Raw genomic sequence first — 44,542 nt, 5'->3', positions numbered from 1 at the left:
AAAAAATTCACATTATTATTAGCTTTGAGTGCTATCATGATACTTATTTCTGCTTGCGGAGCTTCAGGGGAAAAGAATGAAGATAAAGGTAAAGATGACTCCGATAAAGAAACTATTACTGTCAAACATGAACTTGGTGAAACGGAAGTACCAAAAAATCCGGAAAATGTAGTAGTCTTTGATTTTGGTACGTTAGATACATTGGATCAACTTGGTATTGATGTAACAGGAGTTCCACAAGCGACGATTCCAACATACTTAGAAAAATATGGAAGTGAAGATTATGAAAATGTTGGGAGCTTGAAGGAACCGGACTTTGAAAAAATTGCTGAGGTTGACCCAGGGCTAATTATCATTTCCGGAAGACAATCAGATTTATATGATCAATTAAAAGACATTGCACCAACCATTTATCTTGGGGTAGATACTACACGATATATGGACTCATTTAAGGAAAATTTAGCAACAATAGGAGAAATTTTTAATAAAGAAGAAGAGGTTGAGAAGGAATTAGCAGCTATTGAGGATTCGATCGCCGATTTGAAACAAAAGGCTGAATCAAGTGATCAAAAGGCACTTATTATTTTAGCGAATGATGATAAAATTAGCGCATACGGGCCAAACTCCAGATTTGGACTTATTCATGATGTATTCGGTGTTCCAGCTGTAGATGAAAATATTGAAGCTTCTACACATGGTATGAATGTTTCATTTGAGTATGTAACAGAGCAAGATCCTGATTTACTATATGTAATAGACCGAGGAGCTGTTATTGGAGGCGAATCTTCAGCTAAGCAGGTCGTTGAAAATGAGTTGATGAAAAAAACAAAGGTATATAAAAATGATAATATTGTTTATTTAGATCCGAACTACTGGTATCTATCTGGTGGTGGACTTGAGTCCGTGTCAGAAATGATTAAAGAAGTGGATGAAGGTTTAAAATAACTAATGAACGATGAAGGGCAATCCGTATAATGACGGGTTGCCCTTTTATGATAAGACTGTGGCAAAAGTAAGGAACATTTAGAGCTATTTGTTATTCAAATGTTAAGTATCGCAGAAAATGCGGTCAGAATAGGCTTTAGGCTATTTTAGCTCTTTTTAGTTATTTGCTATTGCTATAGGAAATGTGTTTGAATTAAGAGGACAAAGTTAAGAAATGAGGGTAAATGGATATGAAAAAAATAATGATGTTAGCTTTAGCACTCAGTATTGCAGTCATTTTAGCTGCATGTGGTGATGATAAAGAAGACGATAAAACAAAAGATGAGAAAACTGCTGGACAAGCACCGATGCAAGAATTGGATATAAGTGACGAGGAAAAGGTGAAGGATGACAAAGTTGTCCTTCATATAAATGGTGAAAAAGTTAAAGGTGATCAATATAATGCAATTTATCCGCAAATCAAAATGCAAGCGACTGGAATGGGCCAAAAGAAAGTGGATAAAAAAGAATTAAAAAAACAAACATTAGAGGCACTGGTAGGCCAAGAATTGCTTAAACAGGAAGTGGATAACAAGGGAATAGAAGTACCTAAAAAGGAAGTCGATAAACAGATTGAAGAATTAAAGTCACAAGATGAGGAACAGTATAAAGCCTTTTTAAAACAATTTCACTTAGATGAAGAGACATTGAAGGATCAATTGGCTTTTGAACTACAATTAAATGAATATGCAGAAAAAGAGTTTAAGGATATTGAACCAACTGACGAAGAAATAAAAGACCAATATAAACAGTTCAAAGCACAGGGACAAGGCGAAGACGTACCAAAATTTGAAGAAGTAAAAGATCAACTAAAAGCACAAATTACCCAAGAGAATAAGGGGAAGGCAATTCAAAAGAAAACAGAAGAATTAAAAGAGAAAGCAGATATTAAAGAGAAAATATAAAGCGGAAAGGCAACCCCTTGATTGCAAAAAAGTTCTCTTGAAGGATGTAAATAAGAAAAGACATTGACCACGTAAGATTTAGCATTTTAATCAGGATAAAAAATAGCAGGGTATATGGAAGTGACCCCAAAAGTTAGATTTCACTCTAACTTTTGGGATACAGTACAAATCCCCTGCTATTTTTTTATGATTTCAAAGGTATGAGCAGCCAAATCCAGTTGGACCACAAGAAAATAGTTTTTTATTCCACTATCGTAGTCCATCCATAAAACAACTGTGCAGACTTGGGATCTAAAATAGAAGCGCTTCTCTTTAATCACCCTTCATCTAGAATAAAAGCTAATTTTGTGAAAAGTAATTTCATTTCTTCATCGGTACCAATTGTAATCCGTAAATAATTAGCGATCGGATCTTTGTCAAAATGACGGACCACAACACCTTCTTGTTTAAGCCTTTCGTATAAATCTTTTGCCTGATGATCATTATGACGGACAAAAAGAAAATTCGCCTGAGAGGGAATGACGTGAAAATGATAATCTTTTAATTCCTTTGCAACCCATTCTCTTGTTTGAATAATTCGCTCGGTTGTTTGTTTGAAATAAGTGTGATCCAGCATTGCAGCTTCTGCACCTACGATTGCTAATCGGTCAATCGGATAGGAGTTAAAAGAGTCTTTTATTCGGGTTAGTGCTTGAATCAATGCTGCATTACCTAGTGCAAAGCCAACCCGCAGTCCAGCCAGAGAGCGAGACTTTGACAGCGTTTGAACAACAAGTAAATTATCGTATGAATTGATCAGGGAAATAGCAGAACCAGAAGCAAAATCAATATATGCTTCGTCAACAACAACGACACATCCAGGGTTATTTTGCACAATTTCCTCAACAGCTCTAATGGACAAATAAACACCAGTTGGAGCATTTGGGTTCGGGAATATCACTCCACCTTCTGATTGGAAAAATTCCTCTTTAGGTAAAGTGAAATCACTATTTAATGGGATTTTTTCAAACGGTATATTAAATAATTTAGAGTAAACAGGATAAAAGCTATATGTGATCTCTGGAAAGAGAATCTTTTTCCCTGGCTCAAAAAATGCCATAAAGGAAAAGGCTAATACTTCATCAGATCCATTTCCCACAAATATATTTTCCTTCTTTACGTCATGTTGCGCCGCAATTGCTTGGCGTAAATGATCAACAGATGGTGATGGATATAATTGTAATTTATGCTCCATTTCTTTTTGAATTGATTTTAGAACATCGGGAGAAGGTGGATAAGGATTTTCATTCGTATTTAATTTTATTATATTTTCCTCATTTAGTTGTTCCCCCGGTATATATGGTTCTGTTCGCTTAACCATGGAACTCCAAAATTTACTCATTTCTATTCCCTTCTTTTTGGATATGCCTTTTATTGAGCTCATCTTTAATGTCCTGGATGGTTACGCCTGAGAGTTCCATCAAAACTAAAGTGTGATAGGTGAGGTCAGAAATTTCCCATGTTACTTCTTGTTTATCTTGATTTTTAGCCCCGATGATTACTTCACTTGACTCTTCGCCAATTTTCTTAAGTATTTTATCAAGCCCTTCCTTGAAAAGATAAGTTGTATAGGAACCGTCTATTGGGTTTTGGCGGCGTTTTTTAATATTTGATACTAACTGGTGAATAACTTCTCTATTTTGAGTCTCCTCTTGATATAGGTTTTGGTGAAAACAGGAGGATTCACCGGTATGACAAGCAGGTCCTAAAGGTTCCACTTGAATTAATAAAGCATCCTGGTCACAGTCATAAGAAATATCTTTTAGCTTTTGTTTATTTCCTGAGGTTGCTCCTTTATTCCAAAGCTCCTGTCTTGAGCGACTAAAAAACCAGGTTTCTTTTGTTTCCACTGTTTTATCCAGAGCTTCATTATTCATATAGGCAAGCATGAGCACTTTTCCAGTTGTGTTATCTTGAACAATTGCCGGAATCAGTCCATTTTCATTAAAAGTTAAATTTGGAAGGTCTACCTTCATCATGTATTCCTCCTCAAGGGAATGTTTTGGTTTATTAAGTAATCTTTTAAATCTGATATTTTTATTTCACCATAATGGAAGACCGAGGCAGCAAGTGCTGCATCTGCTTTTCCTTTTTGGAGGATTGTTGTAAAGTGGATTTCTTCGCCCGCACCACCACTTGCTACGACAGGAATGTTCACTGTCTCAACAATTTTTTGTGTTAATGCGAGATTATAACCTCTTTTTTCTCCATCTCCATCAATCGAATTTACTACAATTTCGCCGGCACCCAATTTTTCACCTGTCATAGCCCATTCAACTGCGTCTATTTTTGTATCTTTTTTACCGCCACTGCTGAACACGTTCCATGTTTCCGCTCCAACTTGTTTAGCATCCATCGCAAAAACAATTTTGGATGTTCCAAATCGTTTTGAAGCTTCCTCAATGATGGAGGGGTTAGTAATAGCAGCGCTATTAATAGACACTTTATCTGCTCCAGCCTGGAGTACAAGCTGAATGTCTTTCAGGGTACGAATACCGCCGCCGACAGTAAAAGGGATGGATGTTACTGCAGCTATTTTTTCAACTAGGTCAATAAAAATGTTTCTATTTTCCGTTGATGCAGTAATATCATAAAAGACGAGTTCATCGGCACCTTCTTCGTTATATTTTTGCGCTAATGCAATTGGGTCTGCAACATCTTGAATATTTTGGAATTTTTTTCCTTTTACTACTCTGCCTTTATCAACATCTAAGCAAGGGATAATTCGCTTCTTCATGCGTTTTCACCCACTAATGACTCAAAAGAGAGTCTGCCATCATATAGTGCTTTTCCTATAATCGCTCCATATAGTTTTGAAGCTTGAAGTTTTTCAACGTCCTGTTTGCTTGAGACCCCACCAGAAGCAATGACATTAATGGATGTGGCTTCATTAATCGTTTGTAATTCTTTGAAATTAGGGCCCTTTAACATGCCATCTTTTAGAATATCAGTGTATACAATTGTTTTTACTCCAATTTGTCTTAATTTCTTTATTAAATCCAATGCTTTAACGGTACTTGTATCCGTCCATCCATCTGTTGCAACATAACCATTTCTTGCATCAACAGAGACAGCAATTGTTTCACCAAAACGGGTTACGGCTTGTTTTAAAAAGTTCAGATCATTAATAGCTGCAGTTCCAATAATAACCCGGTTGACCCCCGCATCTATATAATCTTCAATATTGTTCATTGTGCGAATACCACCTCCAACTTGGATGGGAATGGAGGCTTGCTGTGCGATTAATTTTATAACGGGTCTATTGATTGAGTTCCCCGTTCTAGCCCCATCCAAATCAACGATATGCAAAGCCTTGGCACCTTTATTAATCCATCTTTTAGCAATTTCGGTCGGGGAATCACTATAAATTTTTTCTCTATTATAATCACCTTGAACAAGGCGGACACATTTCCCATTTCTTATATCAATTGCAGGTAAAAGAATCATCATTTTAACTCCTTCGCATGTAGTAGTTGTTTTACAATGTTCCCTTGGTTGACGGAACTCCTTGAATACGTAAATTTTTTTGAGTTGCTTCATCTAAAGCACGGCCAAATCCCTTGAAAATCGATTCGATGATGTGGTGTGTGTTTTTTCCATATGCTAGATTTATGTGAAGCGTGATTTGTGCGTGATTTACAAAACCATGAAAAAATTCCTCTACCAGTTCCGTATCAAAATCACCAACTTTATCTTTTAGGCCGTCAACATGATAGACAAGATGTGATCTTCCGCTTATATCAATCGAAATAGTAGATAGTGCTTCATCCATAGGTGACGTCACAGTGGCATAACGGTTAATCCCTGCTTTATTACCTATGCATTTTTTAAAAGCTTGACCAAAGACAATTCCTATATCTTCGACAGTATGATGCTGATCGACATCCAGGTCGCCTGAGCATTGTAGTGTCATGTCAAATAGACCGTGTTTTGACATTAAAACTAACATATGATCAAAGAAGCCAACCTCTGTTTGAATGTCTGTTTTACCGGTACCGTCAATGGCAAAATTTAAATGAATGGATGTTTCCGCTGTCTTCCTGTTTAATTCAAATTGGCGCATTTTCATCATCCTTTCTAATACGTATAGCATTGGCATGCGCTGATAGTCCTTCTGTATTTGCTAAAGTTATAATTTGATTGGAAGCTGCTTGTAATGCATCTTTTGAATAATGAATGATACTTGACTTTTTCATAAAATCATAAACGCCTAATGGAGAGGAAAATGCGGCTGTTCCACTTGTTGGCAACGTATGGTTTGGTCCAGCGAAATAATCTCCCAAAGGTTCAGGGGAATAGTTTCCCAGAAAAATAGCACCTGCGTTTCGAATATAGGAGATATTCTCAGTAGGATTTTTTATCATTAGCTGTAAATGTTCTGGAGCAATCTCATTAACTAATTCAAATGCCTCATGTAACGTATCGGCAATAATAATACGTCCATTTTGTTTAAGTGATGTCTGGATAATGGTCTGTCGTTCTAAATGCTCAGCCTGTTTACTTATCTCACGTTGTATGGCTTTAGCCATTTGTTGATGTGTTGTGATACATATAGAAGTAGCTCGCTCATCATGTTCGGCTTGGGACAGAAGGTCAGCAGCTACATAGTCTGCCTTAGCTGTTTCATCTGCAACAACGCAAATTTCACTTGGACCAGCTATCATATCAATCGCTACATCACCATAAACCCACTTTTTTGCACTTGCAACATAGGCGTTTCCCGGACCAACAATTTTATCAACTTTTTCGATTGATTCTGTTCCGTATGCGAGCGCTGCTATAGCTTGAGCTCCTCCAACTTTAAAAATGCGGTCTGCGCCGGCAATTCGACTAGCTGCAAGAACATGCGGGTTGACTTTACCATCAGGCTGAGGAGGAGTGACAATGTTAATAGATTCAACTCCAGCTATTTTTGCAGGGATAACATTCATTAAAACAGTAGATGGATAAGCGGCTTTACCACCTGGGATGTATACACCTACTTTTTCGATTGCGGTGACCTTTTGGCCGAGAAGAATACCATCTTCTTTATTCATAAACCAAGATTGTTCCTTTTGAACTTCGTGAAATTGTGTAATGTTTTCTTTTGCTCGCTGAATGGCAGTTAGAAATAAAGAATCGACAAGTTTTTCAGCTTCATCAATTTCTTCTTTAGAGACAAGGAAATGATCCAGATTTACACAATCAAATTTTGCCGAGTAAGCAGTTAAAGCAGCATCTCCGTTTTTATTAACGTTAGCTATAATTTCTAACACTGCTTGATCTATCTTTGTATCATTTTGAATGGAAGCGACACGCAGTATTTCATTTTTGTATTGTTTGGCTGTTACGATTTGCATTTATGATCACTCCAAAACAGATTCTAATTTTTTAATGATTTGTTGGATTTCTTTTGTTTTTGTAGCAAAGCTAGCCTTGTTTACAATTAGTCTAGTACTGATTGGTTCCATGTCCTCAATTATAGTTAGTCCGTTCTCATTTATGGTATTTCCAGTTTCCACAATATCGACGATAACATCAGCCATCCCAATAAGAGGGGCTAATTCAACAGAACCGTTTAGTTTAATGGTGTCAACGGTTATTCCTTTTTGTTCGAAGTAGTGCTCTGCAACATTTGGGTACTTGGATGCAACCGTTAAAACAGTTGTATGATCAATTTTTTGATCGGGTAAGCCTGCTACTGCAAATTTACATTTACCTAGCTTTAAATCAAGCAATTCATAAAGATCAACCTGCGCTTCCATTATGTTATCCTTACCAGCTATACCGATATCAGCTGCTCCTTTGTCGACATAAGTAGGAACATCGACCGCTTTGACGAATATTAGTTTGATTTGTTTTTTTGTATCGTAGAAAACCAATTTTCTGCTTTTTTCATGAAAATCAGCGAAATGAAATCCTGCTCTTTTTAATATAGCTATTGCACCCTTAGCAGTACGGCCTTTTGCTAATGCTAACGTGATACATTCCACTTTATATTCTCTCCTTTACTTCCTGGAGTATTTGGTTTAATTTCTCTATATCGGTAAATGACCAGGATTTATTTTGCTGATATAATGTACTGTTATTTCTTGTAAGATAAAGTGTACATTGTGCACTTTCATGCTTATTTGCTTCTGGGATTGGGAAAGTTAGAACACGGTAATTTTGTTCACGTAATTCATTCGCTATTGTCAGTCCATACTCCTGCTCATCCGTTTCATAATAAATGTCGACATCAATTGGCGGCTGATAGGATTTAGTATGATTTTTTGTACTGTCTAGTAAGGCTTCAATATCACAAGCGAATCCGATTGCCGGGATGGAAGCATTAAATTGAGTCGCCAGTTTGTCATATCTGCCTCCCATTAAAATTGGTTTACCTACATTTTCGGTAAAACCTTGAAAGATAATATCCGAATAATAATCCATGTGATTGATCAGTCCTAAGTCGATGACAATATGCTGCTTGCACCCATACGCTTGAATCACTGTACAAACTTCTTCAAGATTTTGCAGCTTATTTACCATACTATCGTTATACGCAATTTCCTTCGCGCGTTTGATGACATCATCAGCCTCTCCGTATAGCAGAGGAATATTTTCAATAGCATAACGAAGTTTCGGATCAATAGACAGGTCGGCTAAAAAAAGCTTAATACCATTAGTATTTTTCGCTTGAATTAATTGTTTAAATTGTTTCAGATCTTGATCAGACAAGGCTAATTCTGAAATTAGTTCCTTTGTGAATCCTGCATGGCCAATCTCTAAAGTAAAGTTCGTTAAATGCAAATCTTTCAGAAGGTGTACAGCAAGGGAAAGTACTTCCGCATCAGCCTCAGGGCTATTGTTTCCAAAGTACTCTATCCCTGCCTGTGTTCGTTCCTTATTGTTTGACTCATCTGGCGTTTGTCTAAAAACATCTGTAACGTAGAAATATCGTATTTCTTTTGATAAATGTTTATATTTCGATGCTATTTGTTGTGTAATTGGGATAGTCACGTCAGGTCGCATAACTAATACTTTGCCGGAATTATCAATAACTTTAATCATTTCGTCTAGCTTGATCGTTCCATTTACAGTAGTATATAAATCATACGGTTCAAAAGTAGGCGTTTGAATTTGCTTATACCCATAAGTAGTAAAGCGACTTCTCAGCAAGGTGATTAGCCGTTCACGTATTTGATAAAAGGCAATGTCCGTATCATTTGTTTTGTCAAAAATATAGGTTTGCATAAAATACTCCCTTCCAAGAACTTTATCGCTTTATCACTTTATCTAATTAAAGTTATATAGTATTCTAGTATGTAGATTTTTAAATGTCAATACTAAAGGAGGAATTTTCTAAATGTTTGATTACCATCTTCATAGTGATTTTTCAGCTGACTGTAAAACGCCCATGGAAGAAACGGTTCAGCGAGCGATTGAACTAGGCTTGAGTGAAATTTGTTTTACGGAGCACATTGACTATGAGTACCCTGACCCGACAATAGATTTTGATCTTGATTTACCTGCGTACGATAAAAAAATACAGGAGCTTAGACAATTGTATGAAAATAGAATAAGTATTAAGAAGGGGGTAGAGCTAGGTCTGCAGCCACATCAAATTCAAGACTATACGAATTTGATGGAACGGGAGCGATTTGATTTTGTTATTTGCTCGATGCATACTGCTGATAAAAAGGATCTGCATTCAGGAAGTTTCTTTGCAGATAAAACAATCGATGAAGCTTATACACAGTATTATGAAGAACTGCTCTATTGTGTGACCCATTTTAAACATTTCAATATTATGGGACATATTGACTTAGTAAAAAGATATACGGAGAAAGCTGATCATGATTTTCATGATGCTATCAGTGAAATTTTTAAAGTAATTATTCCAAGTGGCAAAGGAATCGAATTGAATACATCTGGTGTCCGTTATGGCTTACATAGTGGTATGCCAAGTCCCGATATTTTGAAACTATATCAAGATTGTGGAGGAGAAATCATTACGTTAGGTTCTGATTCACATGTAGCTTCTACGGTGGCATATCAATTTAAGGAGTCAATTGAACTATTAAAATCATTAGGATTTAAATATATAGCAACATTTGATAATCAGGAACCAATATTCCATTCTTTAAATAGTCTATAATGAACACGAAAGAAGCTGGAACATAACTAGCCAAAATATCTTAAAAAAGGTTCCAACCATCAAAAATTGATGGTTGGAACCTTTTGAGTTTGAGTTATTTTCATCATCATGGTTGGATTTGTGTTCATGGCGGTATACTTTCTTAAGCTTCCTGCCATGAACGCAAATCCTAATTCATTTTCTACCTTTTTCTTTACCTCACACTGAAAAACGTATGAAACACAAATTAGCCTTCATAAATCCAAAGACTGGCGGCTCCACATCTATTTTACGTTTTCCGTAGATCTCCCCAGTTTTCTCTTCTGAAAGCTTCTGTCTTATATATTGATTTTTGATAATAAATCCTTCAATAAATAAGACATTTACAGGGTTAAAATGCTATAATTAAATAGTCAATAGGAATTGCTTAGCGAAAGCTTCTTTGACTGAATAACATAAGTGGGGTAACCGTTTTGAAAAGGAAACATATTATTAGTGTTGCGTCTTTTTTTATTTTTTTAATCGGTCTAATCGTTGTTATATATATACCTAAATCGGCTAGTTCCGATCATTTGATTCAACCGACTATTTTTTTACATGGTTATAAAGGAACAGAAAATTCGTTTGGGCATATGCTACAACGATTCGAAAAAAATTACAAATGGGGAAATAAAGCATTGATATACCGCGTTTCACCTCAAGGGAAAATCCATGCTTATGACCTTAATAAGAGCCAGAGGGAGCCAGTATTTATACAGGTGATTTTCGAAAATAATCGGGCTGGCCTTGAAACGAATACAAGATGGCTAGCGAATGTATTAGAGCATATGAAAGGAATTTATCATATAAATTCAATCAACTTAGTTGGGCACTCCATGGGCGGCATTGTCTCGCTTAAATATATACAAGAATATCAAGATTCAAGCGTATATCCTACAGTGGGGAAACTAATTACATTAGGAAGTCCATTCGACGGCATCTATAATGAAAATTATTTTCAAATTAATCATGATGAAGCGGCAACTGACTTAAAGCCTAATTCAACTGCTCTTAAACAGCTGCGGAAGAAGCAAGGGAATTTTCCTCGGAATATTTCTGTACTAAGTATCAGCAGTACGGGAGATATGGTGGCCACGCCAGAAAGCGTGTCCTCGATACAGGATATTATACCGGCAGACCAATTGGAGGAAATTTTGATTGAAAGAGAAGGTTTAGGTCATAGCGCATTACATGAGGATGGAGAAGTCGATCAATATATTCATTCTTTTCTATGGAAAAATAATATGGAATAACTTACAATGTAACAAGGAAAAAAAGAGGTGCGTCAGGTCACTTTTTTGAACATCCTTTTAGAATAGAAAATATTAAAGGGAATGATTTAAGTGGTAAATGATCATCATACGTATGAAAAACTAATAGAAATTACTTCGAAGCAAAATGTGATGGTTAATGAACCTTTGAAAAATCATACGTACACACATTTAGGCGGGAAGGCCGATTTTTTTGTGACACCAGAGACATATGTACAGGTGCAGCAAATTGTAAAACTTGCAAATAAAATGAATATCGCATTCACCTTATTGGGAAATGGGTCCAATTTAATTGTGAAAGACGGTGGAATCCGGGGCATTATCATGAACTTAAAAAAATTAAATACGATTAAAGCGGATGACACAGTAATGATTGCTCAAAGTGGCGCTCGTATCATTGACGCTTCAAGAGAAGCACTAGCCAAAAAATTAACTGGGCTAGAGTTTGCTTGTGGAATTCCAGGTTCTGTTGGTGGTGCTTTATATATGAATGCTGGGGCGTATGGCGGAGAAATAAAGGATGTATTAACAAGTACGGTTGTTGTTGATAGGAATGGTGATCTCCTTACGTTATCTGCCAATGAATTGGATTTAAAATACCGCTCAAGTAATATTCCAGACAATGGGTACATCGTGCTTGAAGCAACGTTTTCATTAAAAGATGGAAATTACGATGAAATAAAAGCGGTTATGGATGATCTCACATTTAAACGGGAATCAAAACAGCCACTTGAGTATCCATCTTGTGGGAGTGTGTTTAAGCGTCCTCCTGGATATTTTGCAGGGAAATTAATTCAAGATAGTAATTTACAAGGAAAACAAATTGGCGGAGCGCAGGTATCAACAAAACATGCTGGTTTCATCGTCAATAAAGATGATGCATCCGCAGAAGAATATATCGGTTTAATTCATTTTGTACAAAAAACTGTAAAGGAAAAATTTGATGTTCAGTTAGAACGGGAAGTGAGAATTATTGGTGATGATCCGGAAAAATAAAGGAAATGAAAGCATTGCGGGGCAAAGAAAGCAAGAGTATTCGCAGTGCTTTTTTAGCTGATGAATCTCGAACTTTTGGATTTTCCTCAAGTTACATGGAATACATATGATTTAAAATCGAATGTACAAATAAAACGGATAAGTATAAGGGATGAGTGGATTTTCATGGAATTAAAAAGGTTTGGGGACTTTATTATGTCCCCAAACCTTTTTAGGCTCTAAATCTTTTTAAAAAGCTTTGAAGGCGTTCGTTTTCTGAATGCTCTAATACCTCGCTAGGGTTGCCTTGTTCAGCAATGACCCCGCCATCTAGGAAAACCACACGGTCGGCAATTTCTAGAGCGAATTCCATTTCATGCGTAACTAGTATCATAGCCATTTCACCTTCATGTGCAATATCTCGAATCACTTCAAGTACTTCCCCGACAAGCTCTGGATCCAATGCTGATGTCACTTCATCAAATAACATTACTTTGGGGCGCATTACGAGGCTCGTGCCATTGCAACCCGTTGTTTTTGTCCACCGGAGAGCTGGCTTGGGTAAGCTTCTAACTTATCACCTAATCCAACTTTTTCAAGCATTTCAATTGAACGTTGTTTCGCTGATGCTTTGTTTTCCTTTTGTACATGTATCGGAGCGGTCATACAGTTTTCTAAAATAGTCATATGAGGAAAAAGATTAAAATGTTGAAATACCATTCCAATATCACCGCGAACTTCCCGTAAATGCCTCTCATTTGCGGGGATAAGCTTTCCATTCTTTTCTACATGCCATAAATAGTTACCATCGACAATAATATGGCCTGAAGTTGGCCGCTCTAGTGTCATTAACATACGAATAATGGTGGTTTTTCCCGACCCACTTGGACCAATGAGGGCAACTTTCTCCGCAGGTTTAATTTCTAAGTCTATCCCTTTTAAAACTTCGACCTCTCCAAATGATTTATGCACGTTTTTATAAGTTACGATCGGTTCCGCTTCTTCAAATGAGTTATGTGCATCTTTATGTGTTTTTGTTGATTCTATCATTACATCACTGCTCCTTCCCTACTATGCGTTGTTTTAATAGCTTCTTTTTTATCGAATCGCCGGTTCATTTTTTTCTCCAGTTTATTAATAAGGATAGCTGAAGGATAGCTTAAAATTAGGAATAAAATTGCTACAATCGTTAATGGTTCCAAATAGTTCCATGACTTTGCACCATAATCCTGTGCCAATTGCATGATACCTATTACCCCAATTGTCGAAGCTAGTGGAACCTCCTTAAATAAGATAATTAAGTAATTTCCAATCATTGGGATCGTCGGTGGTATTGCTTGTGGCAAAATGACTTTTGTCCATTTTTGGCGAGTAGAAAAGTTGAGAGCAGTTGAAGCTTCCCATTGCCCTTTTTCTACACCCTCAATACCAGAACGATATACTTCCCCAATATAGGTACTAAAATGAATGCCTAGACCTAAGGTTGCGCTTGTGAAAGGATCAAGTGTCATTCCAATATGTGGTACCATCGGATAAGCATAGTAGATAAAAAATAGTTGAACGAGCGGTGGGGTGGATCGAATAAATTCCATTATCCATGTAAAAATCCAGGCAATTGGTTTTATGGGAATGCGTTGCGTAAAGGTCCAAAAAAAGCCAAATATTAAAGCAAATAGAAAAGAGGCAATTGTTAAACCAAGTGTAATTCCTATACCTGATATTACAATTGGAAAAGCATCAAGAAATACGTCCCACTTCATTAACTAGCCACCCCTTTCTTCGAAGCATTTTCCATTTTCCGTGTAAACCAAATTAATGGAAGAGCAAGAATAAAATAGAATATGAGTACCGCTATATAAGCAGTCGGTGCTAAAGATAGGTGATTATCTCTAAAATTATCACCGTAATATAAGACATCCGTTAATCCAATTAATGAAACAAGGGAAGTTGCCTTTAGCATTTGAATCAGATAGTTTCCGAATTCAGGAAGCATCATCCGTACTGCTTGAGGCAAAATAACAAGGCGCATTCGCTGAAATCGCGACATGTTTAGCGCGGTTGCTGCCTCTGTTTGTCCTTTTGCAACAGATAATATGGACCCACGGACTATTTCAGACATATATGCACCGTAGTTTAACCCGATTGCTAAAGCTCCCGCCCAAAAATCGTTTCCTAAATGAATATCAAATAATATTGGTAAAGCATAATATAACCAAAACAATTGGACAATAAGAGATGTCCCTCTGAAAAATTCTACATAAATTCCAGTAAATCCACGTATAATTGCATTATTTGAAAGCCGGCATAGACCAGCTACAAAGGCCATCAGAAAACCGAAGAATGCAGAGGCAATCAGGATAGTTACTGTTATATTTACCCCTCTCATTAGTTCCTGAAAGATCTCACCTATCGCACTAATTATAATCACTCCTTCTATCGTCATGATTCATTAACAAATTATTGTAGGTTTTTAGAAAGAAAAAAGATCCGACTCCCCTAGGTGAGGGAGTTGGACCCTATGGAGTCATTTCATCTAATATAAACTAAATTAGTGAATAATACTTATTCTTCTCCATTACAAACCATTTCAGCTGTAACACCATCTTCGACAGAGTTAGCCTCTGCACTAAATCCATTATCTTCTAAAATTTGTGCAATTGTACCGTCTTCTTTCAATTCTGCGAGTTTTTCATTAAAAGCTTCCAGAAGCTCTTCGTTTTCTGGGTGAAATGCTACTGCACCATAACTAGGTACACCTTCAATATCTGGTTGCTCAAAATCTTCTACGAACTCTAATTTATCATTATTAGCAGATTCTAAAGCCATTTTGATTGTCATTTCTGTGCCGGTTGTTGCATCTGCACGCCCAGATTCAACTGCTGAAAAAGTTGCAGGGATGTCAGGAGCGCTTTGGATTTGGCTTTCATCCACACCTTCCGATTTTAGAAAATCATTCTCTGTTGCTCCTGACATGACTGATACAGTTACATCAGGGTCATTTGCGATATCTTCATAGCTATGCAAATCTTTTGGATTTCCTTTTTGAACAATTAAACCCTCACCATATTTCATATCAGGTTCTGCAAAGGCAGCGCTTTCACAACGCTCTGGTGTAATCGCCATACCAGATGTGATTGCATCGAATTTCTTTGCTTGTAATCCTGGTACAAGCTGATCATAATCTGCAAGGTGTCCTTCTACTTCGTCAATACCGAGCTCAGCAAATACAGCCTTGGCAGTCTCTACCGACGCTCCAGTTAATTCCCCGTCTTCGTTTTCATAACCGTATGGTTTTTCATTGGCGAAACCAACTTTAATTTTTCCCTTTTCTTGTAGTTCTTCTAAGGTGTTACCACCCCCGTCTCCGCTAGCATCGTCTGAACCACATGCGGTGAAAAGGATAAGAGATAAACCTAGTACTAAAAAAAATAATAATTTCTTCATCTCGAATAAACCCCCTTTAAATTGTGTAATACCAAGTAAAAAGTAAAAATAAAAAATTGTCTCTAGCTCCCAGCATAAAACATATTGTCTTCATTATTTTATCTATGTTTCTAGGGATTAGAATATTATGTTAGAGAGAATTTTTTTACATTTATTATACAATGGTATAGTTATTTAGTTGTAGATTCAAACCTCATATTATTAGATAATTCGAAAAAAACAAGCATATCACTATATATATAGATATAAGCTAGGTTATCCTAAGATATACTCGGTTATAGTTTGTTTCTCTTATACTTTTGCTTATCTTTAAAGACAGTTTTTAAGAAATGATGAAAGCGCAGGATTAAATATAGACAAAAGTTTGGGAGTCAAAGTACGATAGTGATAATAAATCTTAATTCATGGAGAGGATTTTTATGCATATTGTTGTAATTGGGGCGGGAGCCTTAGGCGCCTATTTTGGCGGAAGATTTGAAGAAGCAGGGGCGAAGGTCACATTTTTAGTTCGAAAAAAAAGGGCCGAGCAAATTCAGAATCATGGACTTGACATTAAAAGTACAAAAGGAGATTATGCGATCAAAAACCCAAAAATTGTTACAAACGCATCTGAAATTGATGCTGCAGATCTTGTATTCTTAAGTGTTAAAGGGTACCACCTCAAAGGGGCAATGGATGATGTAAAACAATTAGTGGAAAAGGGAGCTAATGTATTACCTGTTCTAAATGGGATAGAGCATGTTAGTGTGCTTCAAGAACAGCTTGGCAGAGACGCTGTTCTAGGCGGGCTTTGCTTTATTATTGCAACACTAAATAATAAAGGGCATGTAGAACATTCCAGCGCGTTTCATAATCTGGTTTTTGGTCCACTTGAGCCAGCTCAAACAACGATTTGTAATCAGCTAGAAGAACTTAGTAAACAAGCAAATATCAAAATGATTCATAGTAAAGCAATTTCACTTGAATTATGGAAGAAATATATGTATATAACTGCTTTTTCTGGTATAACGACAGCAACTAATTTACCAATTGGCCCCATTTGTGACTATAAAGAAACATTCTATGTTGCTGAAATGATCTTGCAAGAGATGAAACGGCTAGCTAACAAATATGAGGTGGATTTAACTGATGTAGATGTAGAAAAAGCAAAAAAGAATTTCATGAACCTAAATCGTGATGCAACATCCTCCATGCATCAAGACCGCAGAAAGAATTTAACGCTAGAAGTAGATCATCTACATGGTGGAGCACTTCGTTTAGCCAAAGCAAAAGGATTGGAACTGCCATTTACAGAGGCTGTGTATGGATTAATAAAACCTTTTGAAAACGCATAAGGAGAGAGAATAATGTATAAAATTCGAGAAGCCAGACTAGAAGATTTTAGTGAAATTGCACGCATTCATGATAACCCGGTGAATGATCATCTATCTAACAGGCAGGTAAATCTTGATAAAGCGCTATTTGTGCAAATAATCGAGGACGAAATAGGAAAGATTTATCTTGTTGAGAAGTCAGGAAGTGTAGTTGGCTTTGTTTTATTTTATATCAATCTATCGAAAAGAACGCTATATATTGATCGTTTTTCTATTTGTAAAGATTATCAGAAAAAAGGAATTGACGAGCATTTATATCAAAAAGTAAAACAATTTGCTGATCGGAAGAAATTAGAGAAAATGGAAACACAAATTACTACTGCAAATCCTATTGTATTAACTTTTTTCGATGAAAAAGGGTGGAAAAAGATAGAACCATTTAGATACAATAAAAACTTGTAATGCACTACACGAATTGTTATTTTAATAGAGGGTATTATTTAAAATAAGGAGCAAATAAAATGGATGTTGTGACAGTAAATATTGTTGTAGCAATAATAATAACATTAATCGTTTTAGTTTTATCTCTCGTGACAATTTCAAAGGGGTATGGTTATAAACATACAGTGGATCCAAAACCTGATGAAGAAAATAACCACCAAGAACGAAAGGAATATACAGACAGATAAAGGTGAAAAAGTTTTGTAATTAATGACCACCGGACAGGTCGTCGTATATCTATTATTTTATTGATTCAGTAAGACACTGGTTCTATGTGTATATTCTAGAACGCTGCAAAATGGCCGCAAATAACTAGAAAATAGATGGTTAAAAAACCACACTTTTTGTGCGGTTTTTTAATTTTAAACATTTATTTTACTTTAGCGGCCGCTTTCCCTTTTTTAATTCCTCAATACTTAATCCAAAAGACATTTGTAAATGAGGAAAATCTTTGAAATTCGGCCAATCTCCACCCCATTCAAAGCCCAGTTCTTTTGCAATGTCAGCTACTTCTAACCAATCGGACTTTCCATTATTATTTCCATCATAGGAAGTATCCCAGATCACATCACCTTGACTATTTTCGATGGCAAAGTCAATAGCCAACCCATAATTATGATAGGATTCACCTGCCTGAGCGTACGTTATAATATTCCCCTCAGACGACCTTCCTTGTGCATATAATTCTTCTTGCTTCTCCATCGTCCGTACTGTTTCAGTAATCACTACATGAATATTTTGCTTAGCTGCTTTATCAAGTAATTCCTCCATTTTTTCAGAGACAATAGGATGAAGCTGTTCGTACGAGTCATCATCCTTGTTTTCTATGTATTCGTATCTATTCTGATTCATTTGATGGTAAATAGTGAAAACCATCATTACAAATAAAACAACTATCACCCACGCTACAAAGTCTTTCTTCAGATGTTTCATTAATTAAGTAATCCTCATTTCTATTTGCACTATATTCTTATCTTACACAAATTCATAAAAAATAAAAAAAAGTAAAGCCTAACAACGATAAGTTATTTTGGAGCTAAAGGAAGGATTTAAATGCCATTATCGATACTCAAAGAGCCAGAATTTCTTGGCATTGTAATTGGGTTGCTGTTTGGAATAATTGCTAAAATTATGTTGCTTCGTACAGATTATCGCCAATATCCGACATATCCGCATGGAAAAGTTATTCATATGTCATTAGGCGTCATTGCAGCAGGATTAGGAGCTTTAGTTGTTCCGGCTCTTTTAAGTAAAGAATATACAGCTGTTACTTTTTTGACACTTGCTGCACAACAGTTCAGAGATGTCCGGAGAATGGAAAGGGAGACTTTAACGGAAATAGATGATTTAGAACTTGTTCCCCGTGGTAATGCCTATATTGAAGGGATAGCAATGGTTTTTGAAGGAAGAAACTATTTAGTTATTTTTAGTGCACTTATCGCATCCCTGTTTACAGTTTTATTCGTATGGTATTGGGGTGTAGTTGCCGGTATTTTATCATTACTTGTAGCTAAAATGTTTCAAAAGGGAAAAAGTATCGAACATATTGCAGATGTTCATATTGCAGATGTGAAAATTGAAGATCCGGATTTATTTGTAGAATCCATTTACATCATGAACGTTGGTTTAAGAGAGGATATTGAGATTATTAAAGAAAATGGAGTTGGTCTGGTACTTACTCCTAAAAATGATAATTCCAAAGTTACGCTCTCGGGACTTGGACAGCGTCAGGCTTTATTGCATAATTTGTCCACATTATTAGGTGTCTATCGTGATTCAGGTGAACCTACACTGATACCTATGGCGAAACTTGACTTAGAAAGCGGGAAATTAGCAATTTTCATTTTACCACGTGAAAAGGATCCCCAAAAAATTCTTAGAGCTGTTAAAGGGGCCCCTATTGTGGAGAATTCAGTTCGTATGCCCACAGAAGCATATAAAGGAGGTAAGGCATAATGGCAGAAATCGTTGCTGTTGTTACATTGAATCCTGATCAAATTTCCGGTGGTGTTCCAATTTTTGTTGCAGAGAATAAAGAGGAAAGAGAGAAGGTTGCCTTTTCTTTAGAAAAAATTATGGATGCTTCTGCACATGATTTAGTAAATGGATCTATTATATTGGTTGATCATAAAGCTAAAACAAAATAATAGGGAGAAAACAAATATCTTTTAAAGCATCTCTGTTGTAAAATAGAGATGCTTTTCTAGATTAAATTTTTACATATACCAGAGGGAGAGGAGGAGAAGTTATTGAATGTTTTGCTATGGATTCTGATTGTAGCTCTGTTTATATTGAGTTTCATTGGTGTGATTTATCCTATTATTCCATCAGTATTGTTGCTCTGGGGAGGATTTTTACTTTATCATTTCTTTCTATCCGGATCCGGAGACGATTTAACAATGATGTTCTGGATTGGAATGCTAATTCTTACTTTATTAATAATTATTTCTGATATAATAGCAAATAGTTATTTCGTGAAAAGATTTGGAGGAAGCAAATGGGGCGAACGTGGTGCAGCGATTGCTGTAATCGTAGGTTCATTCATAATACCGCCGTTTGGTATTTTGATTATCCCTTTTATTGTAGTTTTTATTATTGAAATGCTACAAAGAAGAACCCCCTTACAAGCGTTACGTGCGTCGATTGGTTCTTTAATTGGCTTTTTAGGAGGGGCTATTTCTAAAGTAGTCATTCAGGCAACCATGATCATATGGTTTTTAATTACTATCATATTTTAATTGGGAAAGGAATGATACATATGAATATGAATTATCCTTCACGTGTCATAACAATTGCGGGATCAGCTGCTGGGGGAAGTGCAGGAATTCAAGCAGATTTGAAAACATTTCAGGAACTGGATGTTTATGGAATGAGCGTTGTAACGGCAATTGTTGCAAGACATCCGCAAACCGATAAAAATGTGCATCCAATGACAATCGAAGCAATTGAAGCGCAATTTGCAACAGCTATGAAGCAAGTGGGCACAGATGCTCTAAAAACAGGAATGCTTTTCTCAAAAGAGGTTATTGAAAAAACTGCCGAATTGATCGATCAAAGTTCAATCGAAAATATTGTTGTTGATCCAGTTATGGTTGGAAAGTTAGATTCAAAGCTTTTAAAAGATGATGCAATTGAGGCATTAAAAGAAAAGCTATTGCCACAAGCGACTTTAATTACACCAAACATGCCGGAAGCATCCTTCTTATTAGATGGAAGAAGCTTAAATAAGGTGGAAGATTTAAAGCGGGCTGCAAAGGATCTTCATCAATTAGGCCCAAATTATGTACTGGTCAAAGGCGGAAGATTAGAAGGACCAGCAGTTGATGTCTTATTTGATGGTAAAAAGTTGACCGTACTAGAAGCACCTCGAATTGATACAGTAAATACAAGCGGTGCAGGTTGTTCCTATTCAGCAGCTATTACCGCCTACCTAGCAAAAGGAAAATCTATTGTGGAAGCTGTTAAACAAGCTAAAGGTTTTGTCACTACAGGAATTGAATATGGATTTTCATATACGGAAATGGTTGGACCGACTTATCATGCAGCAATGCGTAAGTACGGACAAGCGCATGAAATTAAAGAAAGTCAATACACGCTTTAATTTGAAGGGGAGGTTGTCTAAAAAGACAGTTAACATTCAGCCACTTTATTTCTTTCATTACTCCAACTTGACTTTAGGTTTTTATATCTATATATTAGGAAATGTATAAATGAAACGTTGATAAGGACTAGTATAGTTTGTTTTCTTTTCAGAGAGGAAATGGTTGCTGCAAATTTCTAAAGAAAACGATTAGAACCTACCTTAAAGTTCGCCATCAGAAAAGCTAAGCAGGCTAGAAGGTGTGCGCGGTCACCTGACCGTTATTAAACAAAGTGTACAGTGGCATGATTTACTGTAAACAAGGGTGGTACCACCAGACCTCGGTCCCTTTTTGGATGGAGGATTTTTTGTATGTCTAAATGAAAAAGTAATCAAAATAACGTTATAAAGCAGGTGTGTAGATTGAGTAAAAAGAAACAATTTGTTGAAAAAGTAACGCCAATGGAAGAAAACTTTGCACAGTGGTACACAGATGTTGTAAAGCAAGCAGGATTAGTTGATTATGGACAAGTGCGGGGAACGATGATTATTAAGCCATATGGTTATGCTATCTGGGAAAACATCCGCGATGAGTTAGATAGGAAATTTAAAGAAACTGGGCATTCCAATGTTGCCTTTCCATTATTTATACCAGAAAGCCTCCTGCAAAAAGAAAAGGATCATGTAGAAGGTTTTGCACCGGAAGTTGCCTGGGTAACACATGGTGGGGATGAAGAATTAGCAGAGCGCATTGCAGTGCGTCCAACTTCAGAAGTGCTGTTTTGTGAATACTACTCTAAAAACATCCATTCCTATCGAGATTTGCCAATGCTGTATAACCAATGGGCGAATGTAGTGCGCTGGGAAAAAACGACACGCCCATTCTTGCGTTCATCCGAATTTCACTGGCAAGAAGGACATACTGCACATGCTACGGCCGAGGATGCTTCGGAGGAAACAGAAAGAATGTTAGGTATTTATGCTGATTTGACAGAGAAGTATTTGGCAATCCCGGTTATTCGTGGACGTAAAACGGAAAAAGAGAAATTTGCAGGAGCTAAATATACATTAACAATTGAAAGTTTAATGCATGATGGGAGAGCATTGCAATCTGCAACATCACATCATTTTGGCCCGGAATTTGCAAAAGCATTTGATATTACGTATTTAGATGAAAATGGTGATACTCAATTTGTCCATCAAACATCATGGGGTCTTTCAACACGTATTATGGGCGCATTGATTATGGTTCATGGAGATAATAGGGGATTGGTTGTGCCACCACGCATTGCTCCAACTCAAGCTATAATCCTGCCAATAGCGCAACATAAAGAAGGTGTTTTAGATAAAGCGTATGACCTTCGTGATCAACTCAAAGACATTGTTCGTATCGATATCGATGCAAGTGATAAAACACCTGGGTGGAAGTTTAATGAGTCCGAAATGAAAGGGATCCCAGTACGGATTGAAATGGGACCAAGAGATATTGAAAAAGATCAAGTTGTGCTTGTACGACGCGATACCGGTGAAAAAGAATTTGTTCCACTTAATGAGTTAAAGGAACGTTTGCCGAATGTATTAGAGGAAGTTCAGCAAAATTTGTATAATAAAGCATTAGCTCATCGAGACAGTAAAACAAGTACTGCAACAACAATGGAGGAATTTAATCAAACGCTTGATGAAAATCCCGGTTTCATTAAAGCAATGTGGTGTGGCGATGTAGCTTGTGAGGAAAAAATTAAAGAGGAAACCCAGGCAACATCCCGCTGTATCCCATTTGAACAGGAAAAAGTTGCTGACACATGTGTTTGCTGTGGAAAAGAAGCAAAAGAAATGATCTACTGGGCGAGAGCTTATTAAGAGAAAATACTTAAATGAAAAGACGGCCAATGACGGCCGTCTTTTTATTACGCTTTTTGTTTCATTTGTTCTTCTCTTTCAATAATGTCCAGTCTGCGTTGAATTTCTTCTTCAGCTAAGTCATGTTCTTTTATATACAGGCTGCGTGGGCTTGTGCGGCATTCATGCGTACATCCGCGCATATATTTATGTTCGTTTTCTTCCGAACAGAGAATTTGTTTGTTGCAATCTGGATCTGCACAGTTCACGTAACGTTCACATGGTTTGCCGTCAAAATAATCAACCCCGACAGTAACATGTTCTTTTCTGTTTATTGGTACGGAAATGCGCTCATCAAAAACATAACATCTGCCATCCCATAGTTCACCTTGAACCTCAGGATCCTTTCCGTATGTTATAATACCACCGTGAAGTTGCGAAACATCCTCGAAGCCTTCTCTTAATAACCAGCCGGAAAATTTCTCACAACGAATACCACCTGTACAATATGCTAGGATACGTTTGCCTTCAAGAAGATGACTATTTTCTTGTACCCATCCCGGTAATTCACGGAATGTTTCAATGTCAGGCCGGATCGCACCGCGAAAGTGCCCAAGGTCATATTCATAATCATTTCTAGCATCAAGAATGACAGTATCTTCTTCCCGCATCGCTTGTAGAAATTCCTTTGGCTCTAAATAATTTCCTGTTGTTCTCTTCGGATTTATATCATCTTCTAAGCGAAGTGTGACTAATTCTTTACGAGGGCGTACATGCATTTTCTTAAAAGCGTGCCCGTCATGCGGATCAACCTTAAAAGCCATATTAGCAAATTGTGGATCATTATGCATCGTTTCCATATATTTGTTGGTTTGTTCAACTGTTCCGGAAACCGTCCCGTTGATTCCTTCGTGGGCAACTAAAATGCGGCCCTTTAGTTCTAAGTCATTACAAAATTGAAGATGTTCTTTGGCAAATGCCTCAGGATCTTCAATTCGGACATAGTTATAATACAATAAAACCTGATAATTTTTATTGCCTTCCATTTGTGAATACCACCTATCATTTATATTTGCAAGATACAAATGTTTGGGGTTTTTTATTAATTTATATTCTTGCACAAAAGTTATTATAACAGTGTTTTGCCTAATTTAAAAGTAAAATAATTTTCCGACTACCTTTAATGAAACTTACTAAAATAATTAACGCTTTAGAGAAAATATGTTATAGTCGGTGATTTCATTTCATGAATAACTCAATTTGAATAAAACAATTATCTTTAAAATATCTTCTAATCATTTTTGTTCTAAGTAAATTATTATTTTACCAAAGAATCTATTGTTTATTAGACTTCTAATTATATTTCACATTTGTTCACCGGAATAAGATCCAAGTTCCTAATCTGGTACCTAAAAAAGTTCATAACTGGTACTTTTTATTATATCAGATAATTGTCATACTTATTACTATATTCGAATAAGGGGCATGACGCTGAAGTATAATAGGGAACTAAACTAGAAGAAAGTTGGCTATTGTCATTCTGTCGAAAAAACTCACAGATTGTAAGCGATTTCTGCGATTTTATACGATGATATCAAACTGGTGTTGGACAAAGAAGGTAATGATGTGTATTGTCAAATATTACTGTAAGCAGACGTTAAATGGTGTTATCTACAGAACTCAAAGGTAGATGTTGCTGAATCAGAAAAATAGAAATCACGTAGATAAGTCACAAGGAGTGAAGTATTTATATGAATAAGAATTTCTCGAAATCAATGTCGATGACAGACGTTTTATTTTTAGCCATGGGGGCTATGCTTGGTTGGGGATGGGTTGTTCTATCAGGTGAGTGGGTAGTACTCTTTGAGTTGGCCTAGTGAGTGGTTGATATTAGGAGTTTGGTGTCTTATTGGATTTGCTTTATATATCACGCAATCCAAAAAAACTACAGTTAAAAGCACTGATAGAAAGATACAAACTAGCTAAAGTTATAGACAAGAGAGCCGTTGATATAATGGCTCTCTGTTTATGCTTAGAGTATTTTTCAAGACAGAACAACAAAAATATAGAAATACTGTTAACGTTTTTTAAAATGTTGGGCTATCTTCTCTGGAAAATCAATAAATGGGTTGCGATTGCCTTGAATTCTTGAATAGCTTGATTACGGTGCTTCTCATATAAATCTGGTGGGAACTGTTGGTGCCATGCTAATAACAATTCTGTATCGATTTCTTCTCTGTATGATTTTTCAATTTCATCTGGATATCTTATCAAAAAATATTGTGATAATAGTTATTTTTACCGTGAACAGCCTTTTTGTTTGAAAAGAGAAATGATAATGTGCTGTCCTACGGTAATGATTTTCTGGCAAATGCCTGGCGAAGATATATTTTCTTCATTTGGTCCATCATTACCAGCAGCTGCACATACAATAATTCCTTCTGCCCACGCTTGATTAACTGCTTGCACCATCGGACCCTCATCCTCTGATGCTGCGCTTCCTAATGATAAGGATAAAATATGAATGTCGTATTTACATTTGTTTTCAATGCACCAATCCACACCAGCAGTAATATCAGACAAAGAACCAGAACCCATTTGGTTTAGCACATTCCCATGGTGAGGAACAGGTTTTAATTTTACTAGTAGAGGGGGGACTAGAACGGTATTGAAGTAATTATTTCCTTTTTCATTATTTTGAAGAGAGAGGAAATAGAAGAACATCAAAGAGGTATAGCGACTTTAAGGTTCGGTTAGAAGATAGATTTAGAAATGAAAAGAATCAGTAAACATAATTAGAGGGTGGACGCTAGGTGCGCTCACCCTCACCATATTATGCAGCATCTATATCTGTTTTGATATTTTCTTCTTTATTCATTCTGGCTTTCTTGAAGAACAATACAGTCAGGATAACAGTTAAAATGAACCCTATAATAAACGATACATTTAAGTTTAAATTAAATCCTATTTTCTCACTCAGAATATAGACAAATACCATATAGGTAATAAAGAAAGCAGGTACAAATGCAACAAGGTAATTTTTCCCTTTAATGATCAGGTACATCGTTGCTATCCATAATGCAATAGCAGCTGTTGTCTGGTTGGCCCAAGAAAAATATCTCCACAGAATATTAAAGTCAATTTGAGTAAGCAAAGCAGATAAACCAAACAAAGGAATAGCAATCAACAAACGTTTGCCTAATTTTTTTTGACCAATATTTACATAATCAGCAATAATGGATCGGGCAGCACGGAATGCTGTGTCACCCGACGTGATCGGGAGTACGATAGCTCCAAGCACCGCAACTGTTCCGCCAACTGCACCCAGAAGGGTCATTGATACCTCATTTACAACGGCAGAAGGGGTACCTGTGTTAATCAATTCATTTAATGTTTGTCCATCAAGAAGACTCATTGCTGCAGCAGCCCATATCATTGCTATAATTCCTTCTGCAATCATCATTCCGTAAAATACATAGCGTCCTTGTGACTCTTTTTCCACTGTCCTGGATATGATTGGTGATTGCGTTGCATGAAATCCAGATAGGGCTCCACATGTTATTGTAAAGAACAAGATTGGGAAAATAGGTACGTTATCTGGATGCATATTTGTAAAATGCAATTCCGGGATTTTGTAATCCGAGAATATTAAGGCAACACCCACACCCAACGTTCCAAGTAAAAGAATCGCTCCGAAATAAGGATAAAATCTACCAATGATTTTATCGATTGGAAGAATGGTGGACATAAGGTAATAAACAAATATTATCGTAATGATTACTCCTAAAGTAAGTTTGCCATCCAATAAAATTTCTAATAAAGATGCTGGAGTCGTGACAAATACAGTACCTACTAAAAGAAGAAGCAAAAGAGAAAATATGTTGACAATATGTTTTGAAAAATTGCCTAGAAATTTACCTGCCAACGCCGGAATATGTGCTCCTTTATTCCGAATGGATATCATGCCAGTTAAATAGTCATGTACTGCACCGGCAAAAATAGACCCCAGAACGATCCACAAAAATGCTACAGGACCGAATAACGCGCCCATAATCGGTCCAAATATAGGACCAGTTCCAGCTATATTTAGTAATTGTATCAAAGCATTTCTATGCCTGTTCATTGGAACATAATCTACTCCATCATTATTCGCATAGGCAGGAGTTTTGCGTGAACTGTCTGGATCAAATTGTCTTTCTATATATTTTCCATACGTAAAATAGCCAGTAATCAGTAGTATGATTGAAACAATAAAGGTTATCACTCATCTTCCCCCCTGTACTTTATTTAAACGTTACCATTTCGCATCTGAAGGGTAACTATATCTAAAAAATATGAAATCGTTTACATTATAACAAATTTGATATAATATGACAATGTAATGTCAGAATAAATCAAAATTATTAATTAAATAGCGTTAATGGAACTTATTAGGAAAAAAGTTTTATTTTCTCATAGGGATTATGCCTGGGGGATGGAGGGGTTTTTGGTTCTTTTATTATTATCTTAAAGGACAAAAAAATAGAAGAAATCCTTACTCATAAATGGGACTTCTTCTTATATATTAATTATCCAAGGTGTAAGGAAGAATTCTCTTGTATTTGCGTATCTTCGATAACCCTTTTCTTTCCTGATTCGATACCGACAATTAATATTACTACGGAGATGCCGATTAGCATTAGAAGAGGGACTTGCCAGCCACTCGTGATATCATGCAAAGCTCCAAATAGAACTGGACCTGCAGCGGCTAAAAGATAACCGAATGATTGTGCCATCCCCGACATTTCAGAAGCTTGCTGACCATTGGTTGTGCGAAGTGTAAAAAACATCATAGATAAACTAAACGCACTTCCTGCACCCATTCCTATGAGGATAGCTGATGGGATCATTAGTGATTGAACACTTGATAATAATCCGCCAATACCAGCGATAAATAAAATTGCAGTTATTCCGGCTAACAATTTCTGGTTTTTCATTTTCTCTGCAACAACAGGAATAATAAACGTCAATGGAATAAGAGCAAATTGCATAAGAAATAGCATCCAGCCAGCCGTACTTGAACTATATCCATGGGATTGCAGAATCTCAGGCATCCATGTAATTAAGGTATAAAATATCAATGATTGTAGTCCCATAAACAATGTAATATTCCATGCTAATGGAGAACGCCATATGCTTTTTCCTTTTTGGGATGGGCTATCCTCTTTTGCCTTTGGTGATTTCTGTTCTCTAAACAATTGCGGCATCCAAACAAGCAAGGCAATCATAGCAGGGATACCCCAAAATGCAAGCGCCCCTTGCCATCCCATGTTTCCGATAGTGGAAATAGGAACACTTAAGCCGGATGCTAAAGCACCAAACAGATTCATGAAAACTGCATATATTCCTGTCATTACTCCAACTTTAAAAGGGAAGTTCATTTTTATGAATCCAGGTAATAACACGTTTCCAAATGCAATGGCTAAGCCAATGAGAATGGTTCCGGCAAACAACGATACAGAACCGAAAAATGATCGTACAATGATTCCTATGGCTAATAGTAATAAAGAAATAAATATTGTCCGTTCCATCCCAAACCGATTTGCTATTTTCGGAGCAAATGGGGAAAGGAATGCAAACGCAAGTAAAGGTAGCGTAGTAATGCTGCCAGCTAATGCATTACTAATTTCTAAATCGTCACGTATGAATGAAATTAAGGAGCCAACGGATGTTAAAGGTGCTCTTAGGTTCGCACCAATTAAAATAATTCCGATTAATAAGATCCAAGTTGGGCCATGCCCGCGATTTTTTTCTAAAGTTGAAATATTTTTTTCCAAAATGATGCCTCCGTATCTATGATTTCTATTTCAAAAGATTATAATAAAATAGTGGTTCAGTCTTGAATATGGCTAACTACCTACTTAATCTTTTTTTAAATTCATTAATATATTCGTTGACATACTTTGTTGCGTCTTCTACATTTTTTTGACAAATTGCTTCTAACAGTTCGCTATGTATCTCTTTTTCATAGTCAAATTCAGAATCCATGACCATTACATCCTGTATGGAGAAGTATAAAGGATCTGTCATGTGTTCATATAAATCCTGGAGCAGTTGATTATTTGCAGCTTTTACTAATGATTTGTGGAATTTAATATCTGCTGAAATGAATTCCTCTAGTTCACCTTTGTCAGCCGCATTTCGGCATTGTTTAATGCATGTTTTTAGTATATCTATATCTTCTTCACCTCTGCGTTTTGCAGCAAGCTGAGCTGCTTCCCTTTCCAACGCTAGTCGGACTTCTAAAGTTTCTACCAAATTGGATTTTGCGATATGACGATGCATAGTAGCCTCTAAAGCACTTGAAGAGCGCACAATCGTGCCGCTTCCTTGCTTTGTTTCTAATAATCCTGCATGAACTAAAGCATGTATTGCTTCCCTTAGTGTATTTCGGCTAACTTCAAATTTCTCCATCAATTCCATTTCCGGTGGAAGTTTACTTCCAACGGTCCAATGACCGCTTTCAATAAGATTCTCTATTTGGGAAATAACTTGTTCTACTAAGGACATGCGATTTGCTTTTTTTAACATTTTCTACGCCCCTTAAAAGTTGTAGGATGATTGGTTTATAGGATATATTAACATGATTGGAATCGAATGTAAATCAAGTAGCATGATTGCCTCACTGTAGAAATGATTTATGATTTTTAAAAATAGGGTAAAGAGATGTTGAATGGATAAAATAACAATGTCATCAATATGTTTAAGGAAGGAGAAAGGAAATGCTTGATGCAAAAACAATAGAAGTCGTTAAGGAAACTGCTCCTATATTAAAAGAGCACAGTCAAGAAATTGGAGAAAGATTTTATGAGTTGTTATTCTCTCGTGTACCTGAGTTATATAACATGTTTAACCAAACAAACCAAAAGCGCGGCATTCAGCAAGGTGCATTAGCATATGGCGTTTATTTAGCGGGAGCTAATATTGATAATTTAAAGGCGGTTCAGTCAATGGTGAAGAGGGTTACGGAAAAACACCGTGCCTTAGGCGTTCAGCCTAGCCAATATCCAATTGTGGGGGAAGCTTTGATTGATGCTGTGAAAGATGTATTAGGTAATGCGGCAACCAATAATATTATTGAAGCGTGGGAAAAGGCTTATCAAGCTATTGCAGATATTTTTATTAAAATTGAAAGTAAACTTTATCAACAAACGGAACAACAACCAGGTGGTTGGATCGGGAACCGTTCTTTCTATGTGGATAAAAAAGTAAAAGAGAGTGAAGTCATTACCTCTTTTTATTTAAAGCCTAAAGATGGTAAAACTCTTCCTGCTTACAAAGCGGGGCAATATCTAACCATACAAGCAGATATTGACGGTGAAAAATATTCGCATATCCGACATTACAGCTTGTCAGATGCTCCTAATAAGGAGTATTATCGTATCAGTGTGAAACGTGAAGATGCAAAGGAAGGTGTACCAGCTGGAATCGTATCAAACTATCTCCATAATGATGTTTCAGAAGGGGATACTTTACCCATTACAGCTCCAGCTGGTGATTTCACCTATTCATCAGACAAGCAGCCGATTGTTCTGCTAAGTGGAGGAGTGGGTATAACTCCAATGATGAGCATGCTCAATACATTGATAAAGACACATGCAGAACGTGAAATCACATTTATTCACGCAGCTCAAAATAGTAAGGTTCATGCGATGAAGGAACATGTGAAGAAGTTGGCGGAGGAACTTCCGAATGTAACATCATATGTATGTTACTCGCATCCTACAGATCGTGATCGAGCCGAAAAATTTTATGACAAAGAAGGCTTTGTTGATTTAGACTGGCTAAAAGAGGTGTTATCAGATAACCAAAAAGATTTTTATTATTGTGGGCCTCTTCCCTTTTTGAAAGCAATAGACAGTGCGCTTCAGGAATGGGATGTCCCAAAAGAAAATCGTAATTATGAATTATTTAGTCCGATAAGTACGATAGAGGAGGCTTAAATTTTAAACACTTCGTTAACAGTGAAAATCAAAAAGGTTTTGTGAAAGGTGTACCAGCATATTTCTATTGTTTTAAAAGGTAAATATAATTTTTTGCTAAATTTGTATAGAAATACTTGCATTCTTCGCTCAAAACAAGTAAAGTAATAAATAGCAAAAGGAAATTGAAGTTTCACTAATACTTTACGATCTCTTTATCAAAGTGGTGTAAAGGTATTTGATTCAATTATACTTTGCACGATATTTGTATAAGGAGGTCATTTTAATGACTGGTAAAGTAAAATGGTTTAACGCAGAAAAAGGATTCGGTTTCATCGAGCGTGAAGACGGAGACGATGTATTCGTACACTTCTCAGCTATCCAAGCAGAAGGTTTCAAAACACTTGAAGAAGGTCAAGAAGTTGAATTTGAAATCGTTGAAGGTAACCGTGGACCACAAGCAGCTAACGTTGTTGCTCAATAATATAAAATGAAAAAAAGGCTTATCTCATGCGAGATAAGCCTTTTTTACGTTATAATGACTCAAAGATACAGAATCTGGGGGGATTACATGAAAAGCACTTTTGATTGGCAAAAAGAATCCCAAACACAATGGGATAATCAAGCAATATCCTGGAGTGAAAGAAGCAGCAGCTTGTGGAAGGGCGGAAACCGGAAGGACATTATAGCTTTCATTGAAAAGCATTTTGAAAAAGGAAGTAAAATGTATGATATTGGTTGTGGGGATGGGTACGCCTCTTATCAATTACATCATGCTGGTTTTGACGTAACTGGAATAGATATCTCTCGTAAAATGATTGCTCTTGCAAAAGAAAAATATGCTCAAGAAAAAATACCTTTTTTGCAGGGTGATCTGATTGAGTTACCATTAGAAAATAATAGTTGTGATGGATTGATGGCAATCAATGCACTTGAATGGATTGAAGTACCTGCTAAGGGGATATCAGAACTGGAGCGTGTGGTTAAAAAAGGAGGTTTCATGTGTATCGCTGTTTTAGGACCTACTGCTGGCCCAAGAGCCAAGAGTTTTCCGCGTCTTCATGGGCATAAAGCAGTTTGTAATACAATGATGCCATGGGAATTCCAACAACTTGTAGCAGAATATAATTTGGAATATGTAGATGGCTTCGGTGTTTACAAAAAAGGTGTCGAAATGAAACAAATTCAACATTTGCCATTAGAATTAAAGCAAGCACTATCCTTTATGTGGGTGTTTATGCTTAGAAAAGCGGGTGATGCATCGTGAATAACCATAAGGAGATGGAGGATAAAGTAATTGAAAGCTACAAAAATGATGAAAAGATGATGATTTTAGTTTATGCCCAGTGGTGTATTAATAATGATTTTGACCCAAAAGAAATGTATAAGAAGGCTTATCCTGATCAAATGAAAAATCATGCATTAAGGGAAGCATTGGAAATGACTGTTGCCAAGCAGGAATCCGAGTATATCCCGGATGCCACTGTGCTGAATGTTCTTCAGCTTTTTGGAAATGATGATTTAGCTTTTATTGTTCAGGAAGCAATCGAAAAACGCGGAAAATAGACTTTATATTCCGCGTTTTCCTCAGGTTTATTTTTGTTCAAATAACTTGATTAAAGCTTGTGTACCACTGTCTGCTTCACCATTCTCTGCAAGCTCCTGATAAAGCTCCAGAGATAGAGCAAGTCCGGGGGTGAATAGTCCCATTTCACGTGCAGATTCAAGGGCGATTGTCATATCTTTAATGAAGTGTTTTACAAAAAATCCAGGAGCAAAATCTCCTTTAATCATGCGTGGCGCTAAGTTTGATAAGGACCAGCTTCCTGCAGCTCCCGTTGTAATACTGTCCAGTACCCTAACAGGATCTAAACCAGCTTTCTTCGCGTATATAATTGCTTCAGTTACACCAATCATATTTGTTGCAATGGTAATTTGATTGCATAATTTAGTATGCTGCCCTGCACCAGCCGGACCTTGTAAAATAATATTTTCACCAAGAATTTCAAATAAGGGAGCAAGATAATCAAAATCTTTTTGCTCACCTCCGATCATGATGCTAATTTGCCATTTTTAGCTCCAACATCTCCACCGGAGACAGGCGCATCTAATGCATAAAGTTTATTTTCCTTCGCTTTTTGAAAAATATCTTGAGCCAAAGCAGGCTTTGAAGTGGTCATGTCAACAACATAGGTACCAGCTTTAGCATTAGCAAGAATGCCAGCAGCTCCGAAATAAACTTCTTTCACGTCAGTCGGATATCCGACCATGGTAATGATCACATCTGCAGAATGACTAATATCAGCGACACTTTCTTTCCATACAGCGCCTTGATCCAATAAATCCTTTGCTTTCCCTTTTGTTCGTGTATGTACTGTAATAGGATATCCAGCGTTTAGTAAGTTAGACGCCATACTTTTTCCCATAACTCCTGTACCAATAAAGCCAATTGTATTATCTTTTGATAACATTTTCCTCATCCCTCCATCCTTATTTTTCAATGCTAGTAAAACACAATAATAAGAACGTTTCTCTCCTTTATCAGTATAACAATAATTATTTTAAAGAACCAAAGAAAAGTATAAAAATTCAAATTAGATATAAAAATCAAACTTCCATAATTGTGATCGTATTCCATGTATTCCCAGAATCATCCTGAAGCTTTTACACATAGTATAAATAGTAATCATTTTTATGAGAATGGAGGCTTTCGCTGTGATAACACAAGAACAAAAAAAAACGATGTAAAGATCAGCTTATGAAACGTCAAGCAGAGCTCATCCGCCAAGTGCAAGATCACTTTGGAATGGCATATGAATTTTCACAGGAATCCATTGGCGAGCTTTCCAATTATGATAACCATCCTGCGGATCATGGGACAGAATTGTATGAGAGGGGAAAGGATCTAGCTTTAAATGAACATGCAGAAACAGAATTGGAGGAAATTAATGAAGCACTTCACGCCATTGATGAAGGAACGTATGGTATTTGTAGTAAGTGTGGAGCAGATATTCCTTTTGAACGTTTAAAAGCGGTACCAACTACAGAATTTTGTATCGAACATGCGGATCAGGTTGGATTTGAGCGATCCCGTCCAGTCGAGGAAAAGGTGTTTAGTCCGAACATCAATCCAAATGAAGGAACAGAAGAAGAACAAGTAGGTTATGACGCTGAGGACGCTTGGCAAGAAGTGAGTCGTTATGGTACTTCCGAAACTGCCTCAGATTTTTATGGCGATCGAGATAATTATGATGAAATGTATCCAAATAGTGATGAACGCGTTGGATCCGCTGAAGATGTAGAGGAATTTCTATCTGCTGATATAGATGGGAAATATAATGGCAAGACACCAAATCATGAAAAATATGAAGAAGATTTATAAAAAGATTGCCTCATCATCTGCTGAGGCAATCTACTCTTACTCTTCACGTTTTGCTAAGTTTAAATTTGCGGTTTGAGGTTCGCCATCACGGTAAAACTCTAATTTAACAGTATCACCTATTTCTGTTTGAGAATACATATATTTTCTTAGCTCTAAAATAGATGTGACTGCATGATCATTGATTTTTGTAATGATATCGAATTGCTTTAACCCTGCTTCTTCAGCTGGTGAATCTGTTTGAACATCCGCTACAACCATACCTCCTTCAATGTCTTCGGGTAATTGAATTTCACTTCTATATTGCGGTGGCACTTGATTTAATGAAGCTGTACTAATTCCAATAACAGGACGAGCAACCTTTCCTTTTGATTCCAGTTGTTCCATGATAGATAAGGCGGAATCGATAGGAATCGCAAACCCTATTCCTTCAACAGTTTGCTTAGCTATTTTCATGGAGTTAATTCCAATTACCTCTCCATCTTCATTTACTAAAGCTCCTCCACTATTTCCAGGGTTAATCGCAGCATCGGTTTGAATTACTTCCGTTATCCAGTCAGGCTGCCTATCTCCATTTGTATCAAGACGAACGGAACGGTTTAATCCACTTATAATTCCTTTTGTAAGAGAGTTTGCAAATTCCATGCCTAGTGGATTTCCAATGGCAACAACTGTTTCTCCAGCTTTTAAGTCCTTGGATGTACCGAGCTTAGCTACAGTATCTATTTTTTCTCCGTCAATTTGCAAAACAGCTAAGTCCGTTAATTCATCGGACCCTAAAACCTTTGCCTTGATCCGTTCGTCATCATTCAAAGCAACTTCTACTTCTTTTGCATTTTCTACGACGTGATGATTTGTTACAATGTATGCTTTTCCGTTTTCTTTCTTATAAATAATCCCAGACCCAGTCCCTGCTTCTTGATTCGGTGTCCATATATCTTGTCGTTGAAGATTAATCACACCTACTACTGCATCCGAAACTTGTTCAAGATTACTGGAAACATTTGCATCTTCCGAACTTAATGTTTTTGTGACTTCAGCAGTTTCCTTATCCGAATGCGAACTTGTTTCAGGTGTATTTGTATCCTTATTCGAACTAATTGGAGAGCTAATATTGGTTGAAAATAATAAAACTACGATAACAGCAGAAATGATTCCACCCACAATTCCCCCAAATAAGGTGTTTTTCCAAGCTCCTTTTTGTTTCTTCGAGACGGGTGATAATGGACTTTTTCCTTCTGATTGAAGGTTTTGGTTGTTTATATCAGAGTAATTTTGTTCCGTTTGATTGTTATCATTATGATCCATATTTTATCTCCCTTCATTTCTAATCTTTATTTATGTTACTATTTCATCTGGGTATAGCATTGGTGAAATTGTGGAAAAAATGTGTAAAAATTCATTTTCATGTTCAGGATGAATAACTTATGTAAAAATAGATGTAACCTAACCATAACGAATAGGAGGACGCTAATGAGTAACCATATAGGTATAGTCGAAGATGATCCAAATATCCAAAATATTGTAGCTGCCTACTTGAAAAAAGATGGATTTACGGTAACAGTTCTTGGTTCTGCAGAGCAAGCTTGGGATCTATGGGAAGGCAACCCTCCTGATATGTGGGTATTAGACATCATGCTCCCTGGGATGGATGGATATGAGTTCTGTAAAAAGATACGCAGAGAAAGTGAAGTGCCAATTATTATTATTTCTGCTAAAGATGAGGAAATCGACAAGATACTTGGTCTTGAATTAGGTGGAGATGACTATTTGACAAAGCCATTCAGCCCGCGGGAATTAGTAGCACGCGTGAAACGTTTATTCAAGCGGACACATTATAAGGCTGATCATGACGATTCACTGCCCCAAAAGGTAAAAGCAGAGAACTTATTAATTTATAAAGATGATCGCCGACTATTTTGGAGGGGGGAGGAAAGAGATGTAACTACAAAAGAGTTTGATATGCTTCTATTGTTTGCTGAAAATCCTAATCGAGCTTTTTCACGAGAAGAACTTTTAATTAGAGTGTGGGGAAATGACTATTTTGGAAGTGACCGAGCAGTAGATGACTTGATAAAGCGGATTCGAAAAAAACTGGTGGATATCCCTCTAGAAACAGTATGGGGTTTTGGATATCGTTTGAGAAATGAAGGTTCATAGGCATGAAACTGCAATTTCAGCTTAATGCTGCTTTTACTGCATTATTAATTGTTATCATGACAGTAACCGGTTTTGTAATTTATTCTTTAATCTTAGAGTTATTAATACAAGACGAACACCGGCAATTAGAACAAAAAGGAGAATTACTCGTAAATATCCTAAATAAGGAATATCGTTCGGATCCAAGTATTCAAGAAATAAGTGCATTTTTACGAGAACAAGATTTGCAGATGTTCATGTATGATCATCATAATCAACATGTGCTATTTTCAACTATGCCTAGTGAAGTGATTCAAGGTTTTCTTTCAAATAATCATATAGAGAATAGTGATGAGTTATGGGAATACGGAAAAAACAAATATGTATCATCAAAAATATTATTTTATCCGCCAAATAGTGGTCTAGAACTAATCTTATTAACACCACTTAAGGATTTACAGGCTGTACAGCAAAATTTCTTCGTAAGGTTGCTGATTGTTTTCTTAATTGGAGCCATGGCAGCTGTCATCCTGAGCTACTTTTTAACGAATAAATTAGTTACGCCGCTTACTCGGTTGAAAAGACAATTAAAAAAAATAGAAAAGCGACAGTTTGATGATATTGAAAGAATAAAAGCCTCAGGAGAAATAAAAGAAGTAGAGCAAAGTGTTTTTGAGATGGCCAGTGAACTGCAAAGATATATGAGATCACAGCAAACCTTTTTTCAAAATGCCAGTCATGAACTAAAAACACCATTAATGACAATACAGGGTTATGCTGAAGGGATTCGGGATGGCATTTTTGATAAGGAGGACAGGGAAAGAGGCCTAGAGATTATGGTTTCTGAAGTGAATAGATTGAAAAAAATTATTAATGAAATGATCTTACTGGCTAAATTAGATAGCGAACAAACCATTTACCAAAAAAATGAAATAAGTGCCAAGAACCTCATTAATCAAGTAATGGATCGTACGCTTCCACTTGTGAATGAACGGGAAATAACACTGCACCACGATGTGGATGATACGATCACATTTGTTGGAGACGAAGAAAAGCTGCTTAGAGCATTATTAAATCTAACGATTAATGGGATCCGCCATGCAAATACACAAGTTTATATTACCGTAAAAACCGAAAATAAAAGAAAAGTGATTATGATTGAAGATGATGGTAAAGGTATTTCTGAGGATGTACTGCCACATCTATTTCACCGATTTGTAAAAGGTAAAGGTGGAGAAACTGGTTTAGGACTGGCAATTGCACGTGCTATTGTTGAACAGTCTGGCGGAAGTATAACAGTAGGTGATTCAAGCCTAGGTGGAGCTAAATTTATAGTTACATTTTTTATGTAAAGTTACACTATGATTTTTATTTCATCTTTTTTTATGATATAATAGTTCAGTTGAAAAACAGTCGGTTTTTAAGAGGAGCGTACGTTTATGCAATTAAGAGAAGATATTCGCAATATTGCTATTATAGCCCATGTTGATCATGGAAAAACAACACTTGTGGACCAGCTATTAAAATATTCTGGTACATTCCATAAACATGAGCAGGTAGATGACCGTGCAATGGACTCAGGTGATATTGAAAAAGAACGTGGAATCACGATTTTGGCAAAAAATACAGCAATTAACTATAAAGATACATCTATAAATATTTTAGATACGCCTGGTCATGCTGACTTTGGTGGAGAAGTAGAACGAATTATGAAAATGGTTGATGGTGTTCTTTTGGTAGTTGATGCATATGAAGGTACAATGCCGCAGACACGCTTTGTATTAAAAAAGGCATTAGATCAAGACTTAACGCCAATTGTTGTGTTAAATAAAATAGATCGGCCAAATGCTCGGCCGGAAGAAGTTGTTGATGAAGTGCTTGACCTCTTTATCGAATTAGGCGCAAACGATGAGCAAATTGAATTTCCGGTTATTTATGCATCAGCGCTAAATGGTACTTCTGGGGAAGAACCGGATGAGCAGGAAGAAACAATGGATCCAATTTTTAAAACGATTTTGGAATACATTCCGGCACCAGCAGATACGAAAGAAGAGCCGCTTCAATTTCAAGTTACTTTGCTTGATTATAATGAATATGTAGGACGGGTAGGTATTGGCCGCATATTTCGCGGTAGTATAAGAGTCGGACAGCAAGTCGTAGTTCTAAAGAAAGATGGTACAAAGAAGGCATTTCGGGTTAGTAAATTATTCGGCTTCAAAGGTTTAAAACGGGTGGATATCAAAGAAGCTCAAGCTGGAGATATCGTTGCAGTTGCAGGAATGGAAGATATTAATGTAGGAGAAACGATTTGCCCGCAGGACCATCCGGAAGCTTTGCCAATGTTGCGGATAGATGAACCAACATTACAAATGACTTTTGTTGTAAATAATAGCCCGTTTGCAGGAAAAGAAGGAAAGTATATTACATCTAGAAAAATAGAAGAGCGGTTAATGACACAATTGGAGACGGACGTAAGTTTGCGTGTCGATCCAACTGAATCACCAGATGCCTGGATTGTCTCGGGCAGGGGAGAATTGCACTTATCCATTCTGATAGAAAATATGCGCAGAGAGGGCTTTGAATTACAATTATCTAAACCACAAGTTATTATCAAAGAGATTGATGGTGTGAAATGTGAGCCATTTGAACGTGTGCAAGTCGATGTTCCTGAAGAATATACAGGTCCCGTTATGGAATCATTAGGTGCACGAAAAGGTGAAATGCTCGATATGGTAAACCATGGAAATGGACAAGTCCGTATCGAATTTAAAGTACCTTCACGCGGGCTTATCGGTTACACAACAGAATTTATGTCACAAACACATGGCTACGGTATAATCAATCATACATTTGAAGACTATCAACCTGTAGTCAAAGGAAATATAGGTGGAAGAATTCAGGGAGTTCTTGTTGGTTTAGAAAATGGAAAAGCCTCAACTTATGGCATCATGCAGCTGGAAGATCGAGGGGTAATCTTTGTCGAACCAGGGACTGAGATCTATGCAGGTATGATTGTTGGAGAACACAATCGCGAAAATGACTTAACGGTTAATATTACTCGTGAGAAACATTTAACAAATATTCGCTCAGCAACAAAGGATCAAACAGCAACGATTAAAAAGACGCGAGAAATGACTTTGGAAGAGGCGCTGGAATATTTGAATGAAGATGAGTACTGTGAAGTAACACCTGAATCCATTCGTTTACGGAAAAAAATCTTAAACAAAAGTGAACGTGAAAAGGCAGCTAAACGAAATAAATAAAGCAAATAAGCCGGCTAGCTCAAAGTTATGTGCTCGCCGGCTTATTTAAATACTAGTTGGCATGTAGAGTGTGACTATATAAAAATCTAAATTACTTTAAAACAGGGTGTTTACGTTTTGCATGTTTACGAAATCCTCCAGCAATATCAGCTTGTTTAAATGCTCTTCCGTAGTGTACCTCTTGTGCATCTGTTAACTGCAGATTCTTTGTTGGTTGATATTGCGTTTGTTTCATTATGGTTGATATCCTTTCTTAATAGGGAATTTTTGATACATAAATATGTACCCTGTATAAAAATTTACAAAACATTTAAGGAGTATCCTGGCTATGATCTCATGCTTCAATGGTTTCAAGGGCAGTAGTTACTAATGATAGGTACAATCGAGGATCAGGAGAGTGACTAGAAGATAGCTTATGGCGGTGAAATTGTAGAAGCACTTCCCAAGTAACTCGTGGTGTTTCGTTAACAGAAATATGAAACAGATCCATTGGTGAAGTATATATACCATTTCCAATAGGAAAGAGGTATCCAGTTAACAATTCTCCGTTTTTTAGAGGTTCGAAAAGATGGTTCCAGACTGCAACTGTATATTGTTTCGATCCAACAATGTTAATAAGAGTTCCATTTCGCTGGTTCTCTTCTACTGATTTTGTTATATAAAAACCAGGTGAAATAAATTTCCAGTTGGATACAGTATCATGGAAAACAGCACATCTGTCTTTCCATTTGAATTGATTTAACTTTATATACCGTTCTAAAATGGTAGTTCTATCTTTATGAAAAGGTTCATGAAGAATCATCCACCAGACAAGTTGAGGAGAAATACGTTTTATCAAACGTTTTGGTACTTCAATTTCCTTCCCGATTTCATTTATTTTATTTCTTAACGTATTACGAAAATGGACCCATGAGTAGTCATATAATTCTTGGAGAACCCTATATAAATCAATTTGGAGTTTGTCGTAAAGATAAGCAATCGTATTGTTATTTATCTTTCTTTCATCTTCCATAATTATACGCTTTCCCATAAAGTAAATATCCCTCCTGTTACAGTTTTTTCCATACTACCATGTTGCATAAATTACTGCTCAAATTAAATTTGCCTTTGTTAAAAAAATGATTGTTTATATTGCTATTATGATTTACCCTATTTCAAAATTAATGATGTAAATTAGATTTATGCAGTAACATAATACAATTTTAAGTGTGAGATGATTTGAATCTGCCTGATGGCGAAGTAGTTACAAGCAATTATCAGATTCATCATTCTACAATGAAGATTTTTAAACATTAAAATGTAATTTTAAACATAATTAAACTATGATATAGTGAAGGAGTTGTAAATAGGAAGCGATTACATACAGTAGTGAGAAAATAGAACAATAAACTTGTATGAAATCATGCATTGAGAAATGCAGTATGTTCAATAAACGAGTACATATTCAAAAGGATATAAAATGCAAGAAAGAAGATGACAACATATTCAAATACACCAAGAGGAGAGAGCATAATGGAAATTGTCAAAGGAACTGTACTCTTATTTATTGTGTTGGGATGTTTTACCCTTTTTAGCTATAAAGCACCAAAAGGCATGAAAGCGATGAGTGCGTTAGCAAGTGCTGCTATAGCTACTTTTTTAGTGGAAGCTTTTCAGCGGTACGTAGGGGGCGATCTATTACATATTGAATTTTTAGGAGAAGTTGGTGACGCGGCAGGTAGTATGGGTGGTGTTGCAGCTGCATCTCTTGTAGCACTCGCGATGGGAGTCTCACCTGTTTATGCATTGATGTTAGGTGTTTCATGCGCAGGTCTAGGACTTTTACCAGGTTTTATTGCTGGTTATCTCATGTCATTCGTAGTAAAGAAAATAGAAACGAAAATACCAGATGGACTAGATTTGATTGTTACCATTATTGTTGCAGCCCCACTTGTCCGTTTATTAGCGGTATATGCTGATCCGCTTGTTGACGCAACACTGCTAAATATTGGAGGAATTATTACACAAACTACGGATACAAATCCAATTGTTATGGGAATCATTTTAGGTGGTGTCATCACGGTTGTGGCTACAGCACCTTTAAGTTCAATGGCTTTGACCGCCATGTTGGGATTAACTGGTGTACCTATGGCAATTGGAGCTCTAGCAGTATTTGGATCATCTTTTATGAACTTTGTTTTTTTCCATCGGATGAAATTCGGCGACCGAAAAACAACCATCTCAGTTGCAATTGAGCCATTATCACAAGTGGACATTATTTCGGCAAATCCGATACCTGTATATGTAACAAATTTCCTAGGTGGAGCAACATCAGGTATTTTTATTGCATTGTCTGGTTTAGTGAACGGAGCAACCGGAACAGCCACTCCCATCGCAGGATTTGCAGTAATGTATGGGTTTAATGATCCGCTAAAGGTAACTATTATAGCACTACTTTGTGCTTCATTTAGTGCGTTATGGGGATTTATTGGTTCATATCTATTTAAAAACTATAAAATTCGCCGGGTGGACCAGATTCGAGATATGGCTCAAACATCTGCTTAACCGTCACAAAATGGTTTTTAAAAAATGACAATAAACTTTTGTATTACTTTACTAAAAAGTAGGTGTATGAAGTTTGGTTTTCGTATTCGGTATGATTAATCGGTATAATTACCTGTACCATTTTGGTTCTTTTGTTTGTAGCGAATCTTTTAGGAGAGTAGAATATAAACAAAGAATTTAAATTAAATAGGAGTGGTCATCAATGGAAGAGATTAACTCAGAAGATCAATTTAATGAAGTCATCCAAAGTGAAAAACCTATCATCATTAAGTTTTTTGCCGATTGGTGTCCGGATTGTAAACGACTGGATATGTTTATTAATGGGGTTATCGAAGAGTTTAATAATTATGACTGGTACGAAATAAATAGCGATCAAGTGAAAGGTATAGCAGAAAAACATGAAGTAATGGGGATACCTAGTTTGTTGGTTTTTCAAAACGGTGAAAAAAAAGCACATCTGCATAGTGCATATACAAAAACCCCGGAATCAATAACTGAGTTTTTGCATAAGCAATTGGGTTAATAACAAGAAGCTGTTTCCCATATGATTTTGACACTTTAGGAAAACAGCTTCTTTTTATTTTAAGTTCATATTTCATTAACTTAGTGGGGTAGATCAAGCTAAATCAAATCGTAATTTTCTATCATTATCAAAAAATATTTTACTATTAAGTAAATGCAATTGATTTTTATCCAGTTTTCTAGGTTTTAACTGATAAATACGTGCAAATTCTTCTTTTGTTATTCCGCCATATTTAATTTTTGTTATACTTTTTGCATTGGATAGATTTGTCTCAGAAAATACAATATTAGGGTCCTCCCATTCGATTAGGAAAGGAAGAACTTCATCTTTGTAATTATATTCAGGTAAAAGCATTCTCCATTTTAAAATAGTGCCATCTGGTTTCACTCGCTCAGCAGCATAAGGACCTTTATAAGGAATGTTATGCTTTTTAAAGTGAGTAATGTATTTATCTAGTTGTTTTGTACGAAGTGCAAATTGAAAGGCGCCGTATTTATTTTCTTCTAAAACATGAACAAGATGTTGAATAAGCGGGTTTTCAGCTTCTTTTGCCGTCTTAAAATCATAAATATTTATGAATTCCAAATAGCTGGTATTAGAAAAGAATGACAAGTAATTATAAGTACCCCATTCTTCATGTTCTCCGCCCTTGACTACCTTGTTAGCAAACTTACTACTGTACTGAGAAATACTTTCATCCATATCAGGAGTGGCTATAACAATATGATCAAGTTGTAGCATTTTTGAACCTCCTTTAGTTTCGTTTGCTTTTAAATATAATATCTACCTATTATCTACTAAAAATAATATTTCTTGCAAGATTTTTGCTTGTTCCGATTGTTTTTCATATTTAATTACAATTTGGAAATAATTTGCTATAGTACAAGAAAAAGTATATTAGTGAAGGTGAAATTACATGAGTCAACCGAACATTTTAATTGTAGAGGATGAACAAAAATTAAGCAGAGTCTTGCAATTAGAACTTCAATATGAAAATTATACAACATCGATTGCGAATAATGGTAAAGATGCGCTTCAACTGATGGAAGAAAAGGAATGGGACTTGGTTTTACTTGATATCATGCTGCCAGAATTAAGTGGTTTGGAAGTCTTAAGGAAAGTAAGAAGGACAGATAAAACTACCCCTATCATTTTATTGACCGCAAGAGATGAAGTGCATGATAAAGTAAGTGGATTGGATTTGGGTGCTAATGATTATATAACAAAACCGTTCCAAATTGAAGAACTTCTTGCCCGTATCAGAGCGCATTTGCGTCAACGGATGACAATGAATGGACCTACTGATGAAATAATTACTGTAGGCGATTTATCGGTTGATATTCACAAGCACGAAGTAAATCGTTCAAATAAAAATATTGAACTTACCCCGCGTGAATTTGATTTACTTGTTTGTTTGCTGAAAAACAAGAATATTGTCTTAACCCGGGAAAAGCTAATTGAGCAAGTTTGGGGATATGATTTTTATGGTGATACAAACGTTGTAGATGTATATATCCGCTATCTGCGTCAAAAAATTGATAAAGGTTTTGACACACCTTATATTCAAACGGTACGTGGAGTTGGATATACGATAAAGGACTGAGCGAAATGAAACTGCGAACGAAGATTCAATTGTTTTCCAGTCTTTTTATGTTATTAATGATGTTACTTATTAATACCTCCATTTACTTTTTATTTTATAAAATATCTGCCGACAGCGAATTGGATCAATTAGAAACACAAAC

Annotated in this window: 46 protein-coding genes, 4 pseudogenes and 1 other annotated feature; of the genes and pseudogenes, 25 read left to right on the top strand and 25 right to left on the bottom strand. The window is 36.4% G+C overall.

Annotation, left to right across the window (positions count from 1 at the left end; all coding sequences use genetic code 11):
* Together GZ63_RS0111445 and GZ63_RS0111440 are read left to right on the top strand one after the other, a co-directional pair.
* Positions 1-945: siderophore ABC transporter substrate-binding protein (locus GZ63_RS0111445; protein ID WP_318842380.1), on the top strand; the 945-nt coding region annotated here is incomplete at its 5' end.
* A gap of 230 nt (positions 946-1,175) precedes the next feature.
* Positions 1,176-1,889, top strand: a complete 714-nt coding sequence (locus GZ63_RS0111440) for a SurA N-terminal domain-containing protein (RefSeq protein ID WP_029269645.1) — start codon at positions 1,176-1,178, stop codon at positions 1,887-1,889.
* Between the two features lie 316 nt (positions 1,890-2,205).
* Here GZ63_RS0111440 and hisC read toward each other — a convergent pair whose 3' ends face one another.
* From hisC to hisZ, 8 genes are read right to left on the bottom strand one after another with little or no spacing between them, the layout of a single operon-like run.
* A complete protein-coding gene (gene hisC, locus GZ63_RS0111435) occupies positions 2,206-3,270 on the bottom strand; it encodes a histidinol-phosphate transaminase (RefSeq protein WP_029269643.1) in 1,065 nt (354 codons plus the stop codon).
* Positions 3,263-3,904, bottom strand: coding sequence for a bifunctional phosphoribosyl-AMP cyclohydrolase/phosphoribosyl-ATP diphosphatase HisIE (gene hisIE / locus GZ63_RS0111430; RefSeq protein WP_390337468.1), 642 nt, complete (start codon positions 3,902-3,904; stop codon positions 3,263-3,265). Before hisIE ends, hisC begins: the two co-directional genes overlap by 8 nt.
* Positions 3,904-4,665, bottom strand: a complete 762-nt coding sequence (gene hisF / locus GZ63_RS0111425; protein ID WP_029269639.1) for an imidazole glycerol phosphate synthase subunit HisF — start codon at positions 4,663-4,665, stop codon at positions 3,904-3,906. Before hisF ends, hisIE begins: the two co-directional genes overlap by 1 nt.
* Positions 4,662-5,375 (bottom strand): 1-(5-phosphoribosyl)-5-[(5-phosphoribosylamino)methylideneamino]imidazole-4-carboxamide isomerase, encoded by a 714-nt coding sequence (hisA, locus tag GZ63_RS0111420; RefSeq protein ID WP_029269637.1) that lies wholly within the window; start codon positions 5,373-5,375, stop codon positions 4,662-4,664. Before hisA ends, hisF begins: the two co-directional genes overlap by 4 nt.
* A 31-nt stretch (positions 5,376-5,406) precedes the next feature.
* Positions 5,407-5,991, bottom strand: a complete 585-nt coding sequence (gene hisB, locus GZ63_RS0111415) for an imidazoleglycerol-phosphate dehydratase HisB (RefSeq protein ID WP_029269635.1) — start codon at positions 5,989-5,991, stop codon at positions 5,407-5,409.
* On the bottom strand, positions 5,978-7,267 hold the full coding sequence (hisD, locus tag GZ63_RS0111410; RefSeq protein ID WP_029269633.1) for a histidinol dehydrogenase: 1,290 nt from the start codon (positions 7,265-7,267) through the stop codon (positions 5,978-5,980). Before hisD ends, hisB begins: the two co-directional genes overlap by 14 nt.
* Before the next feature lie 6 nt (positions 7,268-7,273).
* Positions 7,274-7,900, bottom strand: a complete 627-nt coding sequence (gene hisG, locus GZ63_RS0111405) for an ATP phosphoribosyltransferase (RefSeq protein WP_029269631.1) — start codon at positions 7,898-7,900, stop codon at positions 7,274-7,276.
* A gap of 1 nt (position 7,901) precedes the next feature.
* Complete coding sequence (gene hisZ, locus GZ63_RS0111400) at positions 7,902-9,143, bottom strand: ATP phosphoribosyltransferase regulatory subunit (RefSeq protein WP_029269630.1); 1,242 nt, start codon at positions 9,141-9,143, stop codon at positions 7,902-7,904.
* A gap of 112 nt (positions 9,144-9,255) precedes the next feature.
* Here hisZ and GZ63_RS0111395 point away from each other — a divergent pair, with 112 nt between their 5' ends.
* On the top strand, positions 9,256-10,047 hold the full coding sequence (locus tag GZ63_RS0111395; RefSeq protein WP_029269629.1) for a histidinol-phosphatase HisJ family protein: 792 nt from the start codon (positions 9,256-9,258) through the stop codon (positions 10,045-10,047).
* Positions 10,048-10,106: 59 nt separating this feature from the next.
* Here the strand turns inward: GZ63_RS0111395 and GZ63_RS17475 are convergent.
* Positions 10,107-10,380 (bottom strand): annotated as a pseudogene (locus GZ63_RS17475) (hypothetical protein); the annotation flags it as partial.
* Between the two features lie 119 nt (positions 10,381-10,499).
* On the opposite strand from GZ63_RS17475, the gene GZ63_RS0111390 reads away from it, so the two are divergent.
* The gene (locus tag GZ63_RS0111390) at positions 10,500-11,318 is read left to right on the top strand and encodes an alpha/beta hydrolase (protein WP_029269627.1); all 819 of its coding nucleotides are present in this window, start codon (positions 10,500-10,502) and stop codon (positions 11,316-11,318) included.
* 90 nt (positions 11,319-11,408) lie between these two features.
* The gene (gene murB, locus GZ63_RS0111385; RefSeq protein WP_029269625.1) at positions 11,409-12,332 is read left to right on the top strand and encodes a UDP-N-acetylmuramate dehydrogenase; all 924 of its coding nucleotides are present in this window, start codon (positions 11,409-11,411) and stop codon (positions 12,330-12,332) included.
* 211 nt (positions 12,333-12,543) lie between these two features.
* Here murB and ehuA read toward each other — a convergent pair.
* The 4 genes and pseudogenes from ehuA to ehuB form a co-directional block, all read right to left on the bottom strand.
* Positions 12,544-13,361: pseudogene (gene ehuA / locus GZ63_RS16730) on the bottom strand (ectoine/hydroxyectoine ABC transporter ATP-binding protein EhuA).
* Complete coding sequence (gene ehuD / locus GZ63_RS0111375; RefSeq protein ID WP_029269624.1) at positions 13,361-14,071, bottom strand: ectoine/hydroxyectoine ABC transporter permease subunit EhuD; 711 nt, start codon at positions 14,069-14,071, stop codon at positions 13,361-13,363. Before ehuD ends, ehuA begins: the two are co-directional and overlap by 1 nt.
* On the bottom strand, positions 14,071-14,697 hold the full coding sequence (locus tag GZ63_RS0111370; protein WP_029269622.1) for an amino acid ABC transporter permease: 627 nt from the start codon (positions 14,695-14,697) through the stop codon (positions 14,071-14,073). The genes ehuD and GZ63_RS0111370 overlap by 1 nt, the downstream gene beginning before the upstream one ends.
* Positions 14,698-14,873: 176 nt before the next feature.
* Positions 14,874-15,755 (bottom strand): ectoine/hydroxyectoine ABC transporter substrate-binding protein EhuB, encoded by an 882-nt coding sequence (gene ehuB, locus GZ63_RS0111365; protein WP_029269620.1) that lies wholly within the window; start codon positions 15,753-15,755, stop codon positions 14,874-14,876.
* A gap of 419 nt (positions 15,756-16,174) precedes the next feature.
* On the opposite strand from ehuB, the gene GZ63_RS0111360 reads away from it, so the two are divergent.
* Genes GZ63_RS0111360 through ytzI form a run of 3 tightly spaced genes read left to right on the top strand, consistent with a single transcriptional unit; the run spans position 16,175 to position 17,757 of the window.
* A complete protein-coding gene (locus GZ63_RS0111360) occupies positions 16,175-17,089 on the top strand; it encodes a ketopantoate reductase family protein (protein WP_029269618.1) in 915 nt (304 codons plus the stop codon).
* 12 nt (positions 17,090-17,101) lie between these two features.
* Positions 17,102-17,530 (top strand): GNAT family N-acetyltransferase, encoded by a 429-nt coding sequence (locus tag GZ63_RS0111355; protein WP_029269616.1) that lies wholly within the window; start codon positions 17,102-17,104, stop codon positions 17,528-17,530.
* Positions 17,531-17,589: 59 nt separating this feature from the next.
* Positions 17,590-17,757: a YtzI protein gene (gene ytzI / locus GZ63_RS17470; RefSeq protein ID WP_084179239.1), complete on the top strand. Its 168-nt coding sequence runs from the start codon at positions 17,590-17,592 to the stop codon at positions 17,755-17,757.
* Between the two features lie 187 nt (positions 17,758-17,944).
* Here the strand turns inward: ytzI and GZ63_RS0111345 are convergent, their stop codons facing one another.
* Positions 17,945-18,502, bottom strand: coding sequence for a M15 family metallopeptidase (locus tag GZ63_RS0111345; protein ID WP_029269614.1), 558 nt, complete (start codon positions 18,500-18,502; stop codon positions 17,945-17,947).
* A gap of 120 nt (positions 18,503-18,622) precedes the next feature.
* On the opposite strand from GZ63_RS0111345, the gene GZ63_RS0111340 reads away from it, so the two are divergent.
* The 5 genes from GZ63_RS0111340 (at position 18,623) to proS (ending at position 23,009) form a co-directional block, all read left to right on the top strand.
* Positions 18,623-19,525: a YIEGIA family protein gene (locus GZ63_RS0111340; RefSeq protein WP_029269612.1), complete on the top strand. Its 903-nt coding sequence runs from the start codon at positions 18,623-18,625 to the stop codon at positions 19,523-19,525.
* Positions 19,525-19,716, top strand: coding sequence for a capping complex subunit for YIEGIA (locus GZ63_RS0111335; RefSeq protein ID WP_029269610.1), 192 nt, complete (start codon positions 19,525-19,527; stop codon positions 19,714-19,716). Before GZ63_RS0111340 ends, GZ63_RS0111335 begins: the two co-directional genes overlap by 1 nt.
* Positions 19,717-19,818: 102 nt before the next feature.
* Positions 19,819-20,307, top strand: coding sequence for a DUF456 domain-containing protein (locus GZ63_RS0111330; protein ID WP_029269608.1), 489 nt, complete (start codon positions 19,819-19,821; stop codon positions 20,305-20,307).
* 26 nt (positions 20,308-20,333) lie between these two features.
* Positions 20,334-21,170, top strand: a complete 837-nt coding sequence (gene thiD / locus GZ63_RS0111325; RefSeq protein ID WP_029269606.1) for a bifunctional hydroxymethylpyrimidine kinase/phosphomethylpyrimidine kinase — start codon at positions 20,334-20,336, stop codon at positions 21,168-21,170.
* Positions 21,171-21,278: 108 nt separating this feature from the next.
* Positions 21,279-21,502, top strand: a binding site (T-box leader).
* Positions 21,503-21,611: 109 nt separating this feature from the next.
* On the top strand, positions 21,612-23,009 hold the full coding sequence (gene proS, locus GZ63_RS0111320; RefSeq protein WP_390337480.1) for a proline--tRNA ligase: 1,398 nt from the start codon (positions 21,612-21,614) through the stop codon (positions 23,007-23,009).
* A gap of 47 nt (positions 23,010-23,056) precedes the next feature.
* On the opposite strand, the gene trhO is transcribed toward proS, so the two are convergent.
* Positions 23,057-24,034, bottom strand: a complete 978-nt coding sequence (trhO, locus tag GZ63_RS0111315; RefSeq protein WP_029269602.1) for an oxygen-dependent tRNA uridine(34) hydroxylase TrhO — start codon at positions 24,032-24,034, stop codon at positions 23,057-23,059.
* Positions 24,035-24,739: 705 nt separating this feature from the next.
* On the opposite strand from trhO, the gene GZ63_RS18610 reads away from it, so the two are divergent.
* On the top strand, positions 24,740-24,865 hold the full coding sequence (locus GZ63_RS18610; protein ID WP_264175932.1) for a hypothetical protein: 126 nt from the start codon (positions 24,740-24,742) through the stop codon (positions 24,863-24,865).
* Positions 24,866-25,065: 200 nt separating this feature from the next.
* Here the strand turns inward: GZ63_RS18610 and GZ63_RS18840 are convergent.
* From GZ63_RS18840 to GZ63_RS0111285, 5 genes and pseudogenes are all read right to left on the bottom strand, one after another.
* Positions 25,066-25,268: pseudogene (locus tag GZ63_RS18840) on the bottom strand (endonuclease); the annotation flags it as partial.
* 18 nt (positions 25,269-25,286) lie between these two features.
* A complete protein-coding gene (locus tag GZ63_RS0111300) occupies positions 25,287-25,586 on the bottom strand; it encodes a S8 family serine peptidase (RefSeq protein WP_029269598.1) in 300 nt (99 codons plus the stop codon).
* 235 nt (positions 25,587-25,821) lie between these two features.
* Positions 25,822-27,252: a carbon starvation CstA family protein gene (locus tag GZ63_RS0111295; protein WP_029269596.1), complete on the bottom strand. Its 1,431-nt coding sequence runs from the start codon at positions 27,250-27,252 to the stop codon at positions 25,822-25,824.
* A 304-nt stretch (positions 27,253-27,556) separates the two neighbouring features.
* Positions 27,557-28,804 (bottom strand): CynX/NimT family MFS transporter, encoded by a 1,248-nt coding sequence (locus GZ63_RS0111290; RefSeq protein ID WP_038221204.1) that lies wholly within the window; start codon positions 28,802-28,804, stop codon positions 27,557-27,559.
* 76 nt (positions 28,805-28,880) lie between these two features.
* Complete coding sequence (locus GZ63_RS0111285; RefSeq protein WP_029269593.1) at positions 28,881-29,558, bottom strand: FadR/GntR family transcriptional regulator; 678 nt, start codon at positions 29,556-29,558, stop codon at positions 28,881-28,883.
* A gap of 191 nt (positions 29,559-29,749) precedes the next feature.
* Between GZ63_RS0111285 and hmpA the strand changes: the two genes are divergently transcribed.
* The 4 genes from hmpA to GZ63_RS0111265 all read left to right on the top strand — a co-directional run bounded on the left by hmpA (position 29,750) and on the right by GZ63_RS0111265 (position 32,515).
* Positions 29,750-30,970 carry an NO-inducible flavohemoprotein gene (gene hmpA, locus GZ63_RS0111280; protein ID WP_029269591.1) on the top strand — a complete coding sequence of 407 codons (1,221 nt, stop codon included), beginning with the start codon at positions 29,750-29,752 and terminating at the stop codon, positions 30,968-30,970.
* Positions 30,971-31,235: 265 nt separating this feature from the next.
* Positions 31,236-31,433: a cold-shock protein CspD gene (gene cspD, locus GZ63_RS0111275; RefSeq protein ID WP_029269589.1), complete on the top strand. Its 198-nt coding sequence runs from the start codon at positions 31,236-31,238 to the stop codon at positions 31,431-31,433.
* An 87-nt stretch (positions 31,434-31,520) separates the two neighbouring features.
* Positions 31,521-32,216, top strand: a complete 696-nt coding sequence (locus GZ63_RS0111270; protein ID WP_029269587.1) for a class I SAM-dependent methyltransferase — start codon at positions 31,521-31,523, stop codon at positions 32,214-32,216.
* Between the two features lie 14 nt (positions 32,217-32,230).
* Positions 32,231-32,515: a hypothetical protein gene (locus tag GZ63_RS0111265; protein ID WP_029269585.1), complete on the top strand. Its 285-nt coding sequence runs from the start codon at positions 32,231-32,233 to the stop codon at positions 32,513-32,515.
* Positions 32,516-32,542: 27 nt separating this feature from the next.
* Here GZ63_RS0111265 and GZ63_RS16725 read toward each other — a convergent pair.
* Positions 32,543-33,420: pseudogene (locus GZ63_RS16725) on the bottom strand (NAD(P)-dependent oxidoreductase).
* 287 nt (positions 33,421-33,707) lie between these two features.
* Between GZ63_RS16725 and GZ63_RS0111255 the strand changes: the two are divergent.
* The gene (locus GZ63_RS0111255) at positions 33,708-34,331 is read left to right on the top strand and encodes a TraR/DksA C4-type zinc finger protein (RefSeq protein WP_051681477.1); all 624 of its coding nucleotides are present in this window, start codon (positions 33,708-33,710) and stop codon (positions 34,329-34,331) included.
* 36 nt (positions 34,332-34,367) lie between these two features.
* On the opposite strand, the gene GZ63_RS0111250 is transcribed toward GZ63_RS0111255, so the two are convergent.
* The gene (locus GZ63_RS0111250; protein ID WP_029269582.1) at positions 34,368-35,636 is read right to left on the bottom strand and encodes a S1C family serine protease; all 1,269 of its coding nucleotides are present in this window, start codon (positions 35,634-35,636) and stop codon (positions 34,368-34,370) included.
* 165 nt (positions 35,637-35,801) lie between these two features.
* Here GZ63_RS0111250 and GZ63_RS0111245 point away from each other — a divergent pair, with 165 nt between their 5' ends.
* From GZ63_RS0111245 to typA, 3 genes are all read left to right on the top strand, one after another.
* Positions 35,802-36,488, top strand: a complete 687-nt coding sequence (locus GZ63_RS0111245) for a response regulator transcription factor (RefSeq protein ID WP_029269580.1) — start codon at positions 35,802-35,804, stop codon at positions 36,486-36,488.
* Between the two features lie 2 nt (positions 36,489-36,490).
* Complete coding sequence (locus GZ63_RS0111240; protein ID WP_029269578.1) at positions 36,491-37,819, top strand: sensor histidine kinase; 1,329 nt, start codon at positions 36,491-36,493, stop codon at positions 37,817-37,819.
* Between the two features lie 87 nt (positions 37,820-37,906).
* Complete coding sequence (gene typA, locus GZ63_RS0111235; RefSeq protein ID WP_029269576.1) at positions 37,907-39,730, top strand: translational GTPase TypA; 1,824 nt, start codon at positions 37,907-37,909, stop codon at positions 39,728-39,730.
* Between the two features lie 91 nt (positions 39,731-39,821).
* Here typA and GZ63_RS17910 read toward each other — a convergent pair whose 3' ends face one another.
* Both GZ63_RS17910 and GZ63_RS0111225 read right to left on the bottom strand, forming a co-directional pair.
* Complete coding sequence (locus tag GZ63_RS17910; protein WP_156947725.1) at positions 39,822-39,965, bottom strand: YfhE family protein; 144 nt, start codon at positions 39,963-39,965, stop codon at positions 39,822-39,824.
* 99 nt (positions 39,966-40,064) lie between these two features.
* Positions 40,065-40,760: a hypothetical protein gene (locus GZ63_RS0111225; protein ID WP_029269574.1), complete on the bottom strand. Its 696-nt coding sequence runs from the start codon at positions 40,758-40,760 to the stop codon at positions 40,065-40,067.
* Positions 40,761-41,242: 482 nt separating this feature from the next.
* On the opposite strand from GZ63_RS0111225, the gene GZ63_RS0111220 reads away from it, so the two are divergent.
* Both GZ63_RS0111220 and GZ63_RS0111215 read left to right on the top strand, forming a co-directional pair.
* Complete coding sequence (locus tag GZ63_RS0111220) at positions 41,243-42,274, top strand: PTS sugar transporter subunit IIC (RefSeq protein ID WP_029269573.1); 1,032 nt, start codon at positions 41,243-41,245, stop codon at positions 42,272-42,274.
* Positions 42,275-42,476: 202 nt separating this feature from the next.
* Positions 42,477-42,797, top strand: a complete 321-nt coding sequence (locus GZ63_RS0111215) for a thioredoxin family protein (RefSeq protein WP_029269571.1) — start codon at positions 42,477-42,479, stop codon at positions 42,795-42,797.
* Between the two features lie 93 nt (positions 42,798-42,890).
* Here the strand turns inward: GZ63_RS0111215 and GZ63_RS0111210 are convergent, their stop codons facing one another.
* Positions 42,891-43,538 (bottom strand): VOC family protein, encoded by a 648-nt coding sequence (locus GZ63_RS0111210; RefSeq protein ID WP_029269569.1) that lies wholly within the window; start codon positions 43,536-43,538, stop codon positions 42,891-42,893.
* A gap of 175 nt (positions 43,539-43,713) precedes the next feature.
* On the opposite strand from GZ63_RS0111210, the gene GZ63_RS0111205 reads away from it, so the two are divergent.
* The gene (locus tag GZ63_RS0111205) at positions 43,714-44,400 is read left to right on the top strand and encodes a response regulator transcription factor (protein ID WP_029269567.1); all 687 of its coding nucleotides are present in this window, start codon (positions 43,714-43,716) and stop codon (positions 44,398-44,400) included.
* Positions 44,401-44,542: the final 142 nt, after the last annotated feature.

Source organism: Virgibacillus alimentarius (assembly GCF_000709085.1).
Lineage (GTDB): Bacteria > Bacillota > Bacilli > Bacillales > Amphibacillaceae > Virgibacillus_B > Virgibacillus_B alimentarius.
The sequence above is the reverse complement of the archived record's forward strand: the minus strand, read 5'-3'. Positions and strand labels throughout refer to the sequence as shown.

Excerpts from the sequence above, each read along its gene's own strand:
- GZ63_RS0111440 (WP_029269645.1), top strand. The coding sequence starts at position 1,176 with ATGAAAAAAATAATGATGTTAGCTTTAGCACTCAGTATTGCAGTCATT.
- hisC (WP_029269643.1), bottom strand. The coding sequence starts at position 3,270 with ATGAGTAAATTTTGGAGTTCCATGGTTAAGCGAACAGAACCATATATA.
- hisIE (WP_390337468.1), bottom strand. The coding sequence starts at position 3,904 with ATGAAGGTAGACCTTCCAAATTTAACTTTTAATGAAAATGGACTGATT.
- hisF (WP_029269639.1), bottom strand. The coding sequence starts at position 4,665 with ATGAAGAAGCGAATTATCCCTTGCTTAGATGTTGATAAAGGCAGAGTA.
- hisA (WP_029269637.1), bottom strand. The coding sequence starts at position 5,375 with ATGATTCTTTTACCTGCAATTGATATAAGAAATGGGAAATGTGTCCGC.
- hisB (WP_029269635.1), bottom strand. The coding sequence starts at position 5,991 with ATGCGCCAATTTGAATTAAACAGGAAGACAGCGGAAACATCCATTCAT.
- hisD (WP_029269633.1), bottom strand. The coding sequence starts at position 7,267 with ATGCAAATCGTAACAGCCAAACAATACAAAAATGAAATACTGCGTGTC.
- hisZ (WP_029269630.1), bottom strand. The coding sequence starts at position 9,143 with ATGCAAACCTATATTTTTGACAAAACAAATGATACGGACATTGCCTTT.
- GZ63_RS0111395 (WP_029269629.1), top strand. The coding sequence starts at position 9,256 with ATGTTTGATTACCATCTTCATAGTGATTTTTCAGCTGACTGTAAAACG.
- ehuD (WP_029269624.1), bottom strand. The coding sequence starts at position 14,071 with ATGAAGTGGGACGTATTTCTTGATGCTTTTCCAATTGTAATATCAGGT.
- GZ63_RS0111370 (WP_029269622.1), bottom strand. The coding sequence starts at position 14,697 with ATGAGAGGGGTAAATATAACAGTAACTATCCTGATTGCCTCTGCATTC.
- ehuB (WP_029269620.1), bottom strand. The coding sequence starts at position 15,755 with ATGAAGAAATTATTATTTTTTTTAGTACTAGGTTTATCTCTTATCCTT.
- GZ63_RS0111360 (WP_029269618.1), top strand. The coding sequence starts at position 16,175 with ATGCATATTGTTGTAATTGGGGCGGGAGCCTTAGGCGCCTATTTTGGC.
- GZ63_RS0111355 (WP_029269616.1), top strand. The coding sequence starts at position 17,102 with ATGTATAAAATTCGAGAAGCCAGACTAGAAGATTTTAGTGAAATTGCA.
- ytzI (WP_084179239.1), top strand. The coding sequence starts at position 17,590 with ATGGATGTTGTGACAGTAAATATTGTTGTAGCAATAATAATAACATTA.
- GZ63_RS0111345 (WP_029269614.1), bottom strand. The coding sequence starts at position 18,502 with ATGAAACATCTGAAGAAAGACTTTGTAGCGTGGGTGATAGTTGTTTTA.
- GZ63_RS0111340 (WP_029269612.1), top strand. The coding sequence starts at position 18,623 with ATGCCATTATCGATACTCAAAGAGCCAGAATTTCTTGGCATTGTAATT.
- GZ63_RS0111335 (WP_029269610.1), top strand. The coding sequence starts at position 19,525 with ATGGCAGAAATCGTTGCTGTTGTTACATTGAATCCTGATCAAATTTCC.
- thiD (WP_029269606.1), top strand. The coding sequence starts at position 20,334 with ATGAATTATCCTTCACGTGTCATAACAATTGCGGGATCAGCTGCTGGG.
- proS (WP_390337480.1), top strand. The coding sequence starts at position 21,612 with ATGGAAGAAAACTTTGCACAGTGGTACACAGATGTTGTAAAGCAAGCA.
- trhO (WP_029269602.1), bottom strand. The coding sequence starts at position 24,034 with ATGGAAGGCAATAAAAATTATCAGGTTTTATTGTATTATAACTATGTC.
- GZ63_RS18610 (WP_264175932.1), top strand. The coding sequence starts at position 24,740 with ATGAATAAGAATTTCTCGAAATCAATGTCGATGACAGACGTTTTATTT.
- GZ63_RS0111300 (WP_029269598.1), bottom strand. The coding sequence starts at position 25,586 with ATGGGTTCTGGTTCTTTGTCTGATATTACTGCTGGTGTGGATTGGTGC.
- GZ63_RS0111285 (WP_029269593.1), bottom strand. The coding sequence starts at position 29,558 with ATGTTAAAAAAAGCAAATCGCATGTCCTTAGTAGAACAAGTTATTTCC.
- hmpA (WP_029269591.1), top strand. The coding sequence starts at position 29,750 with ATGCTTGATGCAAAAACAATAGAAGTCGTTAAGGAAACTGCTCCTATA.
- cspD (WP_029269589.1), top strand. The coding sequence starts at position 31,236 with ATGACTGGTAAAGTAAAATGGTTTAACGCAGAAAAAGGATTCGGTTTC.
- GZ63_RS0111270 (WP_029269587.1), top strand. The coding sequence starts at position 31,521 with ATGAAAAGCACTTTTGATTGGCAAAAAGAATCCCAAACACAATGGGAT.
- GZ63_RS0111265 (WP_029269585.1), top strand. The coding sequence starts at position 32,231 with ATGGAGGATAAAGTAATTGAAAGCTACAAAAATGATGAAAAGATGATG.
- GZ63_RS0111255 (WP_051681477.1), top strand. The coding sequence starts at position 33,708 with ATGAAACGTCAAGCAGAGCTCATCCGCCAAGTGCAAGATCACTTTGGA.
- GZ63_RS0111250 (WP_029269582.1), bottom strand. The coding sequence starts at position 35,636 with ATGGATCATAATGATAACAATCAAACGGAACAAAATTACTCTGATATA.
- GZ63_RS0111245 (WP_029269580.1), top strand. The coding sequence starts at position 35,802 with ATGAGTAACCATATAGGTATAGTCGAAGATGATCCAAATATCCAAAAT.
- GZ63_RS0111240 (WP_029269578.1), top strand. The coding sequence starts at position 36,491 with ATGAAACTGCAATTTCAGCTTAATGCTGCTTTTACTGCATTATTAATT.
- typA (WP_029269576.1), top strand. The coding sequence starts at position 37,907 with ATGCAATTAAGAGAAGATATTCGCAATATTGCTATTATAGCCCATGTT.
- GZ63_RS17910 (WP_156947725.1), bottom strand. The coding sequence starts at position 39,965 with ATGAAACAAACGCAATATCAACCAACAAAGAATCTGCAGTTAACAGAT.
- GZ63_RS0111225 (WP_029269574.1), bottom strand. The coding sequence starts at position 40,760 with ATGGGAAAGCGTATAATTATGGAAGATGAAAGAAAGATAAATAACAAT.
- GZ63_RS0111220 (WP_029269573.1), top strand. The coding sequence starts at position 41,243 with ATGGAAATTGTCAAAGGAACTGTACTCTTATTTATTGTGTTGGGATGT.
- GZ63_RS0111215 (WP_029269571.1), top strand. The coding sequence starts at position 42,477 with ATGGAAGAGATTAACTCAGAAGATCAATTTAATGAAGTCATCCAAAGT.
- GZ63_RS0111210 (WP_029269569.1), bottom strand. The coding sequence starts at position 43,538 with ATGCTACAACTTGATCATATTGTTATAGCCACTCCTGATATGGATGAA.
- GZ63_RS0111205 (WP_029269567.1), top strand. The coding sequence starts at position 43,714 with ATGAGTCAACCGAACATTTTAATTGTAGAGGATGAACAAAAATTAAGC.